We start from the raw sequence: 57,671 nt of genomic DNA on the forward strand, positions 1-57,671 counted from the left end.
CACACCCGTTCCCATACCGAACACGGAAGTTAAGCTCTTTAGCGCCGATGGTAGTTGGGGGCTTCCCCCTGTGAGAGTAGGACGTCGCTAGGCACAAAGCAGCCACTGAGAAATCAGTGGTTTTTTTAATGTTTAAAAATCGGTAATAACGCCCTGAAAAATGTTAGAATTTAATTGATCTAAATGAATAAATAAAGGGGTGTATTGAAATGGCAACAGGATTATATAGTGAAAATATTCAAATTGAGAAAGTAAAACTACAAGAGTTTATTCATAATAAAGAGCAATGGGCTGTACTAATACCCGGTTATTTACATCATGAATTTCCAAATGAACAAAATATGATTTGGGTATTTAAAGGGGATTTTGGCATTATCCAAAAAGCTGTAAAGGTTGAGCTTATGTGCAAGGAATCAAACCCTAATCAAGTTATGTTTGATTTAGTAGGCTTATCAGACCCAATAAACGGTGACGGTTATTTTGAAATTACACAAGATCAGGATGGTACATGTCAGTTAGTAGGCAATTTAACAATGAAGGCAAGTGGTTTCTTAGCGGGCATGATGAATCCAATTTTAGAGAAGTTTGTACCGCAATTAGTTGAAAAGCTAGTACAAGGGATGGCGGTAAAAGCTAGTATCTAGTATGTTGTAGAGAAATTAGAGTTAAGTACATTTTAAAATAGTTTTTATTGATAAACGTGTAATATAAAGGATCGTTGCTATTAGGTGCAATGGTCTTTTTATATTTATCAGCAAAAGTAGTAAGAGATGACATGACATTATATTAAAACGTTTACGAGTCGGAACTGAAATCCTTTACGTTATTCGTACTTATTATATGGAATAACTTGACAGATCCCTTTGTGAAGTTTAAATTTGAGTAAACACTCAAAAAAGGTGGTGAAAAGGTTTGGTATCAAAGAAGGATAAAATTTTAGAAGCGTCATTAGAGCTTTTTACTAAAAAGGGCTTTACCGCAACGACTACTAAAGAAATAGCATTAAAGAGCGGAGTAGCAGAGGGGCTTATATTTTATTATTTTAAAGATAAAAATGAACTTCTTAATTATCTTATTCATGAGTTTTCATTTATTGGCTCACTACAAAATGAGATAAAAGAGCTTTCAAAGATGGAGCCATATCCAGCTTTAATTAAATTTGGCCAATTATATGCCAATTTTTTATTAGATCATAAAAACTTTTTAACTTTTATTTGGTCTCCAGAAATAGTACAGAATACAAATGTTAGTAAGGATATTGTGGGTTTTATAAATGCAATGGGTGAACAAGTCAGTTCATTATTGATAAGAGCTTCTTCATGTACTGTGGAAAAAAAGACGGTAGAAACAGCAGCTTCAATGTTTCTATCAACAATATTAACGCATGTTTTAATTGAAGAAAGAAAAACAGATAAAATGCCAATTGAAAATAATCATTATATTGAAGAGGTAGCTATGTTTATATTAAAAGGGATTCAAAATCCGGGCGCATTTGTTTATCTATAGCAAAAGCAATGCGACAGCGGTAATTATGCCAAGTCGAAATTGATATAAGTTGATTGAAGTGGAGATTAGATGCCCCTAGGAAAGCGCCCAATCGGAACGGAAATCAACCACACGTTATGATGAGAAGCTATTTTTTTTGAGAAATTTTGAGTAATTACTCAATATATTTTAGATAGGAGGAATCATCATGGAACAATGGGTAGGTATTCAAACACTTATTTGGTTATTTCCTATTATGTTTATTCTTCATGATTTTGAAGAAATTATTATGGTTGAAAAGTGGCTAAACAAGAATTCTATCATCTTGTACGAAAGATTGCCGAAAAACATTGCTGATCGGGTTATTAAACAGTTTTCGATGTCGACAGCGCAGTTTGCGGTAGCAGTCATCGTAATATTCATGTTTGTAAGTAGTTCCACTTTTGTGGCAAATCAGTATGTGAATCAAGGGCCATATGGAGATATCTACTTTTTTACTGTTGTTACACTAACCTACTTTCTACATGCGTTCACTCACCTTGCACAGTCTATATTTCTTCGTTCTATTACACCTGGTGCATTCACATCTTTGATAATCGTTATTCCATATAGTTTAATTTTGTATCATTCGTTATTAGTCAATAAAGTCATAACTTGGAACATTATTTTTATTTGCTTACCGTTTTGTCTTTTAGTGATCCCTATTGCATTACTAGCACATTGGATCGGGAAAAAGGTTATATGAATTTCACTTTATTTATCTTCAGCAAATGTTTTTGTAACGTAAGTGTTATAATTAACTAAGAGAATATAACGGAAATGGGTGTTTTGTTTTGCAAAAGAAAAGGCCGATTGTAGAAGGATTAGAGCGCTTTCGACAACAACAAAATATTTCCTTTCATGTCCCAGGGCATAAGCATGGAGAGCTGTCCCATCTTCCTCAGCCCTTTAAAGATGTAATGCGGTATGATGTGACTGAATTATCAGGTCTTGATGACTTACATCACCCAGAGGAAATGATATTAGAGGCAGAAAACTTGTTGGCAGATACATATGGGGCGATGAAAAGTTTCTTTTTAGTAGGCGGATCTACAATTGGAAACTTAGCGATGATTTATGCCACATGTAAAAAAGGAGATACGATTATTGTCCAACGTAATGCACATAAGTCTATATTTCACGCAATTGAGCTTGTTGGAGCAAAACCTGTATTTGTTTCCCCGCTATGGGATGAACGTACATTAACTGCAACACATGTTTCTTATAAAGATTTAAAAGGTGCAGTTGATGATTATCCAGTGGCCCGTGCTGTCGTATTAACGTACCCTACTTATTATGGTATGACATCTAAAGAAATGCAGCAGCAGATCGCGTATTGTCATGAGAAGGGTATTCCTGTTTTAGTGGATGAAGCACATGGTGCCCATTTTAGTGCATGTACTTTATTTCAACCATCAGCATTGACGTTTGGTGCAGATATAGTAGTACAGTCTGCACATAAAACACTACCTGCTATGACAATGGCATCCTTTATGCATGTTAATTCTGATTTAATCGATGTCGACAAAATAAATCACTATTTACGTATGTTACAATCTAGCAGCCCATCCTATCTTTTATTGGCTTCATTAGATGATGCACGTTATTATATACAGACATATTTGGAGAGTGACGGTGCATATATAATAGGAAAAAGAGATCAATGGGTTGAGGCATTACGAGCTATTGGCTCTTTGGAAGTTATTGAGGTAGACGACCCTATAAAATTATTGTTACGTGTTAATGGCTATAGCGGTTTTCAATTACAAGAGGCATTGGAAGCAAAGCATGTATATGCAGAACTAGCAGATGCAAATCAAGTATTGCTTGTGCTACCTTTATTGAAACAGGGACATAACTATCCATTTGCAGAAATACGCGTTCGTATTAAGGATGCTATAACATTGTTAGTAAGTACACCAAAGGCAGAAATAATAACGGCTTCACAAACAGCCTATAATTTTGTAGCTATTACGGAACCAGCCTACACATTTGAGGAAATTGAAAAGGCAGAAAAAGAATGGTTACCGTATATGCGAACAATAGGACGTATCTCTGCTAATATGATTATTCCTTATCCACCAGGCATTCCATTGCTTGTTCCTGGAGAAAAAATAACAGTAGCAAAGCTAAGCCAGCTAGAGGAGTTACTGGCTTGTGGTGCAACGTTCCAAGGAAATCACCGTTTAGAAGAAAAGATGATTGAGATCATTAAATAGTTGGAGGCAATAACAGCATGAATTGCAATTTATTTATTACATTTGAAGGTCCAGAAGGTGCTGGGAAAACAACAGTTATTCAAAAAATAGCCGAGCGACTTGCAGAAGAAAATATTGATGTATTAGCAACGAGAGAACCTGGTGGTATTGAAATTGCTGAGAAAATTAGGAGCATTATTTTAAACCCTGAACATACAGCCATGGATGAGCGTACAGAAGCATTATTATACGCAGCAGCAAGAAGTCAGCATTATTTTGAAAAAGTACGACCTGCGTTGGATTCTGGTAAAACGGTTATTTGCGATCGATTTATCGATTCTTCATTAGCATACCAAGGATATGCGCGTGGTATCGGCGTTGATGAAGTATTATCTATTAACGAGTTTGCAATCGGTAAGATGTTACCCGATATGACAATATTATTTGACCTTGCACCAGAGGTTGGCTTGGCACGGATTCATGCTCATGGAGAGCGAGAAGTAAATCGCTTAGATGTCGAAAGTTTAGCTTTTCATAAGAAAGTTCGGGAAGGATATTTACAGTTAGTAGAGCGTTACCCTGAGCGTATACATGTCGTCAATGCGGATCAAAATATTGAGCGTGTTGTTGAAGATGTATGGTCATTAATATATGAAGCAATACAGTAAATGCATGAAGTTGTCTACCACAATGTGATATAATGGTAACATCAATAATCATTCAGCAATGTTTTCTGCGCGAAAGCAAAGCGACAGCGACAAATGTTTTCTGCGCGAAAGCGAAGCGACAGCAGCTGAATGCGGATAGATAAAAGGTAACTAAAATTTATTTAGATGAATTTTATCGAAGGGGTGAGTGCGAATGAAGTTAGTCGTAGCTGTAGTGCAAGATCAGGATAGCAGCCGCTTATCGAATGCTTTAACGAAAAATCAGTTTCGTGCAACTAAATTAGCGAGCACAGGAGGATTTTTACGCTCTGGAAATACGACGTTTCTTATTGGGACGGAAGACTCTCTCATACCTAAAGTTTTAGATATTATTCGTGATAATTGTCGAGCACGAGAACAAATGGTTGCCCCTGTTTCGCCATTAGGCGGGAATACAGATTCCTATATACCTTATCCTGTAGAGGTAGAGGTAGGAGGAGCCACAGTTTTTGTATTACCAATTGAACAGTTTCATCATTTTTAAGCACAATATATGTATTTGATAAAGAAAGCAAGTGGGGGCGAAACAGCTTGAAGATCAATCAAGATATACGTGTCGGGTTAAATACTAATCGTAAAGAGCCACTGCATAACAATAACCTAAATAACCGATTTGGAGATATGGTCGTCAAGCAAGGAACCAAATTACAGACTGAACAGCTTACACGATTGCTAGGGGATATTTCTACAGCAGGTGATCGTGTTGCAAGATCACGTAATTTACGAGAACTTGCTCGTTTTAAAATGCTTGTTAAACGATTCCTACAAGAAACGGTAGAGCATGGTATGGATTTAAAGCAATCCCATACTTGGAATCGTTTTGGTGAAGGAAGACGCTTGAAAATAATTGAAACTATTGATACGCGTCTTGTAGAGCTTGCGCAAGATATTTTAGATGAAGAAAAGGAAGCAATTGACCTTCTTGATAAAATCGGTGAGATTAAAGGCTTATTAATTAATTTGTATATGTAAAACCCGTGTCTCGTTCTCTTGTAGGCGCGGGCTTTTTTCAAATCTATTCAGCAGCCAAATTTATTTGTTGAATGACATAAAACTAATCTATCTGCTCTAAAGCCGCAGATATTTCTGTACTAAAATTGGTTCATCACCAAAATTTATGGATGACTTTTGTTAAAACGTCTACTATGTAAATAAGTTGATTGGAGTGGAGGCTGGGCGACTCCTTGGGGATTAGCGATAGAGGAACGAAGGCTAAAAGCATCACGTTCTGTGATAACACCTTCGTGACCAACATCCTGTTGCCCCAAGCGGCTCATCGGACGCCCCCAGGAAGCTCTGCTCTGCGCGAAAGCGAAGCGTCAGCAACAACAAAGCGCCCAGCCGGAACGGAAATCAACCACACGTTTTGGTGATGATCCATAAAATTGAGCAATAGGAAACAATTATGCTATGAGCGTAATTGATATAGGAAGGAATTTAAATTTATGGCCAAGAATGTTGAAGAGCTATTCACACTGCAACCAGTCGTAATGAAGCAGCTTCAAACGATTTTTGACAAAAATAGATTAGCACATGCATACATTTTTGATGGCGAAAAAGGGACAGGCAAAGTAGATATTATGCAGTTTTTTGTCAAATTAATGCTATGTGAGCAACCAAGTCAAAATGTTCCATGTGAAACATGTCGAAATTGCAGACGTGTTGTTTCGGGTAATCATCCAAATATTCATCAAATTTATCCAGAAGGTCAATTTATAAAAATTGATCAAATACGTGATTTAATTGCAGAAATGAAGATGATGGGTGTTGAAGAGGGACGTAAGATTTATGTACTTCATCATGCAGATCGTCTCAATATTGCATCTGCAAACATGATACTTAAATTTTTAGAGGAACCAGAGGGTGAAGTAACTGCAATTTTGTTAACGGAGCAAATGCAGTCAATTTTACCAACGATTCGTTCTCGCTGCCAGCATGTTAAATTCCAAAAAATGCCCCGACACATATTATTAAAGCATTTGCAAGATAGCAACATTTCTTACTCGATGGCTTCTACAGTGAGCATGCTGACGAACGAGCTCGAAACAGCTATGATTTTAGCAAATGATGAGCAGTTTGCACATGCTCGAAAAACAGTGTTAAAATTAGTAGAGGCAATTCGTCAGAATGTACATGAGGCAATGCTTGTTGTACATGAAGAATGGTTGCCACTGTTTAAAGAAAAAGGCGAGATGGAGCAGGCATTAGATTTACTACTATTTGCTTACCGTGATATAGTGTCAATAAAAGCTAATCCCGAAGTAGCTTGTACTTACCCAGACATGTTACAAACATTTAAAGAAGCTGCGCTACATTCGACTTATGAACGTCTATCTAGTCAAATGGAGTCTATTTTACAGGCACGTTCATCTTTACAGCGTAACATGAATAGGACGTTAATGATGGAGCAGTTAATGCTAAATCTGCAGGAGGGATATACATTTGTATAATGTAGTGGGAGTCCGTTTTAAAAAAGCGGGTAAAATATATTACTTTGATCCAGCATCATATCTACTCGAGGACAGCCAATATGTCATTGTAGAGACAGCTCGCGGTGTAGAATATGGTAAAGTAGTTGTCCCCCAAAAGGTTGTTGGGGATAATGATGTTGTATTACCACTTAAACAAGTTCTACGACCAGCGGATGAACGTGATCGTATCCAAGTAGAGGAAAATGCAGCCGAATCAAAGCATGCATTTGAACTAGCAAGCGCAAAAATCATTGAGCATAATTTAGAAATGAAGCTCGTTGATGTTGAATATACATTTGATCGTAATAAAATCATCTTTTATTTTACGGCTGAAGGACGCGTTGATTTCAGAGATCTTGTAAAAGATTTAGCTTCGGTTTTCAGAACACGTATCGAACTTCGTCAAATTGGTGTTCGTGATGAGGCGAAGTTGTTAGGTGGCATTGGTCCGTGTGGCCGAATGCTTTGCTGCTCAACGTTTTTAGGAGATTTTGAGCCGGTTTCTATTAAAATGGCTAAAGATCAAAACTTATCTTTAAATCCATCCAAAATTTCAGGTCTTTGCGGTCGTTTAATGTGCTGCTTGAAGTATGAAAATGATGAATATGAGGAAGCAAAAGAGGGTATGCCAGACGTTGGTGATATGACGATGACACCAGATGGCCGCGGTAAAGTTGTAGGTTTAAATGTACTGGAAAGACTCATTCAAGTATATTTACAAGAGCAGGAGCGCACAGTCGAGTATACATTAGAAGAACTGCTAGCATGCGAAAAAAATCTTATTTAAGATAGAGAATTGGACGAGGTGGCTTGGGTGAAGGACCGTAATTTCTTAGATACCGTTATGGAGTTCGAACAACAGCTCGAAGCAATGCAGGAGCAATTTAGTGCATTGAAACAATTTGTAGCGTTAATGATGGAGGAGCATAAAGCACTCGAAACAGAAAATCATCACCTTCGTACACGTCTAGAAGAACTACTTTCTAATGAAAACTCTGTACAGGCTTCTGATGTGAAGAAAGAGAATCCGTTAGATATTGGCGAAGGTTATGATAACCTAGCACGTTTATACCAAGAAGGCTTCCATGTTTGTCATGTTCATTTCGGAAGTTCCCGTAAAGGTGAAGACTGTCTGTTTTGTCTATCATTTTTAAATAAACAAAATGTGTAATAGAAGGCTGATTCCCACTATAGTGGTGTCAGTCTTTTGTTTTGTATAGTAGGAGGAAGAAACATGGAAAATTGGTTGAAGGGTGATGAACGATTAGACTATTTATTAGCTGAGAATTTACGTATTATTCAAAGTCCCTCGGTCTTTTCGTTTTCATTGGATGCAGTGCTACTTTCAAAATTTATCAATGTCCCATATCATAAAGGGAAAATTGTTGATTTGTGCTCAGGTAATGGTGTAATTCCACTTTTTCTAAGCGCCAGAACAAATGGACATATTACAGGAGTAGAAATTCAACCACGTTTATTTGATATGGCTGAGCGAAGTATCCGTTACAATAAGTTAGAAGAACAAATTCATATGGTTCTTGGTGATGTGAAGGAAATTCCTAAGGAGCTTGGTATTGAAAAATATGATGTTGTAACCTGTAATCCACCATATTTTTTAGCACATGAAGCTAGTGATAAAAATTTAAGTGAGCATTACGCTATTGCACGTCATGAACTATATTTAACCCTAGAGGAAGCAATACAATCAGCAAGTAAATTATTAAAGCAAGGCGGAAAGGCAGCTTTTGTTCATCGTCCTGGTCGATTACTAGATATTGTTACGGCAATGCGTGCAAATCGCTTAGAACCTAAACGTATGCAATTTATTTATCCGAAAGAAGGTAAGGAGGCCAATACACTATTAATAGAAGGAATTAAAGATGGTAAGCCTGATCTGAAAATATTACCGCCCCTGTATGTTTATAATTCGGATAATGAATATACAGCAGAAGTGAGAGAAATCCTTTATGGAAAAGAGCAATAGCCATTATTTTTATGTGTTAGAGTGTGCCGATCAATCCTTTTACGCTGGCTACACGAATAATGTAGACAGGCGTGTCGATGTGCATAATGCTGGTAAGGGAGCAAAATATACGAGAGCGCGAGGTCCAGTGGAATGTATTTATGTAGAGGAATTCGATACAAAACAAGAAGCGATGCGCGCAGAATACGCTTTTAAACAGCTAACACGAAAGCAAAAAATGAAATATATAGGGAGGGATGACGCATGAAATCTCAGAAAAGTACAATGCACGGTCATACAGGTTGTTTATATTTAGTGGCAACGCCTATTGGTAACCTAGAGGATATGAGTGTACGTGCGTTACGTATTTTAAAGGAAGCAGATATTATTGCTGCCGAGGATACACGTAATACAAAGAAGCTATGCAACTACTTTGATATAGAAACACCACTGATAAGCTATCATGAGCATAATTTAGAGGTGGGGGGAGAAAAGCTATTAGCCTTCTTACGTGAAGGAAAAACAGTCGCATTAGTTAGCGATGCTGGTCTACCTTGTATTTCCGATCCAGGTGCAGATATAGTCGAAAAAGCTATCGATCAAGACTTTCCAGTTGTGCCGGTGCCAGGTCCCAATGCTGCAATATCAGCATTAATCGCTTCTGGATTAACACCGCAGCCATTTTTCTTTTACGGATTTTTAAATAGAGGAAAAAAGGACCGTCGACAGCAATTAGAGCAACTAAAAAAACGTCAGGAAACTATTTTGTTTTATGAGGCTCCTCATCGTTTAAAGGACACTTTAAAAGATATGGAATCTATTCTTGGTAATCGTCGAATCGTATTAGCTCGTGAGTTAACTAAAAAATTCGAAGAGTTTTTACGTGGTACGTTGGCTGAAGCAGTGGAATGGTCACAAACGGAGGAAATTCGAGGGGAATTTTGTATTGTCCTTGAAGGTAATGAGAATGCCGAGGAAGAAATTAACGAAGATGCTTATTGGATGACAATGTCTGTCGTTGAACATGTCGATTATATTATTAATGATACAGGCGTTACATCAAAAGAAGCTATAAAGGAAGTAGCAAAACTACGTCAAGTAGCTAAGCGAGAAGTCTATAATGAATACCATAGTTAATGGAAAGAAAGAGGTTGCCTAAATAAGGCGACCTCTTTCTTTGTATATCTAATCAAATAGATGACTCATCACAATAACGTGAGGTTGATTTACGTTCCGGCTGAGCGCTCTATTGCTGATCCCCAAGGAATCGCCCAGCCTCCACTCCAATCAACTTAACTTCATAGTTTTACAAATGTCACGCCTAACCTTTAGTGAGGAGCATATAAATCAAATAAATTGATAATAATTGTAAAAAATAGTATCCTTAATCATAAAAGGTCTGACATGGACATTATAAGGGACTCGAAAATTGGGTATATTATATTTATCTTCTATTAAATGAAGATAACGCCTCCAGATGCATCAAGCCAAGGCGAAATTGATAAAAAAAAACCTAAATCACTGTGCTTGATTTAGGTGTGTATATCAAATTATTTTTTTAAGTTAGATTGGATTTCTTTCACTAACATTTCTGCGCCTTCAGGGCTTAAAATTAATTTGCCTCCAACTAGACGGAAGTTATCATCAGAAACTTCACCAGTTACAGCACATGTCATGTTTGGCATATATTTTTTTAAGATGATTTTGTCATCATCCACATAGATTTCTAAAGCGTCTTTTTCTGCAATACCTAGTGTACGGCGAAGTTCGATTGGAATTACTACACGTCCTAATTCATCGACTTTACGAACGATTCCTGTTGATTTCATAATTATTTTTCCTCCTAATGTAAAAAAGTTATATTGGTATTTCGTCAAATTTCGACATAATTTCCTTGTCTGATAGTTATCATACCAAGTAATGCCATAAACGTCAATTAATTAATACACTAATATTATTGTTTTGAAAAAATTTTTTGAGGAGAAAACAGATATTTTGCTTATTTTAAAAGGTTTTTATTATATATTTTAATTTATAGTAAAAAAGCTTCTCATTTAAGACATTAAATGGATTGGTTCTATCATTCGACATTTTTCGCGCGCGATGAACTATCAATCAATTATGCCTCGGCATAATTGCGTCCGGAATTGGCTTTGTGCCAGGCCTGCAGATGTTTTTTGTGCGAAAGCGTAGTGCTAACGCAGCGGCAGCAACTTGTTTTTGTCTGTGCGAAAGCGAAGCGTCAGCAACAGCACCGATGCTGGTCACTAAGGCGTTTTCACAGGATGTAAAAGTCTTAGCCTGAGTTCCTCTATTTCAGCGGGTGTTTGGACACCCGCTGAAAGAAGTTGAAACGAATTTCGTACTTAGTTAGAATAGATAGTATACTGTGAAACAATGGAGGCAGTTCTTGTGAGCGAACAAAACAAAACATTCTATATAACAACCCCTATTTATTACCCAAGTGGGAAATTCCATATCGGTACAGCGTATACAACTGTAGCATCAGATACAATTGCACGTTATAAACGTTTACGTGGTTATGATGTACGTTTCTTAACGGGAATGGATGAGCATGGGCAAAAGATTCAAGAAAAAGCTGCAGAAGCGGGCAAACATCCTCAAGAATACGTGAATGAAATTGCAGATGCTGCGAAAAAGCTTTGGGCATTGATGGACATTTCATACGATGACTTTATTCAAACGACGCAAGAGCGTCATACGAAAACTGTCGAAAAGATTTTCCAAAAGTTTTTAGATAATGGTGATATTTATAAAGGTGAGTATGAAGGTTCGTACTGTACACCATGTGAATCTTTCTTTACTGAGACACAATTAGTAGAGGGTAACTGTCCAGACTGTGGTCGTCCAGTACACAAAGTTAAAGAGGAATCTTACTTCTTTAATATGAAGAAATACGCAGATCGTCTTTTAGCTTATTATGAAGAAAACCTTGAATTTATTGAGCCTGAATCTCGAAAAAATGAAATGATTAATAACTTCATTAAACCAGGGCTAGAAGATTTATCTGTTTCAAGAACTTCATTTGATTGGGGCATTAAAGTTCCAGGAGACCCTAAACATGTAATTTATGTATGGGTAGATGCCTTAACTAACTATATAACGTCATTAGGATATCTTTCGGAGGATGAAACATTATTCAATAAATATTGGCCGGCAGATGTACATGTAGTTGGTAAAGATATCGTTCGATTCCATACTATTTATTGGCCAATTTTCTTAATGGCACTAGATTTACCACTTCCTAAAAAAGTATTTGCCCATGGTTTTATAATGATGAAAGACGGTAAGATGTCTAAATCAAAGGGCAATGTTATTTATCCTGAAATGTTAATAGAACGTTATGGTTTAGATGCGACACGATATTTCCTATTGCGCGAGTTACCATTCGGATCTGATGGTGTATTTTCGCCAGAATCATTTGTTGAACGTACAAACTTCGACTTAGCAAACGATTTAGGCAATTTATTGAATCGTACTATTTCAATGATTAATAAATATTTCGACGGCATTATTCCAACTGAAAATCTTCAGTCGACAGAATTTGATGCGGCTTTAAAAGAGCAAGCTAAATCGGTACGTATTAAATATGAAGAAAGTATGGAAAAAATGCAATTTAGTGTCGTATTAGCAGACGTATGGACACTTGTTTCAAGAACGAATAAATATATAGATGAAACTCAACCGTGGGTGCTAGCAAAAGAGGAATCAGATAAGCCAAAATTAGGAGCTGTTATGCGAAATTTGGCGGAGAGTTTACACCAAATTGCTGTCATGTTACAACCATTTATGACATCTACTCCCAAACGAATTATTGAACAATTAGGCTTGGATGACAAATTCTTAGCATGGGAAACAATTGAAACATTCGGCAATACTATTCCAGCAAACATTAAAGTGGTAGAAAAAGGGATTCCCATTTTCCCTCGTTTAGAGAATGAAGTTGAAATTGCGTATATTCGTGAAGAAATGCGTGGTTCAGTGAAAACTCTACAAGTGGAAGAAACAAAAAACGAGCAAAAAGCTGCAGAGGTTCCAGAAATTCCTGAAATTACTATTGATGATTTTATGAAAGTTGATTTACGTGTAGCTACTGTAACAGCGTGTGAAACTATTCCAAAGGCAGACAAATTATTAAAGCTTCAAGTGGATCTTGGATATGAGCAACGACAAGTAGTTTCAGGTATTGCAAAGTTTTATTCTCCAGATGAATTAATTGGTCAAAAAGTGATTGTAGTCTCTAACTTAAAGCCAGTTAAATTACGTGGTGAATTATCACAAGGAATGATTCTAGCTGGTGAAAAAGATGGGATTTTAAAATTAGCATCGGTTGATCCGAAACTAGAGAACGGCGCAAAAGTAAAGTAATAAATTTTAGGAATGCCTGCTGAATGTAAAAAGTTCAGCAGGCTTTTAAAATCCGTCTTGAAAATGAGTGTTTTATTATCTTGAAATAATTTATACACATTATTCATTGAGGTTTTTTAGGTATATAGTAACAAAAGCGGTGTCTGAGGTTATGAGTAATGTTATAATACTAAATTGTTTGTAACAAAATTGTAACACTGATGAAAAATATGAAATAATAATTTCTAATAAAATCTATGTTAGGAGAATGACGATGTTTATTGATACACATGTACACTTAAATGCAGATCAGTATGAAGAAGACTTACAAGAGGTTATAGATAGAGCTCTTGAAGCCAAAGTAGAAACAATGGTTGTTGTTGGTTTCGACCGCAAAACTATAGAAAAAACAATGCAACTGGTTGAACAGTATGATTTTGTTTATGGTGTCATTGGTTGGCACCCTGTCGATGCCATTGATTGTACAGAAGAGGATTTAAATTGGATTGAGAAATTAGCAGCACATCCAAAAATAGTAGGTATTGGTGAAACCGGGTTGGACTATTATTGGGATAAATCCCCGAAAGATGTTCAACAAGCACTTTTTCGCAAGCAAATTCATTTAGCGCAAAAGCTGAATTTACCAATCATTATTCATAACAGGGATGCTACTGGAGATGTTGTACAAATTTTACGTGAAGAAAACGCTGCTTCCGTGGGAGGCGTTATGCATTGTTATAGTGGCAGTGTGGAAACCGCACAAGAATGTATTGCTATGAATTTTATGATTAGTCTTGGTGGGCCGGTGACATTTAAAAATGCACGAATGCCGAAAGAAGTGGCGACAGAAATACCTTTAGAACATTTGATGATTGAAACTGATGCACCGTATTTAGCACCTCATCCATATCGAGGAAAACGTAATGAGCCAGCTTTAGTGCCATTAGTTGCAGAAGAAATTGCCCGTTTAAAAGGATTAACGATTGAGGAAATTGCACAAGTAACGACAGCCAATGCGAAAAAATTTTTTAGGATTGACAATTAACTAGCTGAGATGCCTCCAATACTGGGTTTGTGGTTGGCTAAAAAGGGAATGTCAATTTTCTTTGAAATACATTCGGGTTGACAGTGCCAAATCTAGTACGTATAATCCAACTTTGTATTAAGGAGGCGTTTTTTCATGTCAAATAATTCCATGAAAAACTTGTTCTTAGGATCATTGAGGAGTAAGCAAACAGTGATAAGCATTATTTCACTTGTCCTGTTTGTATCTGTAATTTCATTTGTACTTTATCAAGGTACTAAAAAGTCCGTAACGCTTGATGCGAACGGAGAAACAATCGAAGTAACAACACATGCCAAAACTGTAGAACAATTATTACAAGATCAAAATATAGACGTAGCAGAGCATGACAAAATATCACCCTCTCTGAACACCAAAATTGTTAATGGATTAGCAATTTCATGGGAACAGGCAAAAGAAGTAACTATTTCAGTTGATGGAAATCAGTCAAAAGTTTGGACAACTGAAACACAAGTGAAAGACATTTTGAAAGAAGCAAATATTGAAGTATCAGAGCATGACTCATTAGTACAAGGTCTAGATACAGAAGTAGGAGCAGACAACAAGATCGATATTCAAAAGGCGTTTCAAGTATCGCTTGTCGATGGCGTAAACGAGAGACAAGTATGGTCCACTTCGACTACGGTCGCTAACTTTTTAAAACAACAAGGAATTCAACTAAATGAATTCGATCGTGTCGAGAATAACCTGAAGGACGTAATCACTCCGCAGAGTAAAATCACAGTAGTTCGCGTAGAAAAGGTTATCGATGTAGTGGAAGAATCTTTAGATTTCGCAATTGAAAAGAAGCAGGATGCTTCATTGCAAAAAGGAAAACAAAAAGTTGTAACAGCAGGCCAAAAAGGATTAATGACTAAAACATATGAAGTTGTGAAAGAGAATGGCCAAGTTGTAACTAAAAATTTACAATCAGAGAAAGTTGTAAAAGAATCGCAAAAGCAAGTGGTTGCAGTAGGTACTAAAACTGTAGTAGCTAGCGCAGCGACTGTATCACGTGGTTCATCAGAGCCAGCTAGTGGTAAAGAATTTTATGTAACGGCAACCGCTTATACACCTAATTGTAGCGGCTGCTCGGGGATATCTGCCACTGGGATTAATTTGCAATCAGGATCTGGGTTGAAAGTAATAGCTGTAGACCCTTCTGTTATTAAGCTCGGTTCAAAAGTTTGGGTTGAGGGCTATGGAACAGCTATTGCAGGAGATACTGGTGGTGCAATTAAGGGTAATCGGATCGACATACTTGTACAATCTGAATCCCAAGCTAGTAATTGGGGAGTAAGGAAAGTGCGTATAAAAGTATTAAATTAAAAAAATTGTAAAATTAATCAAAATGTTTTTCACTATTATTAGCTTTCCTGTTTTGACTGGCGGGAAAGCTTTTTTATTTTTTTCAGTAATTTGTTCTAGAGAATCAACAATAGCAAAATCAAGGCTGAATATTATAAAAGATGAATAGCCGGGTATTTCTGTACAATCGTACAGTGCAGTTGTAAAATGGTCTGAAGATAAGGTAGAAAAGAGGAGCCTTTTTGCAAATAAAAGAAATCATTGTTGTTGAAGGAAAAGATGATACAACAGCTATTAAGCGAGCTGTACAAGCAGATACTATAGAAACAAATGGATCGGCTATTTCAGAGGAAACACTGAAGAGAATTCAACATGCACAGGATAAAAGAGGTGTTATTGTTTTTACTGATCCAGATTATCCAGGACGTCGAATTCGTTCCATTATCGAGGAGCATGTAAAAGGTGTAAAACACGCTTTTTTACCGAAAGCCAAAACAATTGCGAAAAACGGTAAAGGACTAGGCATTGAGCATGCAGCAGATGAAGATATACGCGAGGCACTGCAACATGTCTATACCCCAAATGAGATTGAGCCAACCACAGATGATATCACTCTCGAAGATTTAATGACGGCACATTTAATTGGCCATCCACGGGCGAAGACTCGACGTGATCGTCTTGGAGAAATTTTGAATATTGGTGCAACAAACGGCAAACAACTTCATAAAAGATTGAAAATGTTTCAAATTACAGAAAAGCAATTTGGTGCGGCAATCGCACAGTTAGATCAGGAGGAAAACGATGCATAAGGATATTGCAACACCAATTAGAACACAGGAAATTTTAAGAAAATATGGATTTTCATTTAAAAAAAGCTTAGGTCAAAACTTTTTAATAGATCCGAACATTTTACGAAATATTGTTAGTCATGCAAATTTAACTGAAAATAGTGGCGCAATCGAAGTTGGTCCTGGCATTGGAGCATTAACAGAGCATTTAGCAAGAAGTGCAAAAAAGGTTGTATCTTTTGAAATTGATCAGAGATTATTACCTGTATTAGAAGACACACTTAGCCCATATAATAATGTAACTATTGTACATTCAGATGTTTTAAAGGCGGATGTGGCTAAAGTAATTCAGGAAGAGATGCCAGGTATTGAAGATATTATGGTTGTAGCGAATTTACCTTATTATGTGACGACACCAATTTTAATGAAATTACTTAATGATCGTTTGCCGATTCGCGGTTTCGTTGTCATGATGCAAAAGGAGGTTGCAGATCGTATTACAGCTAAGCCTGGAACGAAGGAGTACGGTTCTTTATCAATTGCGATTCAATATTATGTAAAGGCTGATATTGCCATGACGGTACCGAAAACTGTTTTTATGCCGCAACCAAACGTGGATTCTGCAGTGATCCGTCTTATTAAGCATGATGAACCTCCAGTAAACGTAATTGATGAGGATTTTTTATTCGTTGTTACTCGTGCGTCGTTTGTACAACGACGAAAAACAATCTTCAATAATTTACAATCAGGTTTACCAAATGGTAAGGTACACAAAGAAAAAATTATGGATGCTTTAAGAGCGGTAAATATTGAACCAACACGTCGAGGAGAGACCCTAACCATTCAAGAGTTTGGAAAATTAGCCGATGCACTATACCCTACATTTGCAAAGTAAAAAATTTTTGTTAACTTTTTTGAGTATAAGTAAAAAAACATGTCTTTTTTATGAAAAATAAGTTGACAACATTAATTAGAGGCTGATAAAATAATATATTTTGTTGACATTTTTGGGCGAATCGCTTATACTATTTATTAGTGAGGTGTAAGCGAAAATGCCAAAAACTTTAGCGGACATTAAAAAGTCGTTGGATTGTCATTTGGGTAAACGTTTGCAGTTAAAAGCAAACGGAGGTCGCAAAAAAACGGTCGAGTGTGCAGGGGTATTGCGTGAGACATATCGCGCTATCTTTGTAGTTGAGCTTGATCAAGAAGACAATACGTGCAAGCGCGTATCGTATAGCTACACAGATATTTTAACTGAGGCAGTAGAGATTACATTTTTAGACGAAGCACAAGCTGCTATCGCAAAATAGTTTCTAGTACTTATTTCTATATTTTGAAACACTCATGTATAAAAACTGCATGAGTGTTTTGCGTTTTCTGGGGCATACTAAAATCGTCAGTTGTTAAGGAGGAGTTTATATGCCTAGAAAAGGTATCATGTCACCTCGTTTAAAGGAAGAGATCGCTAAAGAGCTTGGATTTTATGATGTTGTGCAACGAGAAGGCTGGGGCGGCATAAAAGCTCGAGACGCCGGTAATATGGTCAAACGTGCCATCGAAATGGCTGAAAGAGCAAGTAGTGAGCAAGAGCATAATAAGTAGCCTCTTTGTGAAAATAGACCACTTATTATTTTGAAACTTCAATTACAGGGATGAAAACTTCCTGTATACACAACAACACGACTGACGAAAGAGAACCGTTACACCAAATAGGGGTATACGGTTCTTTTTTTCCATTTTCACATTCCCATTATGGTAAAATAAAATGAATAATCTTGTGAAAGATGAATGACAGGTTTATCTTCATTCAGAAAATGTTTTATATAGCGAAGTGAACGCCAGCTACTGATGTTTTGTAACAGTTACAGAAGACTCCTACATCTAAAGACGGACAAAGTGTAATTTCTATTCAGTGTGTATTAAAATATCAAACTGAATGATCTGTCAGATGTTACGGTTTAAAGGACAAGCTAGGAGGTTAGCCTAACTCCATGCGATAAGGCTTATTAACCTGCATCGGTAGCTTTAATTTAAAATTAGGAGCATTGTTTATCTGTGCGAGGCGAAGCGTCAGCCAATTGCGCTAATGCGTAATTGATAAGTGTAGCTATAAGGAGGAAGAAAGATGCTTTATGTAAAGGCGCCTGCAAAAATAAATTTAACATTAGATGTGCTTTATAAAAGACCAGATAATTTTCATGAGGTAGAGATGGTCATGACAACTGTGGATTTAGCTGATCGTATCTGCCTAGAATCTCGAGAAGATGGCGTAATTGAAATAATTTCTACTGATAATTTCGTGCCAAATGATCACCGAAATTTTGCTTATCAGGCAGCGCGTCTAGTTAAAGATACATACGGCATTGGACAAGGTGTATCCATTACTATAGAAAAGGAAATACCAATCGCAGCAGGGTTAGCAGGTGGCAGTAGCGATGCGGCTGCTACACTAAAGGGTTTAAATGAGTTGTGGAATTTAGGGTTATCTATAGATGAGTTAGCTGAATTAGGTGCGAAAATTGGTTCGGATGTTTCATTTTGTGTCTATGGTGGCACAGCATTAGCAACGGGGCGCGGAGAAAAAATTCAGGAATTGCCTGCACCACCAAACTGTTGGGTAGTCTTAGCTAAGCCTAAAATAGGTGTCTCTACTGCAGAGGTATATGGAGGATTAAAGGTTGAAGGGTTAGAACATCCAAATACGAAGCAAATGATTCATGCTATTGAAACGGAAGATTATGAGCTACTATGTGCATCATTAGGGAATGTTTTGGAAACTGTAACTTTTAAGCTACATCCAGAAGTAGTAATGTTAAAGGAACAAATGAAGCGCTTTGGAGCAGATGCAACATTAATGAGTGGAAGCGGTCCGACGGTGTTTGGTTTAGTGGATAGTGAAGCTCGAGTGAGCCGAATTTATAATGGTTTACGTGGTTTTTGCGAAGAAGTATATGCTGTTCGGATTTTAGGTGAGCGAAATTCGCTTGCTTAAAACCGCAAATTTATGTTAATTTTACCTATAAATATTCGTGTTTAGGAGAGGGTCGCATGAAATGGAAGCGTAGTGAACGACTAGTTGATATGACGTACTATTTACTAGAACATCCACATCAGCTGATCCCGCTAACTTATTTTTCTGAACTATATCAATCTGCAAAGTCTTCTATTAGTGAAGATTTGACGATTGTAAAAGAAACTTTCGAAGAAAAAGGAATCGGGTTATTGATGACAGTACCGGGCGCTGCAGGAGGAGTTAAGTATATTCCTAAAATGTCCGAGGCTGAGGTCCGTTTAGTTATTCATGATTTAAAGGCGGAGCTTGAGCATTCAGATCGTTTGTTACCGGGCGGTTATTTATTTATGACGGACTTACTCGGCAATCCAGATTTAATTAATCGAGTGGGAAAGGTATTTGCATCCGCATTTGCTGATCAACAAATTGATGTCATAATGACTGTCGCAACAAAGGGGATTTCTATTGCCCACGCAATTGCAAGACATTTAAATGTACCAGTTGTTGTTGTCAGAAGAGATAGTAAGGTAACTGAAGGCTCTACAGTCAGCATCAACTATGTATCTGGTTCTTCCAGAAGAATTCAGACAATGGTATTATCAAAAAGAAGCATGAAGAGTGGGCAACGAGTGCTTATTACTGACGACTTTATGAAGGTCGGTGGTACAATGAACGGCATGAAAAATCTATTAGAGGAATTTGACTGTCAGCTAGCTGGTATTGCAGTGCTTGTAGAGGCTGAGCATGCAGACGAAACTTTAGTAGATGATTATTATTCACTAGTAAAGCTTCATGAGGTCAATGAAAAAGACCGTACAATTGCACTAAGTGAAGGTAACTATTTTTCTAAAAGGGGAAATGACAAATGAAAGTAGTAGCAACAACAAATGCACCAGCAGCAATTGGACCATATTCACAAGGGATTATTGTAAATGGCATGTTTTATAGCTCAGGTCAGATCCCACTAACAGCAACAGGCGAATTAGTGGAAGGTGATATCACTGTTCAAACAAATCAAGTATTTGCAAATTTAAAAGCAGTTCTAGCTGCTGCTGGATCATCTTTGGACAATGTTATTAAAACAACCGTTTTTATGAAGGATATGAACGACTTTGTTGCAATGAATGAAGTATATGCTAGCCACTTTGGCGATCATAAACCAGCTCGTTCAGCCGTAGAGGTTGCACGTCTACCAAAAGATGTGAGAGTAGAAATCGAAGTTATTGCCATCGTTAAATAAGGAATTTTTTAAGCTCACTAGAAGAGAATCTTTTAGTGGGCTTTTTTTATAGCAATGTTTTCTGCGCGAAAGCAAAGCGACAGCGACAAATGTTTTCTGCGCGAAAGCAAAGCGACAGCGACAATACGCCAAGGGGAAGTGAATATTCTAAACTACAAGTAGTATCGCTGATAAAGTAGTGAAATCGATGATAGAATTCCAATAATCGCTGATAAAAATGGAAAAACCGCTGATAGAGTTCCAATAATCGCTGATAAAAATAAAATAACCGCTGATAAAACCCCAACAATCGCCGATAAGGAGCAAATCGCTGATAAAACTCCTAAAAGTATTACCAAACTGAAAAGTAACACCCATAGAGGGTGACTGACAAACAATTGACAAAATTTACGTATAAAAAAGGAAATATTATACTAATAAGTATTCAAATTTTTTAGAAAATTTGATAGACTAGAAAAAGGAAAATATTCGGTAATAAAGAATATTATATTTTCATTTAGGCATCTAAGAAGAGAGGTGGTGAGAAAATGGAAGTTACTGATGTAAGATTACGTCGTGTACAGACGGATGGTCGCATGCGTGCGATTGCTTCCATTACACTCGACAATGAGTTCGTAGTTCATGATATTCGTGTGATTGATGGCAATACAGGTTTGTTCGTTGCTATGCCAAGTAAACGAACGCCAGATGGTGAATTTAGAGATATTGCGCATCCTATCAATTCTACTACTCGTAATAAAATTCAGGAGATTATTTTAAACGAGTACCATAATTCAAGCGAGGTAGAAGCAGCAGAAGAATTAGAAGGAATTGGCGTATAGTTAAAGAGAGCTCTTCATAATTTGGAGAGTTCTTTTTATTTTGAGAATAAGAGAAAATGAGTAGTTTTAGGACATACATATTAACATTCGAGCATAAGGTGCATTTGATTTGGAAATTCATCTTTTTGTCAAGTCAACATGCCTTGAAAATAGATGGATTTTGCTATATAGTCATAAGAGAAAATGAGCGTATTGGAGGACTTACAGATGAGCAACATTTTTGCTGTCATTTTGGCTGCAGGTCAAGGTACACGTATGAAGTCCAAATTATATAAAGTGCTCCATCCAGTATGTGGGAAGCCAATGGTACAACATGTGGTGGATCACATTCAAACGTTAGATGTGAATCGCATTGTAACGGTTGTAGGACATGGTGCAGAAAAGGTGAAACAACAGCTTGGCGATAAAAGCGAGTATGTTTTACAGGCTGAACAGTTAGGGACAGCTCATGCTGTACAACAGGCGGAGGCAATTTTAGGTAGCGAAGAAGGGACAACATTAGTTGTTTGTGGCGATACACCACTTATTCGCCCTGAAACGATGCAAGCATTATTCGAGCATCATCAAGCAAAGAATGCTAAAGCAACGATTTTAACAGCTATTGCTGAAAATCCAACAGGCTATGGTCGTATTTTACGTGGCGACAATGGACAAGTGGAGCAAATTGTTGAGCAAAAGGATGCTTCAGCAGAGCAGCAATTAGTGAAAGAGATTAATACGGGCACATATTGCTTCGATAATAAAGCGTTATTTGAGACATTGAAGCTTGTGAAAAATGACAATGCTCAGGGTGAGTATTATTTACCTGATGTGATTGAAATTTTACAAAAACAAGGCGATGTCGTTGAAGCATTTGTAACGGAAGATTTTGAAGAAACACTTGGTGTCAATGATCGTGTTGCTCTGTCTCAAGCAGAGGCGCTAATGCGTACAAGAATTAATGAAAAGCATATGCGTAACGGTGTCACAATTATTAATTCAGAAGCAACATACATCAGCGCTGAGGCAATGATTGGTCGTGATACTGTCATCCAACCAGGTTCTATGATTGAAGGTACAACTGTTATTGGTGAAGATTGTATAATTGGGCCAAACACACAAATCATTGATAGCCGTATCGGTGACCGAACAACTGTACATTCTTCTGTTGTACGTGAAAGCGCTGTAGCAGAAGACACAGCTATAGGACCGTTTGCAAATATTCGACCACTTTCTGATATAGGTAGCCATGTGAAAATTGGTAACTTTGTAGAAGTGAAGAAAAGTAAACTAGGTAATGACACGAAAGTATCCCACTTAAGCTATATTGGCGATGCTGAAATAGGAAGCAATGTCAATATTGGCTGTGGTTCCATTACAGTAAACTATGATGGGAAAAACAAGTTCCAAACAATTATTGAAGATGATGTATTTGTAGGATGTAATACTAACTTAGTAGCGCCAGTGAAAGTTGGAAAAGGTTCATTTATTGCAGCAGGATCTACAATTACAAAAGAAGTTCCTGAGGATGCGCTAGCAATTGCTCGTGCAAGACAAGAAAACAAACCGAATTATGTAAGCAAATTAAATTCAAAATAATTATCAACTAAACAGGAGGCCATCATGCCGTATCATTATGCAAACTCACAATTAAAAATATTTTCACTTAACTCTAACAATCCGCTTGCTCAAGAAATTGCGCAAGAAATGGGTGTTGAATTAGGTAAATCTTCTGTTAAACACTTCAGCGATGGAGAGGTTCAAATTAGCATTGAAGAAAGTATTCGTGGTTGTGATGTGTTTATCGTGCAGTCTACTTCTGCGCCTGTAAACGAACATTTAATGGAGCTTTTAATTATGGTAGATGCTGTCAAACGCGCATCTGCTCGTACAGTAAACGTTGTAATGCCTTATTATGGATATGCTCGTCAGGACCGTAAAGCAAAAGCACGTGAGCCAATTACAGCTAAATTAGTAGCAAACTTACTTGAAACAGCTGGTGCAACACGTGTTATCGTTTTAGATTTACATGCACCACAAATCCAAGGTTTCTTCGATATTTTAATCGATCACCTGATGGCAGTGCCTTTATTATCTGATCACTTCAAATCAAAAGGTATCCCAGAAGAAGAAATCGTTGTTGTTTCCCCAGACCATGGTGGTGTAACACGTGCTCGTAAAATGGCAGAACGTTTAAAAGCACCTATTGCAATTATTGACAAACGCCGTCCAAAACCAAACGTTGCAGAAGTAATGAACATTGTTGGTAATGTTGATGGTAAAGTGGCAATCTTGATTGATGATATTATTGATACTGCTGGTACGATTACAATCGGCGCGGATGCATTACGTGCAGCTGGTGCGAAAGAAGTTTATGCTTGTTGTTCTCACCCGGTATTATCAGGCCCAGCAATCGAGCGTATCGAAAACTCTTCGATTAAAGAATTAGTTGTAACAAATACAATCCAACTTCCTGAAGAGAAAAAATCTCCAAAAATTACAGAGCTTTCAGTAGCTAAATTGATGGCAGATGCAATCTCTCGTGTCTATGAAAATAAATCTGTAAGTACTCTATTTGATTAATATAAATAAACAGATCCCAATATGTGGCTTATTAAGGACAAATCTACGTTTGTAAGTAGATTTGTCCTTTTTCTAGGTTTCTTTTGTTTGAATTTTCTTGTAAAAGGGTATATGGTAATTGTGACTTAATAATATTTACACTACTTTATAAAAAATAGTTTACCGCCTAAGGTGGGATATATTTTGTTAAAACATAAGTTATGAATAAGTTGATTGGAGTGGAGGCTGGGCGACTCCTTGGGGAATAGCAATAGAGGAACGAAGGCTAAAACCATCACGTCCTGTGATAACGCCTTCGTGACCAACATCGGTGCTGTTGCTGTCGCTTCGTTGCACTACGCTTTCGCACAAAAAACATCTGTTGGCCCAAGCGGCTCATCGGACGCCCCCAGGAAGCTCTGCTCTGCGCGAAAGCGAAGCGTCAGCAACAAATGTTTTTATCTGTGCGAAAGCGAAGCGTCAGCAACAAAGCGCCCAGCTGGAACGGAAATCAACCCCACGTTATGGTGATAAGCTAAAATTGTAGTAAATATTATTATAGCCTTAACAAATGTCATTGAAAGTAGTGACATTTATAATAAGGCGTAAATAAATTTTTCTTGGAAGGGGAAGTATAGTATGAGTACAGTATTAAGTGTTAAAAAGCGCGAAGCTGGGCATCGTTCGACATTAACCCAACTTAGAAAAGGGGGAGCCATTCCTGCAGTTATTTACGGCTATAAATTAGATTCGACCCCAATTTCTATTTCAGCGAATGAATTCAGAAAATCCATTCAAAAGAATGGGCAAAACGGTGTTTTTTCAATGGAGTTAGATGGTAAAAAGGTGAATGTTGTTGTATCAGAAATTCAACAATGCTCAATGAAAGATGAAGTAAATCATATCGACTTTTTAGCAATTGATATGTCCGAAGCAATAGAAGCTGAAGTGCCTATTAGACTTGTTGGAGAGTCAGTTGGAGTTAGTGTGGGTGGCATATTAATGCAGCCCAACCTAGATGTGAAAATTAACGTAAAACCAGCAGATATACCAGAAGCTATTGAAGTTGACATTACTGAACTTAAAATTGGTGAAACAATTACGGTAGCAGATATTCGAGATACGATTGATTTTGATATTATCAGTGAAAATGGTCATACATTGGTATCAATTATGGCCCCGGCAGTCGTTGAGGAATCGACAGTAGATAGTGAGCAGGTACAAGAGTAAAAATATTTGTTAAGGAAAGGCTACTGAGGAAGTTAAACTTCTTCAGTAGCCTTTTATATTTTAAATTAATACATGTGTTGTTTTAAAACCATTTCACGATATGTATGGTTGAAGTGAGGATTTTAAATAATATCAAGCCATTATTGAACTTTTACTTTCAAAAACTGTACAAACTGCTTTCTTAGTGCATGATATGGTAAAATAATGACTATTAGATTTGAAAGAAGAGGGGTACTTATGAAAATTATCGTTGGTTTAGGGAATCCAGGCAAGCCTTATGAGCATACAAGACATAATATTGGCTTCGATGTTATTGATGCATTAGCTGAAAAATGGGGTACACCTTTAACTAATTCAAAGTTTAATGGTATGTATGCAACGGTACATCGTCCTGAAGGAAAGGTTCTACTTGTTAAACCTTTAACATATATGAATTTATCGGGGGAATGTGTTGGGCCCCTTATGAACTATTTTGATATTGATGTGGAAGACTTAATTGTTATTTATGACGATTTAGATTTAGAAACAGGGAAATTACGCCTGCGTCAAAAAGGAAGTGCGGGTGGACATAATGGTATTAAATCATTAATTCAGCATCTAGGTACACAAGAATTTAATCGCATACGTGTTGGGGTTAATCGCCCGCCTGCTGGTATGAAGGTAGCAGATTATGTGTTGTCAAAATTTTCAAAAGAAGATCAAGCTATTGTTAGTGAAGCTATTGAAAAAAGTGTAAATGCTGTAGAAGAATCTCTTTCAAAGCCATTTCTTGATGTGATGAATCGCTTTAACGGGTAATAATAGGTTAAAGCGTAGTGTGGATATTACAGCTGTTTTAACCTAAGCGGCTCATCGGACGCCCCCAGGAAAGCGACTGGTTGGTACGAAAATCAACCCCACGTTTCTATATTCTAAAAGGCGCTAAAGCAAAATTGGAAGTGCATAAACTGTTTTAGAAATGTCTATACTTTAAGTAGTAAGTTGCTTAAAGGAGGATGATTTGGAGATGTCAGTTCGCTATCGATGTCGTCATTGTGAAGTTGAAATAGGAACACTACCATTTGATGCAGATGATACAATTCGAAAACTACATATTTTCGAAATGGGTGAAGCGGATGATTATGTTGAGAAAGATCAGCATGGTCACACGACGGTGCACTGCATTTGTGAGCAATGTGAGGATTCGCTGAAACAATATCCAGATTATCACGCACTCAATAAATGGATTCAATGATTGGAAGGATGCTTTGGCGCACATCACGTGCGTTCAAAGCTTTTTCCATTGATAAAATATACAAAAAAGATGCGTATTATAGTACTAGATTACTAGTAATGGCGAATAGAATTATGCGCTGAGAGGAGCTTTTGACATTGGAAGTTTTACGACAGCTTGTGATGCAGGACAAACATATCACATCATTTTTACAGGAGATTCAGAGCGGTCAATCTGCAACACAGCTTATAACAGGATTAACAGGAAGCGCGCGCCCGGTAATGGTCGATGCGTTATTTGAATATGTAAAAAAACCTATTTATATTGTATCTCCTAATCTATTGCAGGCACAAAAAATGGTTGACGAGCTGGCGGGACTTTTAGGTGAGGAGCATGTTCATTATTATCCTGCCGATGAGTTTATTGCTGCAGATTTGTCTGTTGCCTCTCCAGAGTTACGTGCTGAGCGTATCGCAACACTTGATTGCCTAGCTAGAGGTGAAAAAGCTGTTTATGTGATACCAGTTGCGGGCTTACGCAAAATGATGCAGCCTAAAGAGCATTGGCAACAGTATTTTTTACAGATTGCAGTAGGCGAAGATATTCAGATTGATGAATGGCTCCAAACGTTAGTAGAGATGGGTTACGTGCGTAATTCAATGGTGACAACACCTGGAGAGTTTGCGCTACGTGGAGGGATATTAGATATTTATCCACCATATTTAGAGGCGCCGATTCGTATAGAATTATTTGATACGGAAGTTGACTCGATTCGAACATTTTCTGCGGACGACCAACGTTCCATTGATAAATTGCAGAAGGTTCGTATTCTACCAGCATCAGAAGTTATTTTGACAAAGGAAGAAAGAATGGCATTGGCAGGCCGTTTAGAAGCGGCATTAGCGACAAGTTTAAAGAAAGTCAAAAAGCAGGAGACGAAGGAATTACTGTATCAGCATATTCAATATGATATTGAGTTGTTACAGCAAGGGAATTTACCGGACTATGTAAATAAATATGGTTCGTTATTGTATGAGAAAACATCATATTTAGGAGATTATTTTGTATATGATGGCATTGTGCTGTTTGATGAGCTCGGACGTATTCAGGAGGTTATGGATGCCTGGGAGCGCGAAGAGGATGAGTGGTTTTTATCATTAATTGAAGAAGGAAAAATGGTGCATGATGTAAAGCCAGCATTCTCTTTGAAAGAAATCCTAGCAATGCTGTCTCAACAAAAGCTATACTTCTCATTATTTTCACGAACATTTGCAGGTGTATCTTTTAATAAGACGACGAACTTTTCTTGCAAACCAATGCAACAATTTCATGGCCAAATGTCATTATTACAAAGTGAGATTGAACGCTGGTTGCTTGGTAAATTTACAGTATTAATTGTTGCAAGAGATAAAGATCGTGTTAAACGTGTACAGCAAATGCTTGGAGAATATGATATTCATACGACAATTGGTAAGCCGACAGAAGCGGGTATTTATATTGTGGATGGCTCACTATCTAGTGGCTTTGAATTACCACTACAACGTGTGGTGATTGTCACAGAGGATGAGTTATTTAAACAACAGGTGAAGAAAAAAGCACGTCCTCAAAAAATGACGAACGCAGAACGTATTAAAAGCTATACAGAAATTAAACCAGGCGACTATGTTGTCCATGTACATCACGGTATTGGGAAATATATAGGCTTAGAAACATTAGAGGTAAATGGAACACATAAGGATTACTTACACATTCGATACCGCGCAGATGATAAGTTATATGTTCCCGTAGAGCAAATAGATTTAATCCAAAAATATGTAGCATCTGAAGACCGAGAACCGAAGCTACATAAATTAGGTGGAGCAGAGTGGAAAAAAGCTAAAGCCAAGGTATCCTCTGCTGTGCAAGATATTGCTGATGATTTAATTAAGCTGTATGCGAAACGTGAAGCAGAGAAAGGCCATGCATTCGCGATTGACAATGACGATCAGCGCAATTTTGAGGCTTCTTTCCCCTATGAAGAAACGGAGGATCAGCTACGTTCAATTATCGAAGTAAAACGTGATATGGAGCGTGAGCGTCCGATGGATCGTCTTGTATGTGGAGACGTAGGGTACGGCAAAACAGAGGTAGCGATTCGTGCGGCATTTAAAGCAATTCAAGATGGCAAGCAGGTAGCTTTCCTTGTGCCGACAACGATTTTAGCTCAGCAACATTACGAAACGATTCGTGAGAGATTCCAAGACTTTGCTATGAATGTAGGTCTCTTGTCTCGTTTCCGTTCGAAAAAAGAGCAAACAGCGACGTTAAAGGGCTTAAAAGAAGGGCAAGTTGATATTGTCGTTGGAACGCATCGAATTTTATCTAAAGATTTATTATTCCAAGACCTTGGACTACTGATTGTTGATGAGGAGCAACGTTTTGGTGTAACGCATAAGGAAAAAATTAAACAACTAAAGACGAATGTTGATGTATTAACGCTAACGGCAACTCCGATCCCAAGAACACTTCATATGTCGATGGTAGGTGTTCGTGATCTATCGGTAATTGAAACGCCACCAGCAAACCGTTTCCCTGTGCAAACTTATGTAATGGAGCATAGCGGTGCATTAGTGGGGGAAGCTATTGAGAGAGAAATGGCGCGTGGTGGGCAAGTATTCTACTTATACAATCGTGTAGAAGATATGGCTCGTAAGGTTGATGAAATTCAAATGCTTGTCCCAGAAGCGCGTATTGGGCATGCACATGGCAAAATGACGGAATCAGAATTAGAATCTGTTATATTAGCCTTTTTAGAAGGTGACTATGATGTGCTTGTAACGACAACCATTATTGAGACAGGCGTGGATATACCAAACGTTAACACATTGATTGTTCATGATGCTGATCGAATGGGCTTAGCGCAGCTTTATCAATTGCGTGGGCGTGTTGGACGTTCTAATAGGGTGGCGTATGCTTACTTTATGTATCAACGTGACAAAGTCCTTACGGATGTAGCTGAGCAAAGATTACAGGCGATTAAAGAATTTACAGAGTTAGGTTCAGGATTTAAAATTGCTATGCGTGACTTATCTATTCGTGGTGCAGGAAATTTACTTGGAGCGCAGCAGCATGGCTTTATTGATTCTGTCGGTTTTGACTTGTATTCACAAATGCTGGAAGAAGCGATTGCTGAGCGCCAAACAGGTGTGAAAAAAGAAGAGAAGCCTGACATTGAAATTTTATTGAGTGTGGATGCGTATATCCCAGATGCATACATTCCTGATGGCTATCAAAAAATTCAAATGTATAAACGTATAAAAGCAATGGATCAAGTGGAGGAGTACAGCGAAATCATAGAGGAATTACAGGATCGTTTTGGTGATCTTCCGATTGAAACAGAGCGTTTATTGCGAATTGCGCGTATGAAGGTATGGGGCTTGGGTACAGGTGTATTGTCTGTAAAAGAAAAGCAAAAAATTATCACAATATTGTTGTCTGAAGAAGGTACTGGGCAAGTTGATGGCGGTAAAATTGTGGAAGAATCTATGAAATTTGAACGTGCTGTAGGGTTTGGTATGGATGGTATGCAATTGAAACTAACGATTGATGAACGTAAGTGTGGGAAATATCAACCCTTTGATATTTTAGAAGAAATGATGCATATTATTGCTGACGCAAAAAAACAACAATAGAAGAAAAGCTGATCTTATCTCTAGGGATAATGATCAGCTTTTTATTGTTAAAAACAAAAAATTACAAGGAAATCTCTGTGAATGTTGTGGCGCTTTATCTTCATTTATTAATTGGACTGTAGACTGTGTGGCTCCTTAGAGATCAATATCACAAATTGAGACTCATGAGCTAGATAGTAGGGAAAATAAGGGTAAAAGTATCACTTTTTGTTATGGTTCTTTTGTGATAAACATCCTTTTGACTTATTGACGTAATGGCGAAGGTTGAATTATTATTATTTCTTGTTAAAAATATTTTATAAATTAATTTATAAAAATTTGTTTTTGTGGTTAATCTAAGATAAGTTGATTGAAGTTGAAAAATTCTACATGGTATTTGCTTAGGTTTTTAAGGCCTTTTTGAAAATATTGTTGGGTGTGAAATCCTATTTCTTCAGTTTTTGCATAGATTGCTTCATAAAAAACCATACTAAAATTGAAAAAATTTCATTGTAGCGAAAGCGAGGATTAAGAATGAAGGCAACAGGGATTGTTCGTCGTATTGATGATTTAGGGCGTGTGGTTATTCCAAAAGAAATTCGTAGAACGTTACGTATTCGTGAGGGAGACCCACTAGAAATTTATACAGACCGTGAAGGTGAAGTCATTTTAAAGAAATATTCTCCAATTAATGATTTAGGGGAATTTGCAAGAGAATATGTGGAAACATTATATGAAACGTTAGGTACTCCAGCGTTTGTAACCGACCGAGATGAAGTAATTGCTGTCTCAGGGATCGGTAAGAAAGAGTATATTAATCGTCGTATTACATCCTTTGCGGAAAGTTTTATGGACGAACGTTCAACAAAAATAGAAAAAATGGAAACAACAATCGAGATTGTTCCTGGACAATATGAGCAAGTAAAGTCTTATTGTGCAACGCCTATTATGGTAAACGGTGATCCGATCGGCTGTATTATCGTTTTGTCTAAAGTACACTTTATCGGTGAAGTTGAAGTGAAAGTTGCTGAAACAGCTGCTAACTTCCTAGCTAAACAAATGAATAGTTGATAAGAATTGAAAGTTATTGCGCTGACCTTTTTAGGCTGAACAATAACTTTTTTTCGTACATAGTTTTATGGTAGTGCTACCCGCGCGCGTCATACTTTGGAGATGTGCTATACTATTGGCATTGTTAAAGAAGGAAAGAGGGCAATTTATGTCGGAACGTTTTGGCATGAAAAGCTACATGAAGGGCGCAGCCTTACTTACAATTGCTGCTCTTATTGTGAAGGTTCTTAGTGCAATTTATCGTGTGCCTTTTCAAAATCTTGTTGGTGATGAAGGATTTTATATTTATCAGCAAGTGTATCCAGTTATATCTATTTTTGTCGTATGGACAGCTAGTGGATTTGCAGTAGCTATTTCTAAAATGCTTGCAGATAATGATTGTATTTTAGACCCGCTAGAGAGAGATCATCAACGAAGCGGTATTATGCGTATTGTTTTTCGTTATTTAACCGTACTATCGTTATTGTTTTTTGTTGCTTTATTTAGTGGTGCTGAAATAATTGCGCAGCTTATGGGCGATACTCAGCTTGCGCCTTTAATACGGACGGGTTCATTTATAGTACTTGTTATGCCAGCTCATGCTATTTTTAAGGGCGGCTTCCAATCAAGAGGCATTATGGAGCCGATTGCTTATGCACAAGTCCTTGAACAAGCTGTGAGAGTATCTGTCATTATAGCAGGAACATTTATCATTATGAAGACGACAGAATCACTTTATAGTGCTGGACAAATGGCCATTATAGGTACAGTTATTGGTGAAATTGTAGGCTTTGTATTACTTGCGCTGATCTTTAAAAAACGTTTTGGTTTATTTAATGATAAGAAACAACAGCGGCGTATCGATAGTTTTCCCATTATTAAAGAGGTAACATTGCTGAGTTTAAGTGTGAGCATGAGTGGTCTATTGTTGCTTGGCTATCAGTTAGTTGATTCCTTTACAATTTATTCGCTATTAATAGATGGTGGAATGGATCAGACGGTAGCTAAGGCAACAAAAGGCGTTTATGATCGTGGGCAGCCATTGGTACAGCTCGGAGTTGTTATTGCTTCTTCACTTTCACTTGCTATTGTGCCTCTTGTCGCGCATATGTCCAAAAGACAGGAAGGCCGTAGTGCCATTCCGTTTATTCAACTAACGTATAAAGCGTCTGTATTATTTGGGTGGGCGGCATCTCTAGGTTTAATACTCGTTATGCCTTATATTAATGTAATGCTCTTTAAAACAGATGCACTGTCGGAAGTACTTATGGTATATGTATTACAAATTGTTCCATTGTCGATTATTTTGACATTTACAGCTATTTTGCAAGGCTATGGAAAATTAAAAAAGCCGGCTTTATTTTTGATTATAGGTTTTATTTTAAAAATAATATTGAATGTGCTAACAATTAATTTATTCGGTGTATTAGGTGCGGCTATTGCTAATAATGTAGGTCTTTTGTTTACTGCCCTAATGCTTATTTTTTATTTAAAAAGAATGACTGCCATTCAATTAGCGCCAGCCAATTTTTACAAAAAACTTGGAATTGCATCACTCAGCATGGCAGCTGTAGTGCTAGTTTGGCTACAGTTTATACCATCGTTGTTAAACCAATTTTTATCACCTCGATTTGTCGCAGTGGTAGCAGGTTTTTCAGCCGTGTGTTTAGGAGCGTTTGTAATGATCACAATAATTGCTAAGTTACGAGTACTAGTCGAAAAAGAGTGGTACTTACTACCGTTTGGGCGCAAAATGGCAGTTTATCAATTATGGTTAAATCGAAAGAAGTAGGTGGATTGATTGAATACTTTAACAGTTATTGGTCTAGGTGCGGGTGATTTTAATCAGCTGCAAATGGGTGTCTATAAGAAACTAAAAGCGGCAAGAAAATTATATGTTCGTACAGTGGACCATCCTGTATTAGAAGAATTATCAGCTGAGGGCTTACAATTTGAAAGCTTTGATGCAGTCTATGAAAAACATAATTCGTTCCAGCCTGTGTATGAGGAAATTGCAGAAAAGCTTGTGGCTGCAACAGCAAATGAAGATGTCATGTACGCTGTACCGGGGCATCCACTTGTCGCAGAGCAGACTGTACAATTGCTTATTGCCGCTGCGGATGAGGGAAAAGTAAAACTAGTCATTGAAGGTGGGCAAAGCTTCTTAGATCCAATATTTGGTGCGTTAAAAATCGACCCAATTGAGGGTTTCCAACTGCTGGATGGCACTAGCTTTTCTATGCATGACATTAACATGCGTCAACATATTTTAATAGCCCAAGTATATGATACATTTAGTGCATCAGAAGTAAAGCTAACGTTAATGGAGAAATACGATGACGAATACCCTGTTACAGTCGTTACAGCAGCTGGCTCGTCACAGGAAAAATTAGTGAAGGTACCACTTTATGAACTCGACCAAAGCGTTGAGGTGGACAATTTAACAACGGTATATGTGCCACCTGTAAAATCACAAGAGGACGCTTTACGAGACTGGACAACTTTCCGTCAAATTATTGCTGTATTACGAGGTCCAGATGGCTGTCCATGGGATCAAAAGCAAACACATGAGTCACTGAAAAAATATTTACTAGAAGAAGCACACGAATATTTGGCAGCGGTAGATGCAGAGGATGACTTTGCGATGATCGAGGAGCTTGGAGATGTACTGTTACAAGTGTTCCTTCATGCACAAATCGGAGAAGATCAAGGTTACTTTACGTTGGAAGATGTATTAGCTTCAATAAGTGAAAAAATGATTCGTCGACACCCTCATGTATTTGGAGATGTATCGGTGGAAGATGTAGAGGGTGTTGTAGCTAACTGGGAAGTTATAAAAGCGGAAGAAAAGGGTATAAGTGAAAAGCCACTATTAAAAGAGGAATACCGGGCGTCATCTGCTCTACAAACAGCATATAATTATCAAAAAAGAGCTGCGAAGGTAGGATTTGATTGGCCTGATGTAGATGGCGCATGGGACAAGTTTGCAGAGGAGTGGCAGGAATTTCGTAATGAGGTGACGAAAGGTACAAATGCGTCACGTCTCGATGAATTTGGAGATGTCTTGTTCACACTTGTGAATTTAGCGCGTTTCTACAAGCTATCTCCAGAAGAGGCTATGTTACATGCGAATGAGAAGTTTGCGAAACGCTTTGGTTATGTGGAAGCAAAGGTAAAGGAAAGTGGAAAGCCATTTTCTGATTATACATTAGAACAATTAGATGCTTTCTGGAATGAAGCAAAGCAGCTAGAAAAGGAGTAAAAATATGCGATTAGATAAATTTTTAAAAGTATCACGTTTAATTAAACGTCGTACATTAGCGAAGGAAGTAGCAGACCAAGGTCGTATTACGATCAATGGTAAGGTCGCGAAAGCTAGTAGTGCTGTTAAAGTTGGCGATGAGCTAGCTATTCGTTTTGGACAAAAAATTGTGACAGCGCGTGTAGAGGAATTACGTGATACTGTGAAAAAAGAAGATGCCGCAAAAATGTTTACTATTTTGAAGGAAGAGCGCCTTGAAAAAATTGAACCTGAATTTATTGATGATGAGGACTAATTAATAATAGTGTAGGAGTCTTCTGAAGTTGTCCATGGCTTTTTCCGTAAATGGGGGATAAAAGTGTAACAACTTTAATAAAGTTGTCATGCTTTTAAGGTTGTCCGCATAAAGTGAACAGAAGCTAGGACGACTAAAGGAGGAAAAAAATGACGCTACATCAAGAAAGTAACCGTTACACAATTCCATCTGGAGAGCATATTTTAACGATTCGTAATCGTAAAAGAATGGACATGACTTCTGTAAAATCAATTGAACGCTTTGATCAGGAAGAATTTTTCATCAAGACGTCCCAAGGGCATTTGTTAATCCGTGGAGAAGAACTGCATATCGTTCATTTAGATGTTGACAAAGGGTTATTGACGCTTGAAGGAACTGTAAAAACCTTGCAGTATGACGAGGAGGAAAGTGGCTTCTCGAAAGGTTTCCTTCATAAATTGTTTGGATGATTGTTAGTGAACAATTTGTTCAGCTATTAGTCATGGTTTTGAGCGGTATAGCAGTCGGGTTCATTATTGATAGTGTAAGGCTCATTGTTTTTTCAACTCCAAAAAGGTCAAGCCTTCGAAGATGGATGATGGTATTTGAACTACTTACCTGGATTCTACTTGGAGGCATGACATACTATTTATTATTTTGGCTAAAAGATGGCGCTTGGCGGGCTTATGACCCGCTAGCGCAAATAGCCGGAATTTTTTTGTATCAAACGTTTTTTCAAACTTTTTTACGTTTCGTCGCGAGGGTTTTGGTGAATATAACATGGAGACCCCTGTGGTTCATCATACGGTTAATAAGTGCTATCATTCGACAAATTTTTAAATTCTTAATAAGTATTGGTGCGTTTGTTTTAAGACCTTTTGTCAAAATTTATTCGTATTTGTCCAACACTTTTTTTAAAAAAGTTCGATTTATCAAGTATAATAAAAGACAACAATAATTTTCGGAGGTGCGGGCATGACTTTACGTCGTTCATCAAATGATGACCAACAAAACTATACTAAACTTGATAATGACTATGTCCGTAACACGGATAAAGCTATAAATCGTAAAATTCAAGCGCGAAAACGGAAAATGCGCCGTATTGCCTTTTTTGCGATTGTGCCAGTCGTTATTATTGCCTTTCTCTTAAATATACTTTCGAATCAAAATGAAACTCTAGCTGCAAAAGAGCAAAAAAAGGTTGAAGCGAAGGAGCATCTTTCTGAATTGAAAGATGAGCGAGATTCGTTAAATCTTAAAATTAAACAGTTAGAGGATGATGAGTATATCGCGAAGTTATTACGTAAAGATTATTTTTTATCCGAAAAAGGTGAAATAATTTTCATTATTCCGGATGAAAAAGGTAAAAAAGGCGATATACCGGAGGAAAAAGATAAAAAAGACAGCAAATCAGAAAAGAAAGGTAAAAAAGAAGACTGAAAAGCTATGTATTGTTGACACTCTTTTATTGTTATATATAATGAAAAGAGAAACTTATTGTAGTAAAAAGTTTGATTAAATTGATTACATGACTCAAATGAGTCGCTTAATTTTTAAGGAGGAGCATTTTTTTTATGTCAATTGAAGTAGGCAGCAAGGTACAAGGTAAAGTAACAGGAATCACAAATTTTGGAGCATTCGTTGAGCTGCCAGACGGCAAAACAGGCTTAGTACACATCAGTGAAGTTGCTGACAATTATGTAAAAGATATCAATGAGCATCTAAAAGTTGGAGATGAAGTTGAAGTAAAAGTGATGAATGTTGAAGCGGACGGAAAGATCGGTCTTTCAATCCGTAAAGCAAAGCCTCAAGCAGAGAGACCAGAGAGACCAGAGCGTCCAGAGCGTCCAGCACGTCCACGTCGCGATAATCGATCTAATGATCGCAACGATCGTCATCAGCCAAAAGAGAATTTTGAGCAAAAAATGGCACGTTTCTTAAAAGATAGTGATGAACGCCTAGCAACACTTAAACGTGCTACAGAATCAAAACGCGGTGGTCGTGGAGCTAGAAGAGGGTAGTTTGCTGACTGTTTTAATCGTAGAAAAAGTGTATTAAATAGATTTGGGATTAGCTTTTTAATAAAGCTAATCCCTTTTTTTAATAATCTTTGCATACATCTCATCTAGCTATAAGTCATAATGACCCTTCTAGTAGGATCTATGTGTCGTCCTACAACGTGGATGTCGGTCTTTTCTTCTTTTTAGGAGCTTGCGCGGGTGTTTGTTCTGTTAGTGTTTCTAAAGGTTTTTCGGCTGGCTTAACAACCATTTTGACAAGTAAAAACACACCGTAAACACTAACCGCTAGTCCGGTGAGGAGTAAAAATATTTGTACGGCAAATGGTAAATTAATAAGAATAGATACGAGAATAATCATAGAGCCACTTCCGCAAATTAAAGCAGCTTTAGTTAATGAACCCAAAGGAAATAAACCTCCTAGTTTACACGCTTTTTTCATTATTAGTATGCCATATTTTTATGTTCATCACCATAACTTGGGTTGATTTCCGTTTCAGCTGGGGTCTTTCCGAAGGGGCGTTAGGAGCAACGAGTATTTTTTATGTGCGAAAGCGAAGCGACAGTAACAATAGGGTTTTGTCTGTGCGAAAGCAACAGCAACAGTAACAACAACAGTGGCAATAACAAAGGGAAACTGCTCGTGAAACCATTGGCGCAGGCGTTCCTAAACTGATTACACCGGGGCATCAGGTAGTAAAAAATAAATAAATTCGATATTTCTAGTATTCAACTTTAATCTGCAAAAAAAATAGGCGTCTCAGAAATCGTTCTGAGACGCCTATTTGATATGACCCCTACGGGATTCGAACCCGTGTTACCGCCGTGAAAGGGCGGTGTCTTAACCACTTGACCAAGGGGCCTACTATGGTGGCGGCCGAGGGGATCGAACCCCCGACCTTACGGGTATGAACCGTACGCTCTAGCCAGCTGAGCTAGGCCGCCATTAAAGATTATGGAGCGGAAGACGAGGTTCGAACTCGCGACCCCCACCTTGGCAAGGTGGTGTTCTACCACTGAACTACTTCCGCGTTTTGCCTTAAGCAACAAGTTATATAATACATGCCTTTGTAACTAACGTCAAGTAGTTTTTTTAAAAAAATTAATAAAAATATATGGTTTTATTAATTATTTAAAGATTTGCTAACAAAAAGAGAGAGTATTTGATAGCTCATCACCATAAAGTGTAGTTGATTTCCGTTCCGACTAGGCGCTTTGTTGCTGACGCTTCGCTTTCGCACAGATAAAACATTTGCCGCTGACGCTTCGCTTTCGCACAGATAAAACATTTGCCGCTGACGCTTCGCTTTCGCACAGATAAAACATTTGCCGCTGACGCTTCGCTTTCGCGCAGATAAAACATTTGTTGCTGACGCTTCGCTTTCGCACAGAAAACATCCGCTTCGCTGCAGGGTCTCGGGCCAACAGATGTCTTTTGCGCGAAAGCGTAGTGCTAACGAAGCGACAGCAACAGCACCGATGTAGGTCACGAAGGCGTTATCACAGGATGTGATGCTTTTAGCCTTCGTTCCTCTATTGCTAATCCCCAAGGAGTCGCCTAGTCTCCACTCCGATCAACTCTTATCAAAGGTGTTTGGACTCCACTGAAATGGAACCACACCTTTATTTATCTCACCACCTACAAATGTAGGAGTCTTCTGTAGCTGACGCTTCTCTTTTGTTACAAAAGACATTGTTGAATGAAGTTAGAGCCTCCGTACGCAATTATACCGAGGCATAATTAATCAAATGTCATCCACAACTTTTGGTGATGAGCCTTTTGATTGGGAATTTATCAAACTTTTTGTTCTTAAGTAGAAAAGTATCGGTGTACTTGTTGACTATAGTATTTTAATGAAATTGGGAGCATCGATCAATGAAAAAGAAGGGGGCCAACATGCACTAGACCTCTCATGGCAAAAAATGTAAAGTTTTTTATGTAACAACGGTGGGACTGGGTTGTGTAATTTTCGTAATTTTTAAACAAATTATACAGAAAGAGATGTTTATAATGTTGTGCAGCAAATCGTTTTTGTAGAAATTGTTGCCATTTCTCGTATTTATGCATATGTATTCGTCGAAATGTTTATATTTTTTTCTGTCACCGTCAGACAATCTTTCCATACATAATTTCTTATAATAGCTCCAAAAGGCAGAAAGGGGATAGTGAAATGACGAGTATTGAATGGTATAACACGGCAAATGTAGACGAACAGAAATTAGGAGTGAAAAAAAGGCAATTGTTAATAGGCTCTTTATTTTTTTTAACATCCTTCTTTTTAGCTCAGTCTGTGGTGTTTGAAGCGGCCGTACCTTTCTCAGTTCCTTTTTGGGCAATTATTCGAACGAAATATAAAGAATATGCCAAATATGTTTTGTTCGGTGGTTTGATAGGATGTTTTTTCCTTGGCTTTGGACAAGTCTTCATTTTAGCATTGCAGATCGTATTGTATGAATGTGTTATGCGCTTCCGTTATTGGCAGATACCACAAAGTATAGCGGTATCTTTAGCGGTACTACTTGTACAGATAATGTGGCAGGGAGTTATGTATCAAGGTTTACCTCCGGTGCTTGTGCAATTTTATGTAGGCTGTGAAGCGGCTTTAGCTCTTATTATGACGCTGTTTATGCAAGTGTTGTTTGTCAATTCTCATGAATGGTTTACGAGTCATTGGACTTATGAGAAGCTAGGCTCTGGATTAGTTGTATTTGCTGCTATGCTTACAGGTATGCAAGCGATTGTCATTAGCTATTTTTCACTCCCCATTTTTTTATTACAACTATTCATTTGCTTCGGTGCGTTAGTAGGAAGTGTACCATTAGCGACGGTTATCGGAGCCGTACTCGGGACTCTCATTGGTGTTGCAAAACTTTCATTTACGGGTATGCTGTCTGTAGCCACCTTAACAGGATTGTGTGCCGGGATGGGGGCTCGTGTTGGACGATTCGGTGTAGCAATTGGCAGTATTTTGCCAAGTGTGTTTTTTTTATTTTACGATGCAACATTGCCGTTAGATAGCGTGTATTTTACATCGATTGTTGTTGGTAGTATCGTTTTTATAACGATCCCAAGTAAATATTCTGAAAAGGTGCGGGACAAGCTGTTTCCACAGCGTGAGGAGGTCTTACTCGCTCGTCAAAATTGGTTAACGGAGCATGTTACGTTTAAATTAGAGCATTTTCAGCATTTTGTACAGTTTATGAAGGAGCTTGTGTTTGAGCGTTTTATGACGGCCCCGATAGAAGAGGCGAAGGAAGTGTCACCGATGAATACATGCTTGAGCTGTTTCCGCTATGATCGCTGTTGGGGAGCGCAAAATAACGGAATGGACAAGCTCATGACAGACTGGTTTCATATGAAAGGTGTTGGGAAGGATTCTGGTATTCATCGTGTCGAAGAACAAATACGCTATAAATGTGTGAAATCAACGAAAATTTTCGAGGAATTGGAAACGGAGCTGTACAGAGAGCGCATTAATGGTCAGTATTTCCATGGCAAGAAAATGATAGCGCTTCAGCTACGTGATATGAGCAATCATCTAAATCAGTTAATAGCGGAGATGAAAGAAGAGACTATTTCATTCGTTAGTGTGGAGAAGGACATTACTCAACGATTAAAAGATGCTAATATTGAATGTTTTCAACTAGATGTGCTTAGTAATAAACCTGGGGCACGAAAAATAGTCTGTGCTTTAGCACCAGCACGAGTCGATTGGGAGGAAGACACAACAGTAGCTGAACGGATGATATTGCCGATTTTATATGATATTTTTGAAGAACCATTTGAAATTGAAAAAGTAGTAGCAAGCGATATACCATTTCGTCACATTCAAGTAAGCTTTAGATCAGCTATTAGCTTTGAAGTAGAGTATGATATATATAGCATGTCTAAAGATGCGACGTTATATTCCGGTGATTCCCATGCATTATTTCAATTACATCCAGGACTATTTGCAATTTTATTGTCAGATGGTATGGGTCAGAGTAAAGAAGCACAGCATGAGAGTAGAAAGTTAATACACTTAATGCGAGAATGTTTAAATTACAATATGAACCCAGAGACTGCGATGCATACGTTGCATTATGTCATGTCCTTAAAGCAACAAAATGATATGTATGCAACGCTTGATTTTGCACTTGTCGATTTACAACAAGGTGATTTATGGTCGTGGAAGGCAGGGGGAATGTCTACGTATATTTTACGTGGGAAAGAGGTGCTGAAGGTTGAAAGTAATGCAGCGCCTGTAGGTTTTTTATCCATTTCAGCAGTCGAGGCTGAAAAAAGAAAGCTTAAAGCTGGCGATGTAATTTTGATGCACTCTGATGGATTATTTTCAAGTGTTGATGATTGGGACGAGCAAGAAGAGCTATTTTTAGCGTATGCGCAGCAAGTAGCTGGAACTACTAAAACCATCCAGGAAAAACTAACAACGATTATGCAATCTTTCCAATCTTACTATGCCATTGAAGACGATTGCACTGTATTGATGCTAGAGGTTACACATGTTGTACCTACGTGGGCTGTATTTAGGCCAGTTCAACACTCTATGAGCAATTCATCATAAAAGAGAACGAAAAGGGGAGGAGAAGCGTTTGTCACTTGAATTAAAGGTCAAAAAATTTATCGAAGAAGAGCAATTATTGCAGCAAGACGACCATCTTCTCATCGCCGTTTCGGGTGGAGTGGATTCAATGGCTTTGCTCCATTATTTTGTCAAAACAAAAGAGCAGTGGGGAATTACAGTAGGAGCCGTACATGTTGATCATATGCTAAGAGGTGAAGCGTCTACTGAGGACAGAGCTTTTGTCCAGAAGTATTGTGATGAGTATGGTGTATATTTATATGCAAAGGCAATTCCAATACCAGAGATTATGGCTTCAGAAAATGGAAATACACAGCTTATTTGTCGTAGAGAAAGGTATCAATATTTTAAAGAGGTCATGGAAAAAACGAATGCTAGCAAGCTTGTAACTGCACATCATGCGGACGACCAACTGGAGTCAGTATTAATGGCCCTGACAAAAAATGCAACGATAAATGGTATGCAAGGTATACGTTCACAACGTATTTTTGAAGGAAAAACATTAATTCGTCCGTTTTTAACGGTTACAAAGTTAGAAATAAGGGAATATTTACTTAAGCAAGGTTTAGATTATCGGGAAGACGCTAGCAATGCTAAGGATACCTATGTACGCAATCGGTTTAGACATCATGTGGTGCCTTTGTTGGAGGCAGAAAACCCAAGAGTAACAGAGCAGGTAACTCATTTTACAAAACAATTGCAAGAAGACGATGCCTATTTAATGACATTAGCGGAGGATGTATTTTCTAGAACAGTAAAAAGAAAAGATGGAAATACATATAGCATGGAAATTAAGGCTCTTCAATTGGTACCACTTGCTTTACAAAGGAGGCTCATTTTAATACTATTAAACTATCTTTACAAAGATTCAAATACGATACAAAGTTATGCTTTATTGACTTCAATTTCAAAGCTTTGTGATACGACAGCAGGGTATGCTGAAGTTCACTTGCCAGAAGATTTTATAGCAGTTCGCCGTTACGGAAAATTAACAATTCAGAAGAAAGAGCCATTAGAAGATGAAGCTTCTCCTGAGAAAAAGATTATTTCGACTACTAATGGGTGGACAACACTGACGAATGGTGAACGTTTATGCGTAGTCGAGTTGCCTGATTTATCGTCTGAAATGCTGACGAATACTGCACAACTTTTTTATTTTAACGCTAGCAAACTCAAACTTCCACTCTATGTTAGAGCGCGTAAGGAAGGGGACAGAATACTGTTAAAAGGAATGGATCAGCCAAAACGCTTATCTCGCCTTTTTATAGATGAAAAGATTCCTTTAAATGAGCGAAATAGCTGGCCGTTACTGATTTCTCAATCTGATGAGGTCGTAGCGGTAATTGGTGTGCGTATGGGAATGTTTTTTTCAACCTCTCCGCAACCAAACGATGATACAGTGCTCATCGTAGACTAAGGTCTTTGTAAAATTTCACCCCAAATGGTTGAACATTTTTTTATACACACGAGGAGGAATCGCTATGTTACAAAATGACATCGAAAAAGTTATGATTACAGAAGAACAATTACAAGAAAGAATCGCTGAGTTAGGGGCACAATTGACAGAGGAATACAAAGATTCATTCCCGCTAGCAGTTGGTGTTTTAAAAGGGGCAATGCCTTTTATGACAGACTTGATGAAACGTTTCGATTCTTTCATTGAGCTAGATTTTATGGATGTTTCTAGCTACGGAAATGCTACAGTTTCATCAGGGGAAGTTAAAATTCTAAAGGATTTAAATACAAGCGTTGAGGGACGTGACGTATTAATCATCGAGGATATTATTGATAGCGGCTTAACGTTAAGTTATTTAGTAGACTTATTTAAATACCGTAAAGCAAAATCCATCAAAATTGTGACATTGTTAGATAAACCATCAGGTCGTAAAGTAGACTTAGGTGCTGATTATGTTGGTTTTGAAGTGCCAGATGGTTTTGTTGTAGGGTATGGTTTAGACTACGCAGAAAAATACCGTAATTTACCGTATATCGGCATTTTAAAGCCGGCAGTTTATTCTTTCTAACAAGTAAGAAATTAACGAAAGAATACCACTATGAAAAGTAAGTGCCTCCAGCGAAGGTCATAGATTTTTATTTTTTTAACTTCTTTCGTCCCCCACCTCTATAGGTGGTGAGATGAATGCAGGTTTAAGTTGCTTTTTAGCAGGTGTCCAAACATCCGCTAAGAACGCCACGTCCTGTGGCAATTAAGCACAAAGCCGATTCAGGACACAATTATGCAGAGGCATAATTGATCATAATTCAAAAATCTAGGTACATTGTTAGATACAACTACGCTGGAACATACTTGATAAATGCATAAATATTTTTCGATTTCGACAAAAATCGGACGAAACTTTTTTTATGTAGGGCTTTTCGTTGTATGATGAAATCATGATATGTTAAGATTTTACTTATAATTTTTCTGTTTGTAATGAGGAGGCTGGAGATGAATCGAATATTTCGATATACCATATTCTATTTACTGATTTTCTTAGTGATTATCGGTATATTTGGTACTTTCAATGGTGGAAATGCGCCAACGAAAGAGTTAACTTATTCTGAGTTTCAAGATGCTCTAGATAAGAAAGAAATAACAAGTGCTACAATTCAACCTGATAAATCAGTATACATCGTTGAGGGTACGATGAAGGGTTATGAGAAGGGTCAAAGCTTTACAGCAAATATCCCTCGTGATAACCAATCTTTATTGAACCGTATCGATGAGGCTGCTAAGGATAAGAATAGTAATATTAAATATTTAACAGCGCCAGAAACAAGTGGATGGATTCAGTTCTTTACAGGGATCATTCCTTTCATCATTATCATTTTCTTATTCTTCTTCCTAATGAGTCAATCTCAAGGTGGCGGTAATAAAGTGATGAGCTTTGGTAAAAGTAAAGCCAAACTTTATGACGACCAGAAGAAAAAAGTTCGTTTTACAGATGTAGCGGGTGCTGATGAAGAGAAAGCAGAGCTTGTAGAGGTTGTTGATTTCTTAAAGGATCACCGTAAATTTACTGAAATTGGTGCCCGAATTCCAAAGGGTATCTTACTTGTAGGTCCTCCAGGTACAGGTAAAACATTACTTGCACGAGCGGTAGCAGGTGAGGCAGGCGTACCATTCTTCTCGATTTCAGGTTCTGACTTCGTAGAAATGTTTGTCGGTGTCGGTGCATCACGTGTTCGTGACTTATTTGAAAATGCCAAGAAAAATGCACCTTGTATCATCTTTATCGATGAGATTGATGCAGTAGGTCGTCAACGTGGCGCAGGTCTTGGTGGTGGCCATGACGAGCGTGAACAAACATTGAACCAATTGTTAGTTGAAATGGATGGTTTCGGGGCAAATGAAGGTATTATTATTATCGCTGCAACAAACCGCCCAGATATTTTAGATAAAGCGTTATTACGTCCTGGTCGATTTGACCGTCAAATTACAGTAGGACATCCTGATGTAAAAGGTCGTGAAGCAATTCTAAAAGTACATGCGCGCAACAAGCCTTTATCTGATACAGTAGATTTAGCAGCTGTTGCACAACGTACACCAGGTTTCTCAGGTGCTGACTTAGAGAACTTGTTAAATGAGGCTGCACTTGTAGCGGCTCGTAAAAGCAAACGTACAATTAATATGGCAGATATCGATGAGGCATCTGACCGAGTAATTGCAGGTCCGGCAAAAGCTAGCCGCGTTTACTCAGCGAAAGAGAAGAAACTTGTAGCCTTCCATGAAGCTGGGCACGTAGTTGTTGGTTTAGAGTTAGATGAAGCAGATACAGTACACAAAGTAACAATCGTCCCTCGTGGCCAAGCTGGAGGTTACGCGATTATGTTACCGAAGGAAGAACGTTTCTTCACAACAAAACAAGAACTATTAGACCGTATTGCTGGCCTACTTGGTGGTCGTGTAGCAGAGGAAATCGTACTTGGCGAAGTATCTACTGGGGCACATAACGACTTCCAAAAGGTAACAAGTATTGCACGTGCCATGGTCACTGAATATGGTATGAGTGAAAATCTTGGTGCAATGCAGTTTGGTTCAAGTCAGGGTGGGAATGTATTCCTTGGTCGTGACTTTAATTCAGATCAAAATTACTCTGATTCAATCGCCTATGAAATTGATAAAGAAATGCAAAAAATTATCGATTCGCAATATGAGCGTACTAAACGAATCTTAACTGAAAAACGTCATTTACTTGATTTAATTGCTAATACATTAATGCAAAAAGAAACATTAAATGCGCAAGAAATTGAGCATTTACGTGATCACGGTGTCTTACCGGAACCTGAGGTAGAAACGGTTGTGGAAAAAGCTCCTAAAGCTGAAGCTCAACCAATATTAGATGTAGTTGGTGAACAGGCTGTTAAAAAAGAATTGCTTAGCAATGAGCCGGATCCAACAACAGCTGATTTACCTAAAGAAGGTAGAGAGCCGAATAATACACCAAAAGGTATCGATGAAAAGCGTGATTAATGTGAGAAAGACTGTTTACAATTTTAGTAAGCAGTCTTTTTCTTTGCCTTTTTTCGGTAATAGGTATTACGATAGAATGTACGCAGCTGCGTATATAGGTTCTTAAATTTTTTAGGACCAAAATAGATAGGAGTGTTGTAACGTGGGAAATGTAACATTGAATAATGGTTTAGAGATGCCGTTAATAGGCTATGGCGTTTTTCGAGTGCCTGAAGGGGATGACTTGGCTGAGGCGGTTAAAACAGCTATTGCAAAAGGTTACCGTAGCATTGATACAGCCCAAGTATATCGCAATGAAGAAAGTGTTGGACGAGGAATTCGTGCAGCAATTGACGAGGGCTTAGTAACACGTGAAGAACTATTCGTAACATCAAAGGTTTGGAATGATGGGCTTTCCTATGAAGAAACACTTGCAGCTTATGATAGTAGTTTAGAGAAATTAGGATTAGATTATTTAGATTTATATTTAGTTCACTGGCCAGGTATAGATACAAATTATGTTGATGTTTATAAAGCACTTGAAAAAATCTATCAGGATGGCCGTGTACGCTCAATTGGCGTTAGTAATTTCCATGTTCAACATTTAGAAAATTTATTAAAGGAAACATCAGTTGTTCCTGTTATTAATCAAATTGAATTCCATCCGCACTTAACTCAAAAGGAAGTACGTGCCTATTGTAAGGAAAAAGGAATACAGGTAGAAGCATGGTCACCACTAATGAATGGTTCTTTATTGGAAGAATCATTGATTCAGCAGTTAGCTTCTAAATATGGCAAAACACCAGCACAGATTGTGTTACGTTATGATGTGCAGCATGGTGTAGTAACTATTCCAAAAACAATGACTCCTGCACGTATGACGGAAAATCTAACGGTCTTTGACTTTGCATTAGCTGAGGAAGAAATGACTCAGTTAGATGCACTAAATGATGGCCTACGTTGCGGACCAGACCCAGAAAAATTTAATTTTAAATAATGTGAAAGGAGCTACCTAATATGGGGGTGGCTCCTTTTTTGAGTGAGCATGTATGCTATTTCATAGTAATAAAAATGTGGTATCATTTTCTAAAGTGTTTTAACTTATTTTTGTAAGCGCAAAGTCCATTCCGGACGCAATTATGCCGAGGGATAATTGATCTTGATTTTTTGTGCATGAATATACATTGTTTTAGTTGTATCAATCGCATAGTGACAGGTACAATTACGATGAAGGGCAATAAATAGGAGGCATCAACCATGATTTTAGTTTTAGATGCAGGAAATTCGAATATCGTATTAGGTGTCTATGATGACAACGATCAATTGGCCTTCCATTGGCGTATGGTGACAGACCTTCATAAAACAGAAGATGAATACGCAATGCAAGTATTATCTTTCTTTAATCATGCAGGCATTTCATTTGAACAGGTTACAGGCATTATTATATCCTCTGTTGTACCACCAATAATGTTTTCGTTAGAAACGATGTGTCAAAAGTATTTTCGCAAAAAACCGCTCGTTGTAGGACCAGGTGTGAAAACAGGATTGAATATTAAATATGAAAACCCGCGTGAAGTTGGCTCAGACCGCATAGTGAACGCTATTGCAGCTCTTGATGTTTATAAAGCACCACTGATTATTGTTGATTTTGGTACTGCCACAACATATTGTTACTTAAACGAAAAGGGCGATTATATGGGCGGTGCTATCGCTCCAGGCATTTCGATTTCAACGGAGGCGCTTTATACACAGGCAGCTAGATTGCCACGTATTGAAATATTGCGCTCTACACATATTGTTGGAAAGACAACCGTATCTGCGATGCAGGCCGGGATTTTTTATGGCTTCGTTGGGCAAGTTGAGGGAATTGTTAATCGCATGAAAGCACAAAGTAAGGAAGAGCCTTTAGTAATTGCTACTGGAGGATTAGCAAATTTAATTGCTGGTGAGACGCAAGCTATTGATGTAGTCGATCCGTTTTTAACATTAAAAGGCTTATATAAGCTATATAAACGCAATCAATAAGAAATGAGGGACATTTCATTTATGAAAGACTATTTAGTACGAGGTTTAGGATTCAACGGACAGGTTCGTGTTTTTGCGGCTTGTACAACAACAACTGTAGGAGAAGCACAACGTCGTCATAATACATGGCCTGTTGTGTCGGCAGCCCTTGGTCGTTCTATGACTGCTGCGGTGATGATGGGTGCCATGTTAAAAGGTGAGGAAAAAATCACTGTTAAAATTGAGGGGAACGGTCCAATTGGCCCAATGGTAATTGACAGTAACGCGCACGGTGAAGTACGTGGTTTTGTAACAAATCCCCACGTTCATTTCGATTTAAACGAGCACGGTAAGCTTGATGTTCGAGCGGGTGTTGGGACAGAGGGCTCATTAACAGTCGTAAAAGATCTTGGCTTGAGAGACATGTTCTCTGGACAAACGCCAATTGTATCGGGTGAAATTGCTGAGGACTTTACTTACTATTTCGCTACATCAGAGCAAGTGCCTTCATCTGTTGGATTAGGGGTTTTAGTAAATCCTGATAACACAATTCTAGCAGCTGGTGGGTTTATCCTTCAATTAATGCCAGGTTGTGAAGAAGAAACAATCGATGAAATTGAGCAGCATCTTGCTTCTATAGAGCCTGTTTCAAAAATGATTGAAAAAGGTTTTACACCGGAGCAAATATTAGAAGCTGTATTAGGAAACGGTCATCTGCAAATTTTAGATTCCATGCCGGTAGAATTCAAATGTCAATGTTCAAAAGAGCGATTTGGTGCAGCGATTTTAGGGTTAGGGACACAGGAAATTCGAGAAATGATTAAAGAGGATGGCGAAGCAGAAGCACAATGTCATTTCTGTTTAGAAACATACCACTTCTCAAAAGAAGAGTTAGAAGGATTCATCGATGAGCTCAACGCGTAATCGACGACCTTTATCCGCTGCAACACCCAACCAAACGCCCTTATTGCAACGTCGTCTGAAGACAAAACCTGCATTAACAGTTATTGCAATCTTATTATTAGGAAATATTTTATGGTTTATAACTTGGTTAATTCCTAATAAAGACAAGGAAATTGGTAGCGACGAGCAAGTCGCTGCCGTTGACGGGGATATTATTACACGTCAAGAGTGGATGGTAGCCATGGAAGAACGCTATGGTAAAGAGACGCTACAAAATTTAGTGAATGAAACAGTGATGGAAAAAGCAGCTAAAAAGTTTAAAATACAAGTAACGGATAAGGAGATTGATTTAGAGTTAGCCTTAATGCGTTCTGCCCAAGATAAATTTGATACTGCAATGCAAAACCTTTCGTCAGAGCAACTGCAACAAAAAATTCGCTCACAGCTTATATTAGATAAGGTACTGACAAAAGATGTGGTTATAAAAGAAGGTAGTATTGAAAAATATTATGAGGAAAATCAGGCACTGTACAATACGAAAACAAGCTATCGTACGAATTTTATAGAAGTGAATTCAAAAAAAGCTGCTGAGGAAGCATTAAGTGAAATAAAAGATCCCGCTGATTTTTCGGTGTTAGCACGTGAAGTTTCAGTAGACAGTGCTTCAGCTAGCTTAGGCGGAGATATTGGTTTCCTCACAGAAAAACAGGAAAATGTCGATCCTGCCATTTTAAAAGCAGTGAAGGCTTTAAAAACAGGTGAGGTTAGTAAAGCATTTAAGCTCGCTAACGGTCATTACGGAATTGTACAAGTTCAAGAGATAACAGAAGGACAATCCTTTACATATGACGATGTGAAAGAACATATTGAACGTGAGCTTGCGTTAGAGCAATTGCCACAACATGTTACACCGGAATCATTCTGGTCTGAATTCAATGCGACTTGGTATTACGGAGAAGCAAAAAAAAGTAAATAACAGATTGCTCTGAAATGAGTATCAATTATGCCTCGGCATAATTGCGTCCGGAATCGGCTTTGTGCTTAGGCCTGCAGATACGGTACAAAAAACATCTGTACCTGTCGCTACGCTTTCGGTACAAAAGACATTTGCTGAAAGAAGTTGAAAAATCTGCAAGATATCTGCGGGAAAAGTGAGCCAGGGAAACCCTGCAGACGTTTAGCGTCAACAGAGTAATGGCCACTTCGGGATATTGAGCAGATTTTTGTTTCCCTTCATTCGCAAAGCCAATAACTTTTGACGTTATTACGAACAAGGCGAAGTAATAAATATTCTGAAAATATAAGTTATATTTATTGACAATCGAATGGAAATATTGATAAAATCAAAAATAAGTAAAACCTATAAAAATAGTAGGGATTAGGAGTGGATTGATAAATGAGTAGATTAGCAAACTCAGTAGCTGAATTAGTTGGTAAAACGCCAATTGTTAAATTAAATCATGCAACAGATGAAAACGAAGGTACTGTTTATGTAAAATTAGAATATTTTAACCCGGGTAGCTCAGTGAAAGATCGTTTAGCTTTAGCGATGATTGAAGCGGCTGAAAAAGATGGTACATTAAAGTCTGGTGGTACAATTATTGAACCTACTTCTGGTAACACTGGTATTGGTCTAGCGATGATTGCTGCTGCTAAAGGCTATAAAGCGATTTTAGTAATGCCGGAAACAATGAGCCTAGAGCGTCGTAACTTATTACGTGCATATGGTGCAGAGCTTGTGTTAACACCTGGACCAGCAGGTATGAAAGGTGCAATTTCTAAGGCGGAGGAATTAGCTGCTGAACATGGCTACTTCTTACCACAACAATTCACGAACCCAGCTAATGCAGTTGTTCACCGTTTAACAACTGGTCCGGAAATTGTAGAAGCATTTGAAGGTTTAAAATTAGATGCATTTGTTGCTGGTGTTGGTACAGGTGGTACAATTACGGGTGCGGGTGCTGTGCTAAAAGAGAAGTATCCAGAGATTGAAATTATTGCTGTTGAGCCAAAAGATTCACCAGTACTTTCTGGCGGTCAACCAGGTCCTCATAAAATTCAAGGTATCGGAGCTGGCTTCGTACCTGAAGTGTTAGATACAGATGTGTATTCTTCTGTATTCCCAGTTGAAAATGAAATTGCTTTCGAGGTAGCTCGTAAAGTAGCACGTGAAGAAGGTATCTTATGCGGTATTTCATCAGGTGCAGCTATTCATGTTGCGATTGAAGCAGCAAAACGTTTAGGTAAGGGCTCGAATGTTCTTGCAATCGTACCTTCTAATGGGGAACGTTACTTATCAACACCTTTATATCAATTTGAAGACTAATCCAATTATTTGAACGTAAAGGCTCCTTTAACGAGGAGTCTTTTTTATTTGTTAAAGAATCTTATTCTATTTTCAAGTTATGGATTACGAGGTGTTTCGTTCGCAAAAGAGGTGGAGTGCGTACTGTTGCTTCGGATGTAAATGAGCGTTTTAGCATATTTGTTCATCACCGATCTGATGTAAAAACATTCGGTAATTAAATTTTACGTGGCTATTGAAAAATATTCGCTTCCAGGCAATATTCAAGTTAAGATGGAATCACATCATATGACTTAAAGGGGAATAGCAACTTGAAGACAATGCTGACAAAAACAATAACGATGGATGCAGACTCGTTTTTTTATAGTTATAAGAAGCAAACTGAAGCAGAACAAGCACATGTATTTTTAGAAAGTGGACGCGGAGGAAATTTTACAATAGCTGCTTGGAATCCGCTAGCTATAGCACAATCAATCGAGAATGGTTTACTTGTAAATTGGAGAAATGGTGAGACTGAAAATTTAAATGGTGAACCTCTTGCATTATTAGAGAAATTAGTGAAGAACTATCACATTTCATATAATGCGGAGCTTCCTGTTTTTCAAGGTGGTGCTATCGGGTTTGTTTCATACGATTACGCTCGTAAAATTGAAGCGTTACAGAATACTGCTGTAGATGATTTACATATACCAGATATCTATTTTTATATTTTTGATTGCTGGGCAGTACACGATGTGAAAACAAATAAAGTAACGCTTATGAAGCTAACAGACTGTAGTGTGGATTTGGAAGAATGGGCTAATGTGTGGCAAGAGGCCGCACAAGAAGGACTGCTTACACGTAAATTTGAAAAAACAAATGCTGTCGAAATAGTAAATGACGAAAGTGAATTGTTAGTATCTTTTGCTGGGACTGCCTTTGAGGAAGCAGTAAGTAAAATCCAAACATACATAGCGCAAGGTGATGTATTTCAAGTGAATTTGTCGGTACGTCAATCCAAAAAATTAAACGCAACTGCAATGGATGTATATGAAGCATTACGTGCATTTAATCCTTCACCTTACATGGCTTATATAGAAGCGCCGGATTTTACTGTCGTTTCTGGTTCACCTGAGCTTTTGGTGAAGCGTCATGGTAAGGAGTTGTCTACTCGACCAATCGCTGGTACACGACCAAGAGGGAAATCTGAGGCTGAGGATTTAGCTTTAGCGCAAGAATTGATCGATAACGAAAAGGAACGCGCTGAACATGTAATGCTTGTTGATTTAGAGCGCAATGATTTAGGGAGAGTATCTACATATGGGACGGTTGAAGTAGATGAGTTCATGGTGATTGAACGTTATTCACACGTGATGCACATTGTTTCTAATGTACGAGGAGAAATAGCTGAAGGGAAAACCAATGCAGACGTTATCCGTGCCATGTTCCCAGGAGGAACGATAACAGGTGCACCTAAAATTCGTACGATGGAGATTATTGAAGAATTAGAACCTGTAAGACGAGGATTATATACGGGTTCAATTGGCTGGCTAGGCTTCACAGGTGATATGGAGTTTAATATTGTTATTCGTACAGCATTTGTTAAAGATGGAGTAGCGCATATTCAGGCAGGCGCAGGAATTGTTATTGATTCTGTTCCGGAAAGAGAATACCTAGAATCTTTAAATAAAGCGAAGGCGATGTGGCAGGCAAAGGCAATGGCAGAGGAGCGAGCAAAATGATTTTAATGATTGATAACTACGATTCTTTTACGTATAACCTTGTACAATATTTTGGGGAATTTGGACATGAATTAGTGGTCAAAAGAAACGATGTATTAACGGTGAAAGATATTGAGCAGCTTGCACCAGATATGATTGTCATTTCTCCGGGGCCATGTAGCCCAAATGAAGCGGGTGAAAGCCTGAACATTATTAAGTATTTCGCGGGAAATATTCCGATTTTAGGCGTTTGCCTTGGCCATCAAGCTATTGCTCAAGTATTCGGGGGGAATGTTATACGAGCTGAACGTTTGATGCATGGTAAAACATCACCGGTGCTACATGCTGAAATAGGTTTGCATAAGGGGATGCCAAATCCATTTGCAGCTACTCGTTACCACTCCTTAATTGTAGAAAAGGAAACGTTACCGGCATGTTTTGAAGTGACAGCATGGACAGAAGAAGGTGAAATTATGGGCGTTCGTCATAAAGACTATCCAATTGAGGGAGTGCAATATCATCCTGAATCGATTATGACGGAGCAAGGTAAAAAGCTTCTACGCCAGTTTATAGATTTGTATGTTGAGGGAGCGAAGTAAATGCTGTGCTGGATGAATGGAGACTACATAGCGGCGCAGGATTTGCGCATTTCACCATTTGATCATGGATTTTTATACGGGTTAGGCTTTTTTGAAACGTTTCGAACGTATAAGGGAAAGGTGTTTTGCTGGGAAGCACATATGGAGAGGTTGCAAACCGCGCTTTCTCAATATCGTATTCATATGCCATATACGGAAGAGGATTTACTGAAGGTTGTTCAGCAATTAAATGAACAAGCCGATGGGCAGGATGGATATTTCCGAATAAATGTCTCAGCTGGAGAGCATAGTATCGGTTTACAGCCTACTGAATATAGACAACCGAATGTTATTGTTTTTCGCAAAGAATTACATGATACACCTCGAGGTATGGAAAAAAACGCACAGTGGCTTGTAACACCGCGTAATACGCCTGAAAAAGGGCTTCGAGTGAAATCGCACCATTATGGCAATAACGTTCTTGGGCGTTTTGAGATGCCATCTTTGGCACAACAAGAAGGCTTCTTTTTAACGGAAAATGGCTTTGTTGCTGAAGGTGTAACATCAAATATCTTTTGGGTGAAAGATGATATACTATATACGCCTTCCTTAGAGGCGGGTATTTTACCTGGTATTATCCGAGCGTGGGTAGTTGAGCGAGCACAATCTCTAGGGATTAAGGTAAAAGAAGGCTTCTTTACTAAAGAGGATGTAGAGCAAAGTTCAGAGTGCTTTATTACTAACTCTGTACAAGAGCTTGTTCCAATTCTTAAATTAGAGAGTAAGCAGTTATTAGGCAATAAAGGGCCTGTTTATTCGCGTTTACATGAAGTATTTGTCAATGAAGTGGAACAAGAATAGAAGGAGAGTTAACATGCTAGAAAAATATACAACACCATTAACTATTAACGGGATCACGTTAGACTATACAGCAGAAACTTTTATGATGGGTATTTTAAATGTCACACCGGATTCATTTTCAGATGGAGGAAAGTACAATAACGTAGAAGCTGCAGTTGCTCAAGCGAAAAAAATGGTAGCTGAGGGCGCTAAAATTATTGATGTTGGCGGAGAATCAACACGCCCAGGTTATGAACGTATTTCCGATGAAGATGAAATTGCACGAATTGTACCAGTTATTCAAGCTTTAGTAGCTGAAGTGCCAGCAGTTATATCGGTTGATACGTATAAAGCGAACGTAGCTCGTGCAGCCATTGAAGCTGGTGCACATATTATTAATGATATTTGGGGAGCGCAAGCTGAACCCGAGATCGCTCAAGTTGCTGCAGATTTAAATGTACCGATTATTTTAATGCATAATCGAGACAACACTAATTATGGTGCTGATTTCTGGATGACGGCAAAGGCTGACTTAGAGAAGAGTATTGCTATTGCTCGGAATGCAGGTATACCAGACAATCATATTATTTTAGATCCAGGCATAGGCTTTGCGAAGACTACTGCTCAAAATATAGAAATGATGAAGCATTTAGATGATTTAGTAGCAATGGGTTATCCTGTTTTGCTAGCGACTTCACGTAAATCAATGATTGGTAATGTCTTAAAGTTGCCTGTTGAGGAGCGTATAGAAGGTACAGGGGCAACAGTTGTTTACGGTATTGAAAAAGGCTGCCATATGATTCGTGTGCATGATGTAAAGGAAATGGCACGATCTACACATATGGCTGATGTTTTAGTTGGTAAGCGTACTTATAAGGAGGAAGCGTGATGGACTATATTCATTTAAAGGACATGCAGTTTTACGGCTATCATGGCGTTTTAGCAGCGGAAACAACACTTGGCCAACGCTTCCGTGCCAATGTTTCACTTGCTGTAGATATGACAAAGGCTGGAGAGACGGATGACTTAAATCATACGGTGAACTATGCAGAGGTTTATGCGTTATGCCGTGATATTGTAGAAGGAGAGCCGTTCAAGCTTATTGAAGCGCTTGTATCCAAAATAGCAAACAGTATTTTAGAGACATACTCAGAAAAGGTTAAGGGAGTTCGCGTGGAGCTTATTAAACCAGATCCACCAATCCATGGCTATTATAAAGAAGTATCGGTAGAGATCACGAGAGGTGATTACGAATGAATGATGTGTATTTATCAATCGGTACAAATATGGGAGATCGATTTGAAAACCTACAACATGCTGTTACTCTTTTAAAGGGCAAAGAGGAAATTGAAGTTGTACACATTTCTTCTGTTTATGAAACAGCTGCTGTAGGCTACACGGACCAAGCAGATTTTTTAAATATTGCTGTTCATATTAAAACGAGTTACTCATCTTCCGAAATGCTGAACATATGCCAATGGGTTGAAAGCGAACTTGGGCGTGTTCGTGAATTTCGATGGGGCCCTCGAATCATAGACCTTGACATTCTACTCTACAATCACGAAAATGTTGAAACAGAGAGCTTAATTGTTCCACATCCAAGAATGTATGAGCGAGCTTTCGTATTAGTTCCACTAATAGAAATTACACCTGCACCAGTTGGACAACAACTGCAAAGGGCACATGATACAATGCAGCAGATGAATTGTGAAGAGGAAGGCGTAACTTTATGGCGAGCATCAGCAGAGCTGAAAATTATGCAGACCGTTAATTAAGTTTCTAATCCAGTGGTCAAAGATAACTGGTGTAGTGACTGCCTATAACATCAGCAAGCCTAAGCACAAAGCCAAATTCGGATGCCATCATGCCGAGGCATAATTGATTTGCGTAGCATTAACGATTGATATATGGAATAGGTGAAAACCTATAGAAGGGGGAAAACAGCGTTGAGTCAGACAACTGAGAAGCCGTTTCAAATTGGCGATATAGTCATGGACAACCGTGTCGTATTAGCACCAATGGCAGGAATCTGTAACTCTGCTTTCCGTTTAACTGTTAAGGAGTTCGGAGCAGGGCTAGTATATGCAGAAATGATTAGTGATAAAGGGATTGTCCAGAAGAACGAAAAAACACTAGGCATGCTTTATATCGATGAGCGTGAAAATCCACTTTCATTGCAAATCTTTGGTGGTGATAAGGCTACGCTAGTGGAAGCGGCTAAGTATGTAGATGAAAACACAACTGCCGATATTATCGATATTAATATGGGTTGCCCAGTTAATAAAATTATTAAATGTGAAGCGGGCGCCCGTTTACTTTTAGATCCAAATAAATTATATGAAATGGTAGCGGCTGTTGTAGATGCAGTAAAAAAACCTGTCAGCGTGAAAATGCGTATTGGCTGGGATGACGAGCATATCTTTGCTGTTGAGAATGCACAAGCTGCCGAACGTGCTGGTGCTTCAGCAGTAGCTGTTCATGGACGTACACGTGTACAAATGTATGAAGGAAAAGCAAATTGGGATTTCATTCGTCAAGTGAAGGAAAATGTAAAAATTCCTGTGCTTGGTAATGGTGATGTAGAAACTCCTCAAGATGCAAAACGTATGCTTGATACTACTGGAGTGGACGCAGTAATGATTGGACGCGCTGCGTTAGGCAATCCATGGATGATTTATCGTACAGTTCAATACCTTGAAACTGGTGAGTTAAAGGAAGAGCCGAGTGTACGCGAAAAAATTGATGTGTGTTTGCTTCACTTTGAACGCCTTATGCAATTAAAAGGAGAAGGTGTGGCGGTACGTGAAATGCGTAAACATGCTTCATGGTATTTAAAAGGTATTCGTGGTAATGGTAAAGCGCGTAAAGCGATTAACCAAACAGAAACTGCGGTAGAGCTTCGTGCGCTATTAAATGGAATTGTACAAGACTACGAAGAGCTTGAATCTAAATTAATAGTACCAGAAGCAAAAGAATTCATTCTTTAATACAGTAAATAGACGTCTCTCTGTTCGTTCTGAGACGTCTATTTTTCTGGTAACATTAATTTTTAGAATTATTAATTATTTATCCTATTATGGAAATTAAAACGAAACAGATGATTACAGCAATAAAATTGTGTACAATAGAAATATTATGGACGTAAACGCAACGCGGACAATTTAATAAGGAGTGAAACAAGTGTCAAACATAGAAGAATTAAATGATCAGCTTTTGGTGAGACGCCAAAAAATGACGGCTATTCGAGAAAATGGTCAAGATCCATTTGGTAGTCGTTTTGAACGCACGCATTTATCAACAGAAGTGCGTGAACAATTTGCAGATCAAACGAAAGAGCAGCTAGAAGAAAACCTACAAGAGGTAATTATTGCGGGTCGTATTATGACGAAACGCGGTAAAGGAAAAGCCGGCTTTGCACATATTCAAGATTTAGGTGGCCAAATTCAAATTTATGTTCGTCAAGATCATGTTGGCGAAGAAGCATATGAATTATTTAAACAAGCTGACTTAGGCGATATCGTAGGTATTCGTGGTAATGTATTCCGAACACAAGTTGGAGAGCTTTCAGTAAAAGCTGAAGAATTTACATTCCTATCAAAA

At 38.1% G+C, this 57,671-nt stretch carries 59 protein-coding genes, 3 tRNA genes and 1 rRNA gene (1 of these 63 running past the window's edge); 56 read left to right on the forward strand and 7 right to left on the reverse strand.

The features are described from left to right. The 8 genes from rrf to ACQKOG_RS23780 form a co-directional block, all read left to right on the forward strand. Positions 1 to 93: ribosomal RNA gene (gene rrf, locus ACQKOG_RS23745) — 5S ribosomal RNA — on the forward strand; the annotation flags it as partial. A 116-nt stretch (positions 94 to 209) separates the two neighbouring features. Then, positions 210 to 644 carry an SRPBCC domain-containing protein gene (locus tag ACQKOG_RS23750; RefSeq protein WP_427448378.1) on the forward strand — a complete coding sequence of 145 codons (435 nt, stop codon included), beginning with the start codon at positions 210 to 212 and terminating at the stop codon, positions 642 to 644. Between the two features lie 268 nt (positions 645 to 912). Next, positions 913 to 1,506, forward strand: a complete 594-nt coding sequence (locus tag ACQKOG_RS23755; protein WP_427448379.1) for a TetR/AcrR family transcriptional regulator — start codon at positions 913 to 915, stop codon at positions 1,504 to 1,506. 187 nt (positions 1,507 to 1,693) lie between these two features. Next, entirely contained in the window at positions 1,694 to 2,230 is a 537-nt protein-coding gene (locus ACQKOG_RS23760; protein ID WP_370081853.1) for an HXXEE domain-containing protein, read from the forward strand. An 88-nt stretch (positions 2,231 to 2,318) separates the two neighbouring features. Further along, on the forward strand, positions 2,319 to 3,743 hold the full coding sequence (locus tag ACQKOG_RS23765) for an aminotransferase class I/II-fold pyridoxal phosphate-dependent enzyme (RefSeq protein WP_415732726.1): 1,425 nt from the start codon (positions 2,319 to 2,321) through the stop codon (positions 3,741 to 3,743). Between the two features lie 17 nt (positions 3,744 to 3,760). Further along, on the forward strand, positions 3,761 to 4,390 hold the full coding sequence (gene tmk, locus ACQKOG_RS23770; protein WP_427448380.1) for a dTMP kinase: 630 nt from the start codon (positions 3,761 to 3,763) through the stop codon (positions 4,388 to 4,390). Positions 4,391 to 4,583: 193 nt separating this feature from the next. Then, positions 4,584 to 4,913 carry a cyclic-di-AMP receptor gene (locus tag ACQKOG_RS23775; protein ID WP_049667342.1) on the forward strand — a complete coding sequence of 110 codons (330 nt, stop codon included), beginning with the start codon at positions 4,584 to 4,586 and terminating at the stop codon, positions 4,911 to 4,913. Positions 4,914 to 4,960: 47 nt separating this feature from the next. Further along, positions 4,961 to 5,401 carry a YaaR family protein gene (locus ACQKOG_RS23780; RefSeq protein ID WP_370081859.1) on the forward strand — a complete coding sequence of 147 codons (441 nt, stop codon included), beginning with the start codon at positions 4,961 to 4,963 and terminating at the stop codon, positions 5,399 to 5,401. Positions 5,402 to 5,544: 143 nt separating this feature from the next. On the opposite strand, the gene ACQKOG_RS23785 is transcribed toward ACQKOG_RS23780, so the two are convergent. Next, positions 5,545 to 5,706: a hypothetical protein gene (locus ACQKOG_RS23785; protein ID WP_427448381.1), complete on the reverse strand. Its 162-nt coding sequence runs from the start codon at positions 5,704 to 5,706 to the stop codon at positions 5,545 to 5,547. Between the two features lie 168 nt (positions 5,707 to 5,874). Between ACQKOG_RS23785 and holB the strand changes: the two genes are divergently transcribed. From holB to rsmI, 6 genes are all read left to right on the forward strand, one after another. Continuing rightward, positions 5,875 to 6,879 (forward strand): DNA polymerase III subunit delta', encoded by a 1,005-nt coding sequence (gene holB, locus ACQKOG_RS23790; protein WP_402874722.1) that lies wholly within the window; start codon positions 5,875 to 5,877, stop codon positions 6,877 to 6,879. Next, the gene (locus tag ACQKOG_RS23795) at positions 6,872 to 7,687 is read left to right on the forward strand and encodes a PSP1 domain-containing protein (RefSeq protein ID WP_132364280.1); all 816 of its coding nucleotides are present in this window, start codon (positions 6,872 to 6,874) and stop codon (positions 7,685 to 7,687) included. Before holB ends, ACQKOG_RS23795 begins: the two co-directional genes overlap by 8 nt. Before the next feature lie 27 nt (positions 7,688 to 7,714). Beyond that, positions 7,715 to 8,071 (forward strand): DNA replication initiation control protein YabA, encoded by a 357-nt coding sequence (gene yabA / locus ACQKOG_RS23800; RefSeq protein WP_370081865.1) that lies wholly within the window; start codon positions 7,715 to 7,717, stop codon positions 8,069 to 8,071. Between the two features lie 63 nt (positions 8,072 to 8,134). Continuing rightward, on the forward strand, positions 8,135 to 8,884 hold the full coding sequence (locus tag ACQKOG_RS23805) for a tRNA1(Val) (adenine(37)-N6)-methyltransferase (protein ID WP_427448382.1): 750 nt from the start codon (positions 8,135 to 8,137) through the stop codon (positions 8,882 to 8,884). After that, positions 8,868 to 9,131, forward strand: a complete 264-nt coding sequence (locus ACQKOG_RS23810) for a GIY-YIG nuclease family protein (RefSeq protein ID WP_142510476.1) — start codon at positions 8,868 to 8,870, stop codon at positions 9,129 to 9,131. The genes ACQKOG_RS23805 and ACQKOG_RS23810 overlap by 17 nt, the downstream gene beginning before the upstream one ends. After that, complete coding sequence (gene rsmI / locus ACQKOG_RS23815; RefSeq protein ID WP_370081869.1) at positions 9,128 to 10,000, forward strand: 16S rRNA (cytidine(1402)-2'-O)-methyltransferase; 873 nt, start codon at positions 9,128 to 9,130, stop codon at positions 9,998 to 10,000. The genes ACQKOG_RS23810 and rsmI overlap by 4 nt, the downstream gene beginning before the upstream one ends. Positions 10,001 to 10,413: 413 nt before the next feature. Here the strand turns inward: rsmI and ACQKOG_RS23820 are convergent, their stop codons facing one another. After that, positions 10,414 to 10,692, reverse strand: coding sequence for an AbrB/MazE/SpoVT family DNA-binding domain-containing protein (locus ACQKOG_RS23820; RefSeq protein WP_004229214.1), 279 nt, complete (start codon positions 10,690 to 10,692; stop codon positions 10,414 to 10,416). 583 nt (positions 10,693 to 11,275) lie between these two features. Here ACQKOG_RS23820 and metG point away from each other — a divergent pair. From metG to ACQKOG_RS23870, 10 genes are all read left to right on the forward strand, one after another. Continuing rightward, positions 11,276 to 13,252 carry a methionine--tRNA ligase gene (gene metG, locus ACQKOG_RS23825; protein ID WP_427448383.1) on the forward strand — a complete coding sequence of 659 codons (1,977 nt, stop codon included), beginning with the start codon at positions 11,276 to 11,278 and terminating at the stop codon, positions 13,250 to 13,252. A 253-nt stretch (positions 13,253 to 13,505) separates the two neighbouring features. After that, positions 13,506 to 14,276, forward strand: a complete 771-nt coding sequence (locus ACQKOG_RS23830; RefSeq protein WP_370081875.1) for a TatD family hydrolase — start codon at positions 13,506 to 13,508, stop codon at positions 14,274 to 14,276. A gap of 135 nt (positions 14,277 to 14,411) precedes the next feature. Continuing rightward, positions 14,412 to 15,623 carry a ubiquitin-like domain-containing protein gene (locus tag ACQKOG_RS23835; protein WP_370081877.1) on the forward strand — a complete coding sequence of 404 codons (1,212 nt, stop codon included), beginning with the start codon at positions 14,412 to 14,414 and terminating at the stop codon, positions 15,621 to 15,623. A gap of 221 nt (positions 15,624 to 15,844) precedes the next feature. Further along, a complete protein-coding gene (gene rnmV, locus ACQKOG_RS23840; protein WP_370081879.1) occupies positions 15,845 to 16,411 on the forward strand; it encodes a ribonuclease M5 in 567 nt (188 codons plus the stop codon). After that, positions 16,404 to 17,285: a 16S rRNA (adenine(1518)-N(6)/adenine(1519)-N(6))-dimethyltransferase RsmA gene (gene rsmA, locus ACQKOG_RS23845; protein ID WP_370081881.1), complete on the forward strand. Its 882-nt coding sequence runs from the start codon at positions 16,404 to 16,406 to the stop codon at positions 17,283 to 17,285. The genes rnmV and rsmA overlap by 8 nt, the downstream gene beginning before the upstream one ends. 157 nt (positions 17,286 to 17,442) lie before the next feature. After that, positions 17,443 to 17,703: a biofilm formation stimulator Veg gene (gene veg / locus ACQKOG_RS23850; RefSeq protein ID WP_370081883.1), complete on the forward strand. Its 261-nt coding sequence runs from the start codon at positions 17,443 to 17,445 to the stop codon at positions 17,701 to 17,703. A gap of 109 nt (positions 17,704 to 17,812) precedes the next feature. After that, the gene (locus ACQKOG_RS23855; RefSeq protein WP_053594103.1) at positions 17,813 to 17,995 is read left to right on the forward strand and encodes a small, acid-soluble spore protein, alpha/beta type; all 183 of its coding nucleotides are present in this window, start codon (positions 17,813 to 17,815) and stop codon (positions 17,993 to 17,995) included. Between the two features lie 523 nt (positions 17,996 to 18,518). Continuing rightward, positions 18,519 to 19,385: a 4-(cytidine 5'-diphospho)-2-C-methyl-D-erythritol kinase gene (gene ispE / locus ACQKOG_RS23860; protein WP_370081886.1), complete on the forward strand. Its 867-nt coding sequence runs from the start codon at positions 18,519 to 18,521 to the stop codon at positions 19,383 to 19,385. Positions 19,386 to 19,441: 56 nt separating this feature from the next. Next, positions 19,442 to 20,275: a pur operon repressor gene (gene purR / locus ACQKOG_RS23865; RefSeq protein WP_079563681.1), complete on the forward strand. Its 834-nt coding sequence runs from the start codon at positions 19,442 to 19,444 to the stop codon at positions 20,273 to 20,275. Beyond that, a complete protein-coding gene (locus ACQKOG_RS23870) occupies positions 20,272 to 20,646 on the forward strand; it encodes a RidA family protein (protein ID WP_142510486.1) in 375 nt (124 codons plus the stop codon). The genes purR and ACQKOG_RS23870 overlap by 4 nt, the downstream gene beginning before the upstream one ends. Before the next feature lie 152 nt (positions 20,647 to 20,798). Here the strand turns inward: ACQKOG_RS23870 and ACQKOG_RS23875 are convergent, their stop codons facing one another. Next, entirely contained in the window at positions 20,799 to 20,984 is a 186-nt protein-coding gene (locus ACQKOG_RS23875; RefSeq protein ID WP_402874734.1) for a hypothetical protein, read from the reverse strand. Between the two features lie 189 nt (positions 20,985 to 21,173). Between ACQKOG_RS23875 and spoVG the strand changes: the two genes are divergently transcribed. The 15 genes from spoVG to ACQKOG_RS23950 all read left to right on the forward strand — a co-directional run bounded on the left by spoVG (position 21,174) and on the right by ACQKOG_RS23950 (position 36,708). Continuing rightward, positions 21,174 to 21,467, forward strand: a complete 294-nt coding sequence (gene spoVG, locus ACQKOG_RS23880) for a septation regulator SpoVG (protein ID WP_370081892.1) — start codon at positions 21,174 to 21,176, stop codon at positions 21,465 to 21,467. Positions 21,468 to 21,674: 207 nt separating this feature from the next. Further along, the gene (gene glmU / locus ACQKOG_RS23885; protein WP_370081894.1) at positions 21,675 to 23,045 is read left to right on the forward strand and encodes a bifunctional UDP-N-acetylglucosamine diphosphorylase/glucosamine-1-phosphate N-acetyltransferase GlmU; all 1,371 of its coding nucleotides are present in this window, start codon (positions 21,675 to 21,677) and stop codon (positions 23,043 to 23,045) included. 24 nt (positions 23,046 to 23,069) lie between these two features. Further along, the gene (locus ACQKOG_RS23890; RefSeq protein WP_370047888.1) at positions 23,070 to 24,029 is read left to right on the forward strand and encodes a ribose-phosphate diphosphokinase; all 960 of its coding nucleotides are present in this window, start codon (positions 23,070 to 23,072) and stop codon (positions 24,027 to 24,029) included. A gap of 618 nt (positions 24,030 to 24,647) precedes the next feature. After that, positions 24,648 to 25,238 (forward strand): 50S ribosomal protein L25/general stress protein Ctc, encoded by a 591-nt coding sequence (locus ACQKOG_RS23895; RefSeq protein WP_402874737.1) that lies wholly within the window; start codon positions 24,648 to 24,650, stop codon positions 25,236 to 25,238. 237 nt (positions 25,239 to 25,475) lie between these two features. Next, entirely contained in the window at positions 25,476 to 26,036 is a 561-nt protein-coding gene (gene pth / locus ACQKOG_RS23900; protein WP_370081898.1) for an aminoacyl-tRNA hydrolase, read from the forward strand. A 208-nt stretch (positions 26,037 to 26,244) separates the two neighbouring features. Next, positions 26,245 to 26,472, forward strand: a complete 228-nt coding sequence (locus tag ACQKOG_RS23905; RefSeq protein WP_132364328.1) for an anti-sigma-F factor Fin — start codon at positions 26,245 to 26,247, stop codon at positions 26,470 to 26,472. 137 nt (positions 26,473 to 26,609) lie between these two features. Then, positions 26,610 to 30,122, forward strand: coding sequence for a transcription-repair coupling factor (mfd, locus tag ACQKOG_RS23910; protein ID WP_402874742.1), 3,513 nt, complete (start codon positions 26,610 to 26,612; stop codon positions 30,120 to 30,122). Positions 30,123 to 30,635: 513 nt separating this feature from the next. Beyond that, complete coding sequence (spoVT, locus tag ACQKOG_RS23915; protein ID WP_142510491.1) at positions 30,636 to 31,172, forward strand: stage V sporulation protein T; 537 nt, start codon at positions 30,636 to 30,638, stop codon at positions 31,170 to 31,172. A 148-nt stretch (positions 31,173 to 31,320) separates the two neighbouring features. After that, positions 31,321 to 32,943, forward strand: coding sequence for a putative polysaccharide biosynthesis protein (locus tag ACQKOG_RS23920; RefSeq protein WP_370081902.1), 1,623 nt, complete (start codon positions 31,321 to 31,323; stop codon positions 32,941 to 32,943). A gap of 9 nt (positions 32,944 to 32,952) precedes the next feature. Further along, on the forward strand, positions 32,953 to 34,413 hold the full coding sequence (gene mazG, locus ACQKOG_RS23925; protein ID WP_370081904.1) for a nucleoside triphosphate pyrophosphohydrolase: 1,461 nt from the start codon (positions 32,953 to 32,955) through the stop codon (positions 34,411 to 34,413). A 4-nt stretch (positions 34,414 to 34,417) separates the two neighbouring features. Further along, the gene (locus ACQKOG_RS23930) at positions 34,418 to 34,708 is read left to right on the forward strand and encodes an RNA-binding S4 domain-containing protein (RefSeq protein WP_370081906.1); all 291 of its coding nucleotides are present in this window, start codon (positions 34,418 to 34,420) and stop codon (positions 34,706 to 34,708) included. 149 nt (positions 34,709 to 34,857) lie between these two features. After that, a complete protein-coding gene (gene yabP, locus ACQKOG_RS23935) occupies positions 34,858 to 35,157 on the forward strand; it encodes a sporulation protein YabP (protein WP_004229167.1) in 300 nt (99 codons plus the stop codon). Continuing rightward, positions 35,154 to 35,645 (forward strand): spore cortex biosynthesis protein YabQ, encoded by a 492-nt coding sequence (gene yabQ, locus ACQKOG_RS23940; RefSeq protein WP_370081908.1) that lies wholly within the window; start codon positions 35,154 to 35,156, stop codon positions 35,643 to 35,645. Before yabP ends, yabQ begins: the two co-directional genes overlap by 4 nt. A 17-nt stretch (positions 35,646 to 35,662) precedes the next feature. After that, positions 35,663 to 36,127: an FtsB family cell division protein gene (locus ACQKOG_RS23945; RefSeq protein WP_370081910.1), complete on the forward strand. Its 465-nt coding sequence runs from the start codon at positions 35,663 to 35,665 to the stop codon at positions 36,125 to 36,127. 134 nt (positions 36,128 to 36,261) lie between these two features. After that, positions 36,262 to 36,708: a S1 domain-containing RNA-binding protein gene (locus tag ACQKOG_RS23950; protein ID WP_054612548.1), complete on the forward strand. Its 447-nt coding sequence runs from the start codon at positions 36,262 to 36,264 to the stop codon at positions 36,706 to 36,708. Positions 36,709 to 36,859: 151 nt separating this feature from the next. Here the strand turns inward: ACQKOG_RS23950 and ACQKOG_RS23955 are convergent, their stop codons facing one another. The 4 genes from ACQKOG_RS23955 to ACQKOG_RS23970 all read right to left on the reverse strand — a co-directional run bounded on the left by ACQKOG_RS23955 (position 36,860) and on the right by ACQKOG_RS23970 (position 37,736). Beyond that, on the reverse strand, positions 36,860 to 37,111 hold the full coding sequence (locus tag ACQKOG_RS23955; protein ID WP_370081912.1) for a hypothetical protein: 252 nt from the start codon (positions 37,109 to 37,111) through the stop codon (positions 36,860 to 36,862). 385 nt (positions 37,112 to 37,496) lie between these two features. Further along, a tRNA-Glu gene (locus ACQKOG_RS23960) sits at positions 37,497 to 37,568 on the reverse strand. A gap of 5 nt (positions 37,569 to 37,573) precedes the next feature. Then, positions 37,574 to 37,650, reverse strand: a tRNA-Met gene (locus tag ACQKOG_RS23965). Between the two features lie 11 nt (positions 37,651 to 37,661). Continuing rightward, positions 37,662 to 37,736, reverse strand: a tRNA-Gly gene (locus ACQKOG_RS23970). A 1,140-nt stretch (positions 37,737 to 38,876) separates the two neighbouring features. Here ACQKOG_RS23970 and ACQKOG_RS23975 point away from each other — a divergent pair. The 17 genes from ACQKOG_RS23975 to lysS all read left to right on the forward strand — a co-directional run. Next, a complete protein-coding gene (locus ACQKOG_RS23975) occupies positions 38,877 to 41,270 on the forward strand; it encodes a SpoIIE family protein phosphatase (RefSeq protein ID WP_370081914.1) in 2,394 nt (797 codons plus the stop codon). A gap of 28 nt (positions 41,271 to 41,298) precedes the next feature. Next, positions 41,299 to 42,705 (forward strand): tRNA lysidine(34) synthetase TilS, encoded by a 1,407-nt coding sequence (tilS, locus tag ACQKOG_RS23980; RefSeq protein WP_427448384.1) that lies wholly within the window; start codon positions 41,299 to 41,301, stop codon positions 42,703 to 42,705. Between the two features lie 64 nt (positions 42,706 to 42,769). After that, positions 42,770 to 43,312: a hypoxanthine phosphoribosyltransferase gene (gene hpt / locus ACQKOG_RS23985; protein WP_132364364.1), complete on the forward strand. Its 543-nt coding sequence runs from the start codon at positions 42,770 to 42,772 to the stop codon at positions 43,310 to 43,312. Between the two features lie 425 nt (positions 43,313 to 43,737). Further along, a complete protein-coding gene (ftsH, locus tag ACQKOG_RS23990) occupies positions 43,738 to 45,762 on the forward strand; it encodes an ATP-dependent zinc metalloprotease FtsH (RefSeq protein ID WP_402875088.1) in 2,025 nt (674 codons plus the stop codon). A gap of 142 nt (positions 45,763 to 45,904) precedes the next feature. Beyond that, a complete protein-coding gene (locus ACQKOG_RS23995) occupies positions 45,905 to 46,738 on the forward strand; it encodes an aldo/keto reductase (RefSeq protein WP_427448385.1) in 834 nt (277 codons plus the stop codon). A gap of 260 nt (positions 46,739 to 46,998) precedes the next feature. Next, positions 46,999 to 47,766 carry a type III pantothenate kinase gene (locus ACQKOG_RS24000; protein ID WP_142510501.1) on the forward strand — a complete coding sequence of 256 codons (768 nt, stop codon included), beginning with the start codon at positions 46,999 to 47,001 and terminating at the stop codon, positions 47,764 to 47,766. Between the two features lie 21 nt (positions 47,767 to 47,787). Further along, a complete protein-coding gene (gene hslO, locus ACQKOG_RS24005; RefSeq protein ID WP_402875094.1) occupies positions 47,788 to 48,669 on the forward strand; it encodes an Hsp33 family molecular chaperone HslO in 882 nt (293 codons plus the stop codon). Continuing rightward, complete coding sequence (locus ACQKOG_RS24010) at positions 48,653 to 49,624, forward strand: peptidyl-prolyl cis-trans isomerase (RefSeq protein ID WP_370081924.1); 972 nt, start codon at positions 48,653 to 48,655, stop codon at positions 49,622 to 49,624. The genes hslO and ACQKOG_RS24010 overlap by 17 nt, the downstream gene beginning before the upstream one ends. Positions 49,625 to 50,044: 420 nt before the next feature. Beyond that, entirely contained in the window at positions 50,045 to 50,974 is a 930-nt protein-coding gene (cysK, locus tag ACQKOG_RS24015) for a cysteine synthase A (protein WP_427448386.1), read from the forward strand. Between the two features lie 290 nt (positions 50,975 to 51,264). After that, positions 51,265 to 52,674 (forward strand): anthranilate synthase component I family protein, encoded by a 1,410-nt coding sequence (locus ACQKOG_RS24020; RefSeq protein WP_370081928.1) that lies wholly within the window; start codon positions 51,265 to 51,267, stop codon positions 52,672 to 52,674. Further along, positions 52,671 to 53,252, forward strand: a complete 582-nt coding sequence (pabA, locus tag ACQKOG_RS24025; RefSeq protein ID WP_370081930.1) for an aminodeoxychorismate/anthranilate synthase component II — start codon at positions 52,671 to 52,673, stop codon at positions 53,250 to 53,252. The genes ACQKOG_RS24020 and pabA overlap by 4 nt, the downstream gene beginning before the upstream one ends. Continuing rightward, entirely contained in the window at positions 53,253 to 54,092 is an 840-nt protein-coding gene (gene pabC, locus ACQKOG_RS24030) for an aminodeoxychorismate lyase (protein ID WP_370081932.1), read from the forward strand. 13 nt (positions 54,093 to 54,105) lie between these two features. Next, positions 54,106 to 54,960, forward strand: coding sequence for a dihydropteroate synthase (gene folP, locus ACQKOG_RS24035; protein ID WP_402875106.1), 855 nt, complete (start codon positions 54,106 to 54,108; stop codon positions 54,958 to 54,960). Beyond that, positions 54,960 to 55,328 (forward strand): dihydroneopterin aldolase, encoded by a 369-nt coding sequence (gene folB, locus ACQKOG_RS24040; RefSeq protein ID WP_370081936.1) that lies wholly within the window; start codon positions 54,960 to 54,962, stop codon positions 55,326 to 55,328. Before folP ends, folB begins: the two co-directional genes overlap by 1 nt. Next, on the forward strand, positions 55,325 to 55,846 hold the full coding sequence (folK, locus tag ACQKOG_RS24045) for a 2-amino-4-hydroxy-6-hydroxymethyldihydropteridine diphosphokinase (RefSeq protein WP_370081938.1): 522 nt from the start codon (positions 55,325 to 55,327) through the stop codon (positions 55,844 to 55,846). Before folB ends, folK begins: the two co-directional genes overlap by 4 nt. A gap of 171 nt (positions 55,847 to 56,017) precedes the next feature. Beyond that, positions 56,018 to 57,058 (forward strand): tRNA dihydrouridine synthase DusB, encoded by a 1,041-nt coding sequence (dusB, locus tag ACQKOG_RS24050; protein ID WP_402875112.1) that lies wholly within the window; start codon positions 56,018 to 56,020, stop codon positions 57,056 to 57,058. A gap of 184 nt (positions 57,059 to 57,242) precedes the next feature. Further along, a protein-coding gene (gene lysS, locus ACQKOG_RS24055) for a lysine--tRNA ligase (protein WP_427448387.1) crosses the window boundary here: on the forward strand, positions 57,243 to 57,671 show its 5' portion. Its footprint extends 1,074 nt past the window's final position; only the first 429 of its 1,503 coding nucleotides appear in the window; its start codon is at positions 57,243 to 57,245; the stop codon falls past the right edge of the window.

The sequence above is a fragment of the Lysinibacillus sp. NPDC093216 genome (assembly GCF_050280325.1).
Taxonomy (GTDB): Bacteria; Bacillota; Bacilli; order Bacillales_A; family Planococcaceae; genus Lysinibacillus.

Coding starts and splice junctions, on each gene's coding strand:
- purR (WP_079563681.1), top strand. CDS start 19,442: ATGAAATGGAAGCGTAGTGAACGACTAGTTGATATGACGTACTATTTA.
- cysK (WP_427448386.1), top strand. CDS start 50,045: ATGAGTAGATTAGCAAACTCAGTAGCTGAATTAGTTGGTAAAACGCCA.
- ACQKOG_RS23950 (WP_054612548.1), top strand. CDS start 36,262: ATGTCAATTGAAGTAGGCAGCAAGGTACAAGGTAAAGTAACAGGAATC.
- spoVG (WP_370081892.1), top strand. CDS start 21,174: ATGGAAGTTACTGATGTAAGATTACGTCGTGTACAGACGGATGGTCGC.
- ftsH (WP_402875088.1), top strand. CDS start 43,738: ATGAATCGAATATTTCGATATACCATATTCTATTTACTGATTTTCTTA.
- ACQKOG_RS23750 (WP_427448378.1), top strand. CDS start 210: ATGGCAACAGGATTATATAGTGAAAATATTCAAATTGAGAAAGTAAAA.
- spoVT (WP_142510491.1), top strand. CDS start 30,636: ATGAAGGCAACAGGGATTGTTCGTCGTATTGATGATTTAGGGCGTGTG.
- ACQKOG_RS23920 (WP_370081902.1), top strand. CDS start 31,321: ATGTCGGAACGTTTTGGCATGAAAAGCTACATGAAGGGCGCAGCCTTA.
- hslO (WP_402875094.1), top strand. CDS start 47,788: ATGAAAGACTATTTAGTACGAGGTTTAGGATTCAACGGACAGGTTCGT.
- ACQKOG_RS23785 (WP_427448381.1), bottom strand. CDS start 5,706: ATGAGCCGCTTGGGGCAACAGGATGTTGGTCACGAAGGTGTTATCACA.
- ACQKOG_RS23890 (WP_370047888.1), top strand. CDS start 23,070: ATGCCGTATCATTATGCAAACTCACAATTAAAAATATTTTCACTTAAC.
- holB (WP_402874722.1), top strand. CDS start 5,875: ATGGCCAAGAATGTTGAAGAGCTATTCACACTGCAACCAGTCGTAATG.
- ACQKOG_RS23905 (WP_132364328.1), top strand. CDS start 26,245: ATGTCAGTTCGCTATCGATGTCGTCATTGTGAAGTTGAAATAGGAACA.
- folP (WP_402875106.1), top strand. CDS start 54,106: ATGCTAGAAAAATATACAACACCATTAACTATTAACGGGATCACGTTA.
- ACQKOG_RS23805 (WP_427448382.1), top strand. CDS start 8,135: ATGGAAAATTGGTTGAAGGGTGATGAACGATTAGACTATTTATTAGCT.
- yabQ (WP_370081908.1), top strand. CDS start 35,154: ATGATTGTTAGTGAACAATTTGTTCAGCTATTAGTCATGGTTTTGAGC.
- ACQKOG_RS23870 (WP_142510486.1), top strand. CDS start 20,272: ATGAAAGTAGTAGCAACAACAAATGCACCAGCAGCAATTGGACCATAT.
- ACQKOG_RS23760 (WP_370081853.1), top strand. CDS start 1,694: ATGGAACAATGGGTAGGTATTCAAACACTTATTTGGTTATTTCCTATT.
- rsmA (WP_370081881.1), top strand. CDS start 16,404: ATGCATAAGGATATTGCAACACCAATTAGAACACAGGAAATTTTAAGA.
- yabP (WP_004229167.1), top strand. CDS start 34,858: ATGACGCTACATCAAGAAAGTAACCGTTACACAATTCCATCTGGAGAG.
- ACQKOG_RS23975 (WP_370081914.1), top strand. CDS start 38,877: ATGACGAGTATTGAATGGTATAACACGGCAAATGTAGACGAACAGAAA.
- glmU (WP_370081894.1), top strand. CDS start 21,675: ATGAGCAACATTTTTGCTGTCATTTTGGCTGCAGGTCAAGGTACACGT.
- ACQKOG_RS23835 (WP_370081877.1), top strand. CDS start 14,412: ATGTCAAATAATTCCATGAAAAACTTGTTCTTAGGATCATTGAGGAGT.
- folB (WP_370081936.1), top strand. CDS start 54,960: ATGGACTATATTCATTTAAAGGACATGCAGTTTTACGGCTATCATGGC.
- ispE (WP_370081886.1), top strand. CDS start 18,519: ATGCTTTATGTAAAGGCGCCTGCAAAAATAAATTTAACATTAGATGTG.
- tmk (WP_427448380.1), top strand. CDS start 3,761: ATGAATTGCAATTTATTTATTACATTTGAAGGTCCAGAAGGTGCTGGG.
- hpt (WP_132364364.1), top strand. CDS start 42,770: ATGTTACAAAATGACATCGAAAAAGTTATGATTACAGAAGAACAATTA.
- ACQKOG_RS23775 (WP_049667342.1), top strand. CDS start 4,584: ATGAAGTTAGTCGTAGCTGTAGTGCAAGATCAGGATAGCAGCCGCTTA.
- ACQKOG_RS24010 (WP_370081924.1), top strand. CDS start 48,653: ATGAGCTCAACGCGTAATCGACGACCTTTATCCGCTGCAACACCCAAC.
- ACQKOG_RS23895 (WP_402874737.1), top strand. CDS start 24,648: ATGAGTACAGTATTAAGTGTTAAAAAGCGCGAAGCTGGGCATCGTTCG.
- pabC (WP_370081932.1), top strand. CDS start 53,253: ATGCTGTGCTGGATGAATGGAGACTACATAGCGGCGCAGGATTTGCGC.
- ACQKOG_RS23930 (WP_370081906.1), top strand. CDS start 34,418: ATGCGATTAGATAAATTTTTAAAAGTATCACGTTTAATTAAACGTCGT.
- rsmI (WP_370081869.1), top strand. CDS start 9,128: ATGAAATCTCAGAAAAGTACAATGCACGGTCATACAGGTTGTTTATAT.
- veg (WP_370081883.1), top strand. CDS start 17,443: ATGCCAAAAACTTTAGCGGACATTAAAAAGTCGTTGGATTGTCATTTG.
- ACQKOG_RS23830 (WP_370081875.1), top strand. CDS start 13,506: ATGTTTATTGATACACATGTACACTTAAATGCAGATCAGTATGAAGAA.
- ACQKOG_RS23945 (WP_370081910.1), top strand. CDS start 35,663: ATGACTTTACGTCGTTCATCAAATGATGACCAACAAAACTATACTAAA.
- ACQKOG_RS23810 (WP_142510476.1), top strand. CDS start 8,868: ATGGAAAAGAGCAATAGCCATTATTTTTATGTGTTAGAGTGTGCCGAT.
- folK (WP_370081938.1), top strand. CDS start 55,325: ATGAATGATGTGTATTTATCAATCGGTACAAATATGGGAGATCGATTT.
- ACQKOG_RS23820 (WP_004229214.1), bottom strand. CDS start 10,692: ATGAAATCAACAGGAATCGTTCGTAAAGTCGATGAATTAGGACGTGTA.
- ACQKOG_RS23855 (WP_053594103.1), top strand. CDS start 17,813: ATGCCTAGAAAAGGTATCATGTCACCTCGTTTAAAGGAAGAGATCGCT.
- pabA (WP_370081930.1), top strand. CDS start 52,671: ATGATTTTAATGATTGATAACTACGATTCTTTTACGTATAACCTTGTA.
- ACQKOG_RS24000 (WP_142510501.1), top strand. CDS start 46,999: ATGATTTTAGTTTTAGATGCAGGAAATTCGAATATCGTATTAGGTGTC.
- pth (WP_370081898.1), top strand. CDS start 25,476: ATGAAAATTATCGTTGGTTTAGGGAATCCAGGCAAGCCTTATGAGCAT.